Consider the following 57,671-nt stretch of genomic DNA (forward strand, 5'->3'; position numbering starts at 1 on the left):
TAAATAATTCTGTTATGTTTGGATATTCTAGCAAGGCTCATGATGGTTTTTTAGGTAATTCTGTATTGGGAGAATGGTGTAATATTGGAGCAGATTCTAATAATTCTAATCTTAAGAATAACTATGAAGAAGTACGATTGTGGAGTTATGAAACTGAAAATTTTGCAAAGACAGGGCTTCAATTTTGTGGGTTAATGATGGGAGACCATAGTAAATGTGGTATAAATACTATGTTCAATACAGGAACGGTAATTGGAGTTTCTACTAATATATTTGGTGCTGGATTTCCACGTAATTTTGTGCCTAGCTTTTCTTGGGGTGGAGCTAGTGGATTTACAACGTATTTGACTAAAAAAGCATTTGAAGTAGCAAAAGTAGTAATGAGTCGTCGTCGCGTTGATTTTACAGAGATAGATGCAAGAATATTAGAGCATGTTTTTGAAGAAACAAAAAAATGGCGAAAAGAATAAACAAGTCATAGATTAAAAGATAAAAAGAAACAGAATGAACTATTTTGTTTCTTTTTTTTTATGTATTAAGCGAAGATGTGTTTTGTTTTTGAGTAATTACAATATTTTTTATGATTAAAAATCTATTTTTATTATTTTTATTAGTATAATTTACTAATTTATTGTTTTAATGTAGTTTTTTAATTTGTATAAATATAAATTTGCTTTAAAATATAAAAGGCATTAACATGAGTTTATTAACAGTAAATGATAGTCAAAGATTAGTAGAATTAAATGACTATATAGAAAACGCAAGGAATAATTTTTTAGGATATCCTGTTTCTAAAGATTTTGATTATTCTGAAATTTTACATTTTCTTCAATATCCAATAAATAATCTAGGAGACCCTTTTGAAGATGGTACCTATAAAGTGCAAACTCATGAACTAGAAAGAGAAGTAGTGACTTTTTTTGCAAAATTATTTAGAGCCAATCCACATGATTATTGGGGATATGTTACCAATGGAGGTTCAGAAAGTAATTTGTATGGATTGTATTTAGCAAGAGAATTATATCCAAAAGCCATGGTGTATTATTCTGAGTCAACACACTATAGTGTTAGGAAAAATATTCATTTGTTAAACATTCCAAGTATTGTTATTCGTTCACAAGAAAATGGTGAAATAGACTATGAAGATTTTGAAAATACTTTAAGAATGAATCGTCACAAACCAGCAATTGTTCTAACTACTTTTGGCACAACAATGAAAGAAGCAAAAGATGATGTTTCAAAAATTAGAGGAATTCTAAGAAATTTAGCAATACAAGACTGTTATATTCATTGCGATGCTGCATTATCGGGAACTTATGGTGCTTTTATGGAGCCTCGTTTACCTTTCGACTTTCAAGATGGGGCAGATAGTATCTCAATCAGTGGCCATAAATTTATAGGCTCACCAATCCCAACGGGAGTAATTATTACTAAGCGATCTAATAGAGATCGAATTTCAAAAGGAATATCCTATATTGGATCATTAGACACAACAATTACAGGGTCTAGGAATGGGCATTGTCCTTTGTTTTTATGGTATGCCTTAAAAAAACTGAATGTAGGAGGATTAAGAGAACGTTATTTAAAAAGTTTAGAAGTAGCAGAATATTGTGAACAAAAGTTAAAAGAAATTGGTGTAGCTGCTTGGAGAAATCCAAATGCAATTACGGTTGTTTTTCCAAAAACTTCAAATAAAATTAAATTGAAATGGCAATTAGCAACAGAGGGGGAAGTTGCGCATGTAATTTGTATGCCGAATGTTACCAAAGAGCAAATTGATGCTCTCGTTGAAGACATGAAAAGTTGTAATGAGGTAAATGAAGAAGTTTTTGAATTAAGTTTTTAAATAAAATCATATATTTGAATCAGTGAAAGTATTCGGTTGAAAGACGGAATACTTTTTTTAATTATAATAGTCACAGTTATGTTAGGTATTTTAGTAATTTTCTTTATCGGAAAATATTTTTATCAATTAGCAGAAAAATACAATCAAAATAAATTGTTATTTGCAATTTTGGGAGTTGTAACATATTATGCTGGTGGTGCAATTGCAGGTTTGATTTTAGGGATTGCAAGTGTGTTTTTTGGTTTTGAAATTGATTGGGATAATACACTTTTAATGGGAATAATAGGCTTGCCAATTGGATTACTTAGTTGTTGGCTATTTTACTATTTGTTAGAAAAAAAATGGAAAAAGAAACAAATAAAACCTCTTGAAAGTATTGATGATATTGGTAAAGATTTACAGCAATAATAAAAAGTGAGCAGAAAAATAATTTTTTAACAAATACTATATTTTTCCTGTAGCAAGATTTAGTTTGAAAATAGTTATCTTTATGTGTTAACATACTAAAGTTAATTCTAAAAAAGATTGCTATGATAAAAAAAATACAATTTCATATTTGGATGTTTTTATTTGGTGTACTGACTGCTTCAGTTTATAGCCAAGTAGGAATTGGGACAACTAGCCCAGATGCTTCTTCATTATTAGATGTTTTTTCTACAGAAAAAGGGTTGTTAATACCAAGAATGACAACCGCTGAGAAACTAGCAATAGTCTCACCTTCTAACGGACTCATTGTTTATGACACAGATTTAAGTTGTTTTTCTTTTTTCGATGGTCCAAATACTATTTGGAGTTGTTTGTCCGTAGATCGTTCACTGGCGGCTGCAACTGTTTTTTCGTTAGATTGTGCAGGAGTTATTAAAAATGGTTCTTTAATATCGGGTAATCAAGCGAATAATGTAAATACTATTCTTTTTTATACGGGAGGTAATGGAGGAGCCTATTCGTCCTATACTGTTAATTCTACAGGAGTAACGGGGCTAACTGCATTCTATCCTGCAGGTATGGTGAATAATGGGAGTGGTATTGTAACAATCTATATAACAGGAACGGCTACAACTTGGGGTACTGCTTCGTTCGATATTAGTATAGGAGGGAAATCTTGTACGATAACGTATGAAGTGACACCAGGAGCAGGAGCTGCTACTTTAGATTGTGGAAGCGCAACGTTAAACGGGAACGTGGTTCAGAATTTTTCAACTTCAGCTACGGTTAGTATTCCTTATACCGATGGAAATGGAGGTCCCTATACTTCTCAAACTTTTGTGACTTCTCCAATAAATGGTAATTTATTAGCACTATTGAGTCCAGGAAATTTTGCAGTAGGAAGTGGTACGGTAACTTTAACCTTGACAGGAACGGCAGTAAACACACCAACGGTTTCAATTCCAGTTTCAATAGGTGGAAGTTCTTGCACGGTAACATTACCTGTCACAGTAACAGATGTTTCCACCCTAAATTGTGCAGGAGCTACAACAACAGCCCCAACATTGGTAAGTGGTGCGTCAATCACCCCAGGCTATACGGTTACAGTTCCATACACAGGAGGTTCTGGAGTTTTTTCGGGTAGTTTTGCTTCATCCATTCCTTCGGGTATAACATTAACAGCTCCAAACACACCTTTGAATGCAGGAGGAGGGAATATTGTTTTTGATGTGACAGGGAATGTCCCAATTGGATTTGAAGGAAATATTACCGTTCCAATTACCGTTGGTTCAAAATCGTGTGATGTTACAGTACTTGTAGCGGCAGGAAATGGACAATCTGCGAGTACACCCTGCACTTCTTGTAAGTCTATAAAAACATATTACCCTAGTTCACTAGATGGGGTTTATTATTTAAGAACACCAGACGGGACACAATTTCAAGGATATTGTGATATGACAACAGATGGAGGTGGTTGGACAATGGTGTTGAATTATTTGCATCAAGGAGGAACAAACCCTGCGCTGACCAATAGAATTTCAGATTTACCTTTACTTGGATCTAGTACTTTAGGAGGGAATGAATCAGGAACAAGCACTTGGGGTCATGCAATACCTGCTCTGTTGAATAAATTTACATTTACAGATGTTCGTTTCTATTCTATTACGAATCAGAATCCAAGGATAATGCATTTCAAGACATCGTTGGCAGGAGTAATTACCTATATTAAAACAGGTAGTGGTTCCATGAGTGGTATTCAATCGAGCTATACAACTTTAGCAGGGCACAATGCTTTCTTGCCAGCATCAGCCGCAAATTTCTATACTAATCAAGGAAATATTGCCTTAACAGAGTTTCCTTTTTGGTTAAACGGAACATATCATTGGGGGGTAAAAGGATTAACGAGTAGATGGGAGTCTGATAACTTTCCTGGAAATGCAAATTTTCACACATTGCATCGCGTTTGGATTAGATAGGGAGATATTAAATTTAAAGTACAAATGAGGTTGTCCTAAAAGTAAAAAATCGACACATATTTGTCACTTGGACATTAGGAAGAGTATCATAATCAGTGTTATGTGATTTTTCCCTTTGGTCGAGATGACAAGATTACTGACTTTTAGGACAGCTTCTTTAAACTTTTTAATGGAATTAATTATGAGTTGTTTGTAGTTTAAGATATATTAATTTCTTTGAGATCTACTATTCGTCTGTGTTTTGTTTTGAATTAAGATAAAAATAATTTTAAAATAGAACAGCATTAATTTTTTCCCAAAGGATATTATCAAAATCAGATAATGCAAAATTGGATCCGTCTGCAGCATTTCCCATTCTAATCACAACAAGCTTTTTACTAGGACAAACATAGATTTTTTGGTCATCCTTTCCTAAAGCGCAAAACATATCTGCTGGAGCATTTGGAATTAAATTCCCTTGAAATTCAAATTGAGATTGTGGCAAATGATAAGAAGTTTTTCCGTTTAGCCACCATAAATAACCATAAGCCAAATTAATAGATTGCGAAGTAGATGTAGCGTTGTTAAAATAGGCTGCGTTTAGTATTTGTGTGCCATTCCAATTTCCTTTGTTTAAAGCCAACAATCCAAAACGTGCCATGCTTCTTGTTGTACTCCAATAAACACTATGGTCATCACTTTGAATCCAGCTACCAGACATTCCAATTGGGTTTTTTAATTTTGTGTTAAAATAGTTTTCCCAACTTTGATTGGTAGCTGTTGCAACAATGTCTTGAAGTTTAACATATACATTATGATAGGCCCAACGTGTTCCAGCGTCTGCTTTGTATTGAAGATTAGTCGGACTAACATTGTCTCCCAATGCATCGTCTAAGCCCGATGTCATGGTTAAAAGGTGTTTACAAGTGATTAAATTTTCTTTTGTTAATGGAGCACTCGTCCAATTTGTTCCTAAATAATCCGATACTTTATTATTGGTGTTAAGGAAACCTTCTTGTTCAGCAATTCCAGTTAATGTAGTGGTTAATGTTTTTCCAGCACTAGCCCAATACCAAGGTGAAGTACTAGTGTGTCCATTAAAATAATTTTCCATTACAATTTTTCCATTGTGCAAAATGATAAAACCTTTAGTATTTTTTAATGCTAAATAATTCAATAAGTCTTGAATATAATTTTGATTTCCACCAAGGCTAGCTATAGTTTTTGTTTCCCATGTTGAATTGTCGTTTGGAGGAAAATACATAGTCTCTTCGTTTGGTAGGCTTTCATCAGTTGGGTTACAACTTAAAAGTAAAGTGACTAATAGTAAACATGTTAAGCGTATCATAGGATAATTGTTTGTAACATTAGATAATAAAAGTATTAAATAGTTTAATTAATTTGACTGAAATATGTAATTTTATTTAAAATTTTAAAAATGCAAAGAATAGTAATTTTTAGTTTCATCGTCGGTTTGTTTTTTTCGTGTGCAACACCAATTCAGGAAGCAGATTTAGTGAAACTTAACGGCTTTTGGGAAATTGAAAAGGTAGTATTACCTAATAAGGACGTGAAAGAATATAAAGTTAATGAAGAAATGGAGCAAATTGAATTTAAAGAAGGTAAAGGAACTAGAAGAAAAGTAATAATGCTCTATAATGGAAACTTTCTAACAAACAATATTACTCAAGAGTTTACAATTGAGACAAAAAATGATGAGTGTTTTCTGCTTAATAAAACAGATTATGCAACTTGGAAAGAAGAAATAGTTGAACTTTCTGATGCAATTTTATCCATAAAAAATGAAGAAGGAATTCTATATCATTATAGAAAAAGAAACGATATAAAACTTGAAAAAAATGGCAAAACGAACTAATGAAGAACTTTCATTAAAAGATGTATTAAAAAATTTTATTTCACAAAATAAATTAGAAACTGGGATTGATAAGGTAGATGTGAAAGAAGCATGGTTAAAAATGATGGGGAATGGAGTAGGGAACTATACAGAAGCAGTTGAGTTAAAAAACAATACATTATATGTAAAACTAACTTCCTCAGTACTTCGTGAAGAATTGTCTTATGGTAAAGAAAAAATCATAGCAATGATAAATGAAGAAATGGGAAAAGACTTAATACAGTATTTAGTGTTAAGATAAATGGGATAAAAAAAAGGCGGAAATAGATAATCATTTCCGCCTTTTTACAACCAAATACTAAACTCTTTTTCTTAATTTGTTTTAATAAATTGTTCTGAAAAAGTTTCCCCTTCTTTTGTTCTAATTTTTAAGATATATATTCCTTCCGTTAATTCTGAAATTTTTATAGAAGTGTTAAAATCGGTGCAATTTTTCACGTGTTTTCCATTGATGTCATAAATGCTTATTTCTTTTATGTCTAGAGAATTAATGTTCAGGATTGTTAAGTAATTACTACTAGGGTTCGGATAAATTTTAATTTGATTCGTATCAAAAATAGAACTACTTAAAGGTGAAGATCCTTCAACAACATGTGTGGTTTGATTTGAATTTGGATTATTGATAACGTCAATAACTCCAGACGGCCATTTTACCACTATTTGATTTATAACAGTTGCAGTTCCTATTCCGAAATGAGCATTAAGCGAACTCATATATTTAAAACCTTCTCCACTTCTAATATCTCTAATTTGTTTTCCCCAAGGCCCATGAATTTCGACTCTTGCTCCAATTCCGTTGCGGTTACTTTGAACACCTTCTAAGGATACTTTTACCCAGTTATTACCATTTGGAATTGCATAACTAATTACGTTTCCATTTAAGATATCTAAGAAACCATCGTTGTTTAAATCACCAATTGCTCCAACGCTTATTCCGTTGTTATATATTACTTCTGAAAAAGTGCTATTCCCTTGATTAAACATTATTTTATTGCCTCCTCCTAGAACATCCACATAGCCATCATTGTCAAAATCATAGGCTACATTGTCAATATTTGTAGAAAGGTTAGTATCCCAACCCGAACCCGAAGTTATGTTTGAATAGGCTTCTTCCACATTGTTTGTTGTGTCTAAATTATTTCTAAAATATTTATGAGTTCCAGCACTTGCAGTTATAATAATATCCATATCACCGTCATTATCAAAATCTGCAATTGCAGAAGACCAAGTTTGAATAGGAGTAATGTCTATTTGAGCCAAAGCAGAAATATTTGTATAAACACCATTGCCATCATTTCGATGCAATTCGCAAGGAGGGCCAGAGCATTTAGAAATAAACACATCGGTATCACCATCATTATCAAAATCGGTGAATAAAGTTGCATAATTTCCACCACTACTACCTAAATTCATTGCACCAGAAGTAACACTGCTTTGATAATAGGTTAAATTCCCATTGCCATCGTTAAGATAATAAACATTAGGAGCAATATCATGGCAAGAAAAAACATCTAAATGACCATCGTTGTTTAAGTCTGCAAAGTTAGTTCTCTGGCAAAAAATATACTCATTAGGTGTGAAATTAGAATAGGCAGTACCAGTACTATTCGATGTCCAAACAGTTAACCCTTGACCGTTACCTAAAATAATGTCATTATATCCATCTCTATTATAATCTCCAGCAGCTAAACTCCATGTAGGCATTCTGCTAGTTCCAGTTATTGGAAAATTGCTAATAGAAAAAGCACCAGCAGTAGCTCCTTGGTAATGAATTTTTAAATTGTTGGTGTCAACTCCTGCAATATCATCTTTGTAATCACCATTCATGTCTGCAACACAAATTTTGTAGGTGCTTGTCATTGTGCTAATTGTTTCTTTCGTATAGGTAATTGGAGGCGGAACAATAGCAGCTTCAATCAATTCAAAATTAAAACCCAGATCACTCCATTTATTATCCCAAGCAATATAATATGTAACGCCAGCAGTCACATTAAAAGTATCTTTAGAAAGATTTGAATTGGTGTTGCCCGCATTACATTGAATAATACCAGAATTGTCATCGCCTGCGAAACATATGAGGTTAGAACAAGAACCAGTATAAACATTGAAGTTAGTATCTTTACAAATATTTTCTACTAAATCGGAAGTTATGGTTACTTCATAATCTTGTGAAGGAGTATAGGAATACCATTTTGCTTTTGAAGCACTAGTACAAGCAGTATTTAAATTAGTAGCATCGATAGAATTAACTGTTGTTATCCCTGCGGCAATAGGAATTGCACTAAGGCAAGGATTTGGAGCAATTGGAGCTTCAATAAGTTCAAAATCAAACCCATTATTATTCCATTGATTATTCCACATAATATAGTAAACTGTTCCCGCTACTACATTGAACGTTTTGGTAGAAAGATAAGAATTAGTATTCCCATTGTTACATTGGATAATTCCAGAATCATCATCACCTGTAAAACAGATTAAATTGGTGCAATCTCCTGTATAGACTTCAAAATTAGTGTCTTTGCAAATGTTTTGTGGCAAATCTGAAGTAACAGTAACGCTATAATCATTAGTAGGAATGTAGATATACCATTCAGCCAAATCAGAAGTAGAACAACTTGTTGTTATATTTGTACCATCAATAATGTCAACAGTAACAACTCCAGCTGTAATGGGAGAAGCAGTGCTGCAAGTATTTTGGGAAAAAACGATTTGGCAGCAGAATAAAAGAGCAATGAAAAAGTGTTTAAAAATGGAATCTTTTCTGTTTTTACTATATTGGGTAGTTTTAGATTTCATGATGTTTGTTTTTTTTGTGTTAGTTGCAATCGTGTAAAGAATTAATCCAATCCTTCATTAATAAAACCCCTTCTGTATGAATGAGTGTCCTGCCATGTAGCGGCATTCTATACGCTTCATTAGTGGTGTTTAATCTATAAAAAAGCATGGATTGATTTACGTTTTGGGGTTGCACAATCTTACTTAGTTCACTAGGGAAATCTTGCATGTCTTGGGTAGGTATGCAAACACCCATGTTGGGTTCATTATTTAAAGTCTCATTAAATGCAAATCGCATAGGTCTATAATCGCAATGTCTTTCTTCTTGATGGCAATGCGCACAGTTGATATCCACATAAGAACGAGCTCTTTTGTCTAGCGGTTTTGAAGAGTCATTATAGTCTATTGTAGTGTTTTCTTCTGATGGATAATGAATGGTGTTTTCTAAATATCCTTTTTCTACCCATTTTGTGAGCTGATTTTTGGTTTCGTTACCATAGTTATATTCGAAATTTAAATTTTGAGGTTTAATTCCTATAGGGATATAACTAATAACTTCGGTTCCGCCAACAGGTACTTCTTTTTTATGACAAACAATACATTGTGCTTCATTTGGAATTCTGTAATTAGCAGTTTTAATAGCATTGTTCTCATCTTTCCAAGTAATTAAGGTGTTACTTCCAGCCAAATCTAATACTGCTTCAGTTTGATCTTCATTCCATACATAGTTCGCAAATATCCAACCCGAATTTTTTCGGATCATAACCCTAGTTTCAATAATTCGAGTTGCACCAACAGGTGTAATGTTCTGAACATTATCATAATAGAATGTTTTAATTAAAGCAGACCCAACAGGAAGCTCAAGGATATTCATGTCTCCGTTTTGTGTTGCTTTTTTATTTTCAGGAATCCAAACGAAACGTTTTTTATGAGCATAATCTGTAAACAAACTACTAGCAGGGGCATAGGGAAGAACACCTAAAGATGGGGTTTGGTTTTTTATGTCACTTTCAAAGAAATGATAATCAGATAATTTGGGATAGGGAACTTGACTTAAATCTACAGATACAGGAGAAACAGGGACTTCAGTATAATTGTCGTCCTTGTTGCAAGAATAAAAAAATACTAAAATAATGAGTAATATTAAGTGTTTAAAGTAATTTTTAGTCATATTTGTTGAGTTTTGTTTTCAAATATAACAAAATATTAAATATTTAACACTTTTATAACATGAAAATATTTTTTTATCTAAAGATTTACTATAACGTTTTGTGTTTTTAAAATATCCAAAGATTCTTTTGAAAGATGATCGAATTTTTCTTCCAGTTGAATAAGGTTTTTCTTTTGATTAATGCGTCTTAAAGAATCAAAGTAACGACGTACTTCTTCCGAATTAGATAAAACTAAATGAGGTACTTTTGTAGTGTTTCCATCGTCGTCTTTTGCAACCATAGTAAAATAGCTAGAATTGCAGTGTTTCACTTTTCCTGTTTGAATATTTTCAGAAACAACTCTAATTCCAACCACCATCGAGCTAGTACCTACATAGTTTACAGAAGCTTTTAAGGTAACTAACTCGCCAATTTCTATAGGATTTAAAAAGTTTACAATATCTACAGATGCAGTAACACAATAACAACCCGAATATTTTGACGCACTCGCAAAAGCAATTTGATCCATTAATTTTAAAATATAGCCACCATGAATTTTACCACTAAAATTGGAGTGTGACGGGAGCATTAATTCAGTGAGTGTTATTTTTGAAGCATTTACAGTATTACTTTCTTTATTTTTCATTTTGGTTTTATTTGTTGTAAATAGCAATAGTTATTTTTTCGTCTTTGTCAATCGAAGCACGATACATTCCTGCGGTGTTAAACTCCATAACAATATTTCCTTCTTTGTCAATCGCAATAATTCCACCATCGCCTCCTAATGCAGTTAATTTTTTTTGAATTACTTCATTTGCTGCATCTTTAAGACTCAAATTTTTATATTCCATTAAAGCCGAAATATCATAGGCAACAACATTGCGAATGAAAAACTCGCCCCAGCCGGTTGCAGAAACACCACAAGTTTTGTTGTTAGCATAGGTTCCAGCCCCAATAACAGGAGAATCCCCAATGCGTCCCCATTTTTTATTGGTCATGCCACCAGTAGAAGTGCCTGCTGCAATATTTCCATCTTTGTCTAAAGCAACACAGCCAACAGTTCCAAATTTTGAATCTTTAATCGTTGTGTCATAGAAAGAAGCTTTGCTGTCATGATCTAATTCTATTTTTTCTTTTTCTTTGGCTTTAAGTAGCGATTTATACCTGCTTTCAACATAGAAATAGGAAGGATCTACAATTTCAATGCCATGCTGTGAAGCAAAATATTCTGCACCTTCTCGTGCAAGCATCACATGTTCCGATTTTTCCATGACCGCCCTAGCAAGGTCTATTGGGTTTTTTACCGTTGTTACACCAGCAACTGCACCTGCTTTTAAGGTTTTGCCATCCATAATCGAAGCGTCTAATTCATTCTTTCCTTGGTTGGTAAAAACCGCTCCCTTTCCTGCATTAAACAAAGGAGAGTCTTCTAGAATATTAATTGTTTTTTCAACAGCATCAATACTTGTTCCTCCATTTTTTAGAATAGCATAGCCTTCTCTAACTGCTTTTTCCAAAACAAGGTTGTATTCTGCTTCTAATTCTGGAGACATATTCTTTTTTAAAATAGTTCCAGCACCACCATGAATAACAATGGCAACTTTTTGTTCCTTGTTTTTGGATGTTTCGTTTTGAACAGTTTTACATTGAATGCATAAAAAGCCAGCAAGAAATAGAATGTATTTTTTCATTATTTTCCATTGTTAAAATAGGGTGAATCTTCTTTTTCTGCTTTAGTAATAAAATAGCGAGAATCGCCCCACCAAAAGAAAGTGCGAAGTCGTTCAACATATTCTACTTTTACAAAGCTTCCTTGTAACGATTTAAGACTGTCAATAACTTCTTGGTCATTGTCTAAAACAGAAAATTTGAAAATTTGAGCACCCGAAATACCTTGGCTAATTTCTCCTTCCCAAGTTTTTACCACATAACCTTTATGGCTTATTTTGATTAATTCTCCAGATCGAACACCGTCACTATAAGGAACATAGTAAACATAGGTCATATAGGCAGAAATGGATAAAATTGTTGCAAGAACAACATAAATAATTATTTTTTTAAATGTTGACATAGTATTTTAGTTTATTTGATCAAGTTCGTCTTCTGTTGCTCTTTTAATAATGCTTTCCGGAAGGGCTTTCTTTGCTTTTGCACCCATTTTCTTTAATTTTTCGGCACTTCTAACCAAGTTCCCCTTTCCTTCAACCAATTTATTCATGGCATTGCCATATTCAGATTTTGCTTCGTCCATTTTTTTTCCAATCTTAATTAAATCGGACACAAAACCTTCAAATTTATCATACAAAGCGCCTGCTTGTCGTGCAATTTCCATAGCATTCTCTTGTTGTTTTTGATTCGACCACATGCTGTCAATTGTGCGAAGTGTTGCCAAAAGTGTAGAAGGTGTAACAATCACAATATTTTTCTCGAAAGCTTTGTTATAGAGTGTGTTGTCTTCGTTCAAAGCCAATGCAAAGGCAGGTTCTATTGGAATGAAAAGTAAAACAAAATCGGGACTTTCCATTTGGTAAATATCCTGATAGTTCTTGTCGCTCAATTGGTCCACATGGCGTTTTACAGAAGTGACGTGCTCTTTTAAAATGGCAGCTTTTAAATCGTCATCTTCTTCATTCACAAAACGTTCATAGGCAGTTAATGACACTTTCGAATCGACAACCATTTTCTTTCCATCTGGAAGATTAATAATTACATCTGGCATTACTCTGTTTCCTTCACTAGTAGTAAAACTTTGTTGCATTTCATATTCGCGACCTTTCTCTAGTCCCGATTTTTCCAAGACACGTTCCAATACTAATTCGCCCCAATTACCTTGCATCTTGCTATCTCCTTTTAATGCCTTGGTTAGGTTCACTGTTTCTTTACTCATTTTGTCGTTCATTTCACGAAGTCCCAAAATTTGTTGGCGTAAAGCAGCATGATAATCAATGCTCTCCTTGTGTGTGTCTTCTACTTTCTTTTCAAACAATTGAATTTTTTCTTGAAGCGGATTCAAGATAATCTTCATGTTTTCTTTGTTTTGTTCTGTAAATTTGGTTGTCTTTTCTTCCAAGATTTTGTTCGCTAAATTTTCAAACTCTTTAGTAAACTTCTCTTGCAATTGTTCTACTTCTAGCTTTTGTTCTTTATTGCGTTCTAATAAATTATCAAAATCATTTTCCTTTTTAGCCAAATGAATAGCATAGGACTCTTTTTCTCTTTGAATTTTTTCTTTTTCAGAAACAATTTGCGCTATGTTTTTTTCAAACTGATTTTTTTCGGTTAGTAATTGATTTCTCAACTGCTCTATTTGATTAGTCAAACCGTTTACACGTTCTTCTAAACTCGATTTTTCAGATTGAGATTGTGTTTTAGAAAGTAATTTACCAAGATAGAAACCAATGGCTAAAGCAATAATAAAGGTCGCTATAATAAGTATAGATGTATTCATGAATTGTTTAATTTGTGTAAAGTTAAGAATTCCTTTTTAAGATTTGAAAATTGTTTTCTGAAATGAAATAATATTGATTTCTGATTTTAAAATAATCGTATATTTGTATAAAGCAACGGTTATGAAAGTAATAATTGAAACAGATGAACAATACAAGAGTATGTTGTTAGCAATTGCTGATGCAATACATGCTAAAATTTCTTTTAGTGAGGAGAATTTATTTGCTAACTTACCAAATAAAATAAAAGAAGGTGTAATCGAAAGTCAAGAGCAAATAAAAAAAGGTGAAGTATTTACACATGATGAAGTCATGAAGAAATATATTTCTAAATATCAATAATGGAAATTATTTGGTCTAAAAATGCTGTTATAACTTTTGACGAAATTGTTTTACAAATAGATTCTAAATTTGGTAAAAAGGAAGCTTTAGATTTTACTTTAAAAGTTGACTCAGTCGCTAATCTTATTAAAAAACAACCCTATCTTTTTAAACAATATTTAGATTTTAAAAATGTTAGAAAAGCTTTAATTCATACAAATTGTAGTTTGTTTTATGAAGTAAATGAAACAAATATTCAATTCCTATATTTTTGGGACAATCGTCAAAATCCATTTGAAACTATTTAAATCATCCTAATGAACCACCAACATTTTATGCTTCACAAGCCACACGGCTATTTGAGTCAGTTTATCTATGAATTGAAACGCAAGAAAAAACTGTTGGGAGAATTGTATCCTTTTCCAGAAGGAACCATGGCGATTGGCCGCTTAGATGAAGATTCGGAAGGTTTACTTTTATTGACTACCGATGGCAAAGTGAGTGAGCAAATTAGACGAAAAACAGTTGAAAAAGAATATTACGCACAAGTAGATGGAATTATTACACAAGAAGCAGTGGACAGGTTGCAAAAAGGAGTAGAAATTGGTGTTAATGGAACCAAATATCTTACTAGAAATTGCCAATCGAGATTAATTCATGAACTACCAAACTATATTGGACCAGGAAAAAAAATTAGAGAGGAACGTCACGGACCAACTTCTTGGGTATCAATAACGGTCACTGAAGGAAAATTTCGTCAGGTGAGAAAAATGACGGCAGCAGTTGGTTTTCCTACATTGCGCTTGGTTAGAGTGAGAGTAGGAGAGATGCATTTAGAAGGTTTAGCAGTAGGTGAAGTTAGAGAAATTAGTATGTTTTAAAAAAAAATGTATCTTTGCACTGTTTTTAAAGAAAATGTTGAAAGCTATTAACCTTTGACTATTAACTATTTAAAATGAGAAAAATTATTTTTATTGCAATGTTGATTTCACAATCAATAATTGCACAAGTAGGTATTGGAACAACTTCACCAGACTCAAAATCAATTCTAGATGTACATGGAACCGATAAAGGAATCTTAATACCACGATTAACAAGTGGTCAAATGAATGCCATTGCATCACCACCACAGTCTTTAATGATTTTCAATACAGATGTAAACTTATATTATTATTATAGTACTTCAAGTAATTCTTGGATGCCCGTAAACGTAGGTTCAATTGTGAATGTAGCCAGTACGTCATACACCTTATCGGCTAACGATAATGGAAGAATTTTAGATTTCACTTCGAGTAGTACCATTACACTAAATGTGCCGAATACTTTACCAGTAGGTTTTCAAGTAAGTATTACACAAGCAGGAACTGGTCAAATAAATGTTGTGGGAACAGGTGGAATGATGGTAAATAATAGATGGGGCGCAAAAGCAACATCAGGACAATGGGCAAAAGCAGGAATAGAAGTTAGAGCAACAAATGTTTCAATAATAAGTGGAGATTTAAAATAGTTAAAACAAAAAATTTAAAATATGAAAAAGTATATTTATAGTTTAGTTTTAACTTTAATTTCCTTACTATCATTTTCGCAAGCACTACCAACAAATCGGTATCATGCTCCTTATATCTTAGATCAAGTTACAGGAACACCCTCATTTGCATACAGTCTAAGAAAACTTTCCAGAGGATATGCGGGCTATGCACTCAGGATGAGAAGAGGCTCTGATAATGCAGAAGCAGAAGTTAGGTTCAATAATAAAGATATTGTAGGAATAGATAGTGAAGTAGTGGTTTCTAGCTCAGGAGGTAGTGGAATAACCGTAGGACAGGTAATGACCTTTGCGGCTTTTGCTGGTACTAATCATCTCTATGTGAGCAAATGGTATGACCAAGGAGCAAATGCCTATGATGCAGTGCAAACAAATATGAGTCTGCAACCTCAATTAGTATTAAATTCTGCTGGAGCCTCAAATACGTTACCCTCAATCGTATATAATGGAGACGCCTATGCAGATCACTTAGTGGTAAACCAACCCATACAAAATTTAACCAATAACGGAGTAAACGGTTCATTTTTAATGGTAGGTAAGGGGACACAGAATACCAATCAACATTCTTTTGGAATGAGAAACGACAGTACCAATTGGAGATGGTCTATGCATATTAATTGGAGCGATGGCTATTGCTATTTTGATGCATCAGAAGTTTGTTGTGCTCCTAATAGAAGGTTCTACAATGCATCAAGTATTAATACATACAGACAGTATTCCTTTGTGAGAGGTACTAATTATAAAACAGTTCGATTAAATAGCGGAACTACCGCACTAAATAATTCTTCAGCCACTTCTTTTACCCAAACAGGAGGAGCTTTCTATTTAGGTTCTTGGGGAACATCTAGCGCAAAAGGATTTTATGGTAACACCACAGAAATTATTTTGTTTCCTAAAGATTTAGCAATAACAATATTGAATACTTTGGAAACGGATCAAATGAATTTTTGGTTATAGAAAAAAACATAATAAATTTAAAAATGGGTCTTTTAAGACTCATTTTTTGTTTTGAGACTCTCCTAAAAGTAAAAAATCGACACATTTTTGTCACTCCAATGCAAGGAGTTGTCTCATAATCAGTATTATGTGATTTCTCCTTGCGTCGAAATGACAAGGTTACTGACTTTTTGGACAGCCTCTTCTACAAAATTTGTATAGCGATAACAGTTACTGTTGTTGAAGTTATTATATTTGACTAAAAATAAACAGTGATGAAACTAAAATTTATATTTTTCGTCTTTCTAATTTCTAAGATAGTAATAGCACAAGACACTATTATTTCACAAGAATTATATGAAGGAAAATTGAGCACAATGGATATTTCATTGTATTTAAAAATCTACGAAGACGGTTGCCCACGCATGTATGCAACAGGAATGTATAAATACAAACAAAACAAAACCGATAATTGGTTGCTTCTTGAAATGCTTTTTTCAGAAGAAAGAAATCAGTTTACAATGGTAGAGCATTTCAATACAGGAGTATTAATACTCACAAGAAAAGATGGGAAATTGCAAGGACTTTGGATTTCACCCGATGGTAAAAAACAATTCGAAGTAAACCTCACCAAAGTGAAAACAGCAAAAGAAACCATTGAGAAACTAGAAGAAAAACTCGACTTAGAATATTATTATGCAAATGATTGCTAATAAAAAAACCGAATTGTAATGAAGCTTACAATTCGGTTTTTTTTTATGATATTAGAAATGATTATACCAGTTCAAGTGATAAATGGTATTATTTAAAAAGCTCAATAAAGAAAGTTTTCATCGCTTCCCAACTTCTTTTGTCTGCCTTTTCATTGTAAGCCGCTCCTTTACTATTATCGGTATCTAAATCTTTATGAGTGAAAGCGTGCACAGCATTAGCATAATAAACCATTTGCCAATCGGCTTTAGAAAATCGCATTTCTTCCTGAAAAGCTTGAATATCCTTTTGAGGCACATAAGAATCATCGGCACCATGAAGCACTAGCACTTTGGTAGTGATAGGTTGAGAAATTCGCATTGGGTCTTTCCCTAAACCACCATGAAAAGAAACCACACCTTTCACTTTCAAATTGCCTCTTGCCGCTTCAATAGCACCAGTTCCTCCAAAACAGTAGCCAATAACAGCAATTTCATCTGCGTTTGCACCTTGTTTAACCAATTGGTCAATGGCTAACTGAATACGTTTTTGATAGTCTTTATAATTACTTTTATAATAACCAGCCAGTTTTCCTGCCTCTCCTGTGTCTTTAGGATTATTATTCACACCATAAATATCGGCAACAAAAGCATGATAACCTAAAGCAGCTAAAGCTTCTGCTGATTCTTTTGCGTGAGCGTCAATCCCCATCCAAGCAGGAAGGATAATAACACCCGCATTTTTTGAATTTGCTGCTGTTGCTTTAGCAAAGAAACCTTCTAATTTTTGAGTACCATCGGTATAATTAATTGTTTGGAGTTGTCCCATCATTGTAGCGCTTATAGATAATAAAAAAAGTGAGATGTATTTTTTCATTGGTTTGTATTGTTTTTATAATGTTGTATAGGATTGTTTAATTTGAAATTTTTTATAAAAATAGTCAAATGTTTACTCAATTAAAAATTTAAATTTGTAATAAAATAATTGAATAATGAGAGAATCTATAAATGTTATTAGTGCTATAAATTATGGTAAAATCACTATTTATATTCCAATATTACTTATTTTTTTAGGCTTTGTTTTCGGAAGTGCCTTTTTGTTTAATCAAAAATATTGTGAAGGATGGATAATGGGAGTTGGCATTTTTGGAGGGCTCTTTTTTTCTTGGCTCTATAGAAGTTTTGCTATTACAAAATGGCGAATTTGGGCTTTTAAAAATGTTAGAAATGTACACGAATTAAAAGAAAAAGCGATTTTATTTAAGCTTATTTGGAATGATAATCACTGGATTACAAAAACAGAAATAAGAACAAAGAAAGATAAGCAAGCATTCGGTAGCATTGCACGTAAGTTTAAAAAAGAAGATGTTTTTACAGACGATATTTCAATTCCAAAAGAAACTCTAATCTATTATGCAAAATCATTTTTTTATTTTGGTGTTTTTATTATTGTCGCTCTTATCAGTATAACTATGAAACTGGTTGTATTTGAAAAAAAATATTTAGCATTAGGAACAATTCCTTTAATAGTTTTTATTTTAATTAAGCTAATTAGAAAATATCTCAACAAAGAAGTTCAAATAAAATTAGACGATTCCTGTATTTATATTGCTGAATATGGCAATTTTGATTGGCGATTTATAGAAAACGAAAGGATTTATGTTGATTTAAAACTAAATCTATTAGATAATACATCAACCTCAACCTATTTTTTGCTATTTGATTATAAAGGTCATAAAATAGTGAAGGAAATTAATGATTTAGGTATTACTCATATAAAGTTAGATCAACTTTTAAAAGTATATAGAGTTAGAAATAAAAAGAAGAATGCCTAAACCACTTTAAATTTACCAATTGTTTTATCAAAAACAACCGATTCATTTTGGAACAATTCATTGAAGACATTTTGTTCAATCAAATTACAAGGTTGGTCTTTAACCAGTTTATTAGGCGTTAGCACAATCATTTCATCACACAATTGAATCGCTAAATCAATATCATGCGTAGAATATAAAATCGTTTTGCCTGTTTCGTGGGTTAATTTTTGAAGCAATTTTATTAAAGATACTTTGTGAACCAAATCCAAATGCGTGGTTGGTTCGTCTAGAATAATAATAGAAGTATCCTGAGCCAAGGCTCTTGTAATTAAAGCTTTTTGCAATTGCCCATCACTAATTTCAAAATGTCTTTTATCTCTAAAAGTACCAATACCTGTAAGCGCAATAGCATCTTCTATTTTCGTTTTATCTTCTGGAGTTAAAGTGCCTAGCCAATTGGTATAGGGTTGCCTGCCTAAAGCTACAATTTCATAGACCGTTAAATTACTAGGAGGTAAACTTTCTGTTAAAACAATACTCAATTCTTGCGCAAGCTCTTTCGGTGAGTAATCGCCTAGTTTTTTTTCATTAATAAAAATATTTCCTTTAATAGGAGGAATAATTCCAGTGAGCGTTTTTAGTAAAGTCGATTTTCCAATGCCATTAGCTCCAATTAGCGCAACTAATTTTCCAGAAGACAGACTAATGTCGCAATCTTCTATAATAATCTTTGTATTGTTTTTACTATTGTAGCCAATAGAAAGGTTTTCACTATGGATTACTTTTTTTGTCATTGTATTATTATATTTTGCTACTTTTTTAAGTTTTAGTTGCACCACATAGGCACATAGTTTTATTTAAATGTTGCGTTAAATTTTGTTTCCTTATGTGTCTATGTTGTCAAATTAATTATTTTTTTATACCACATAGGCACATAGTTTTTTTAAAATGTTGCGTTAAAGTTTTTCTTTTCCTTATGTGTCTATGTGGTGAAATTATTTAGTTTTAGTTTTACTACATAGGCACATAGTTTTTTTTAAATGCTACGTTAAATTTTGTTTCCTTATGTGTCTATTTTGTCAAATTAATTATTTTTTTATACCACATAGGCACATAGTTTTATTTAAATGTTGCTTCAAAGTTTTCTTTTTCCTTATGTGTCTATGTTGTTAAATTAATTATTTTTTTATACCACATAGGCACATAGTTTTTTTAAATGTTGCGTTAAAGTTTTTCTTTTCCTTATGTGTCTATGTTGTCAAATTAATTATTTTTTTATACCACATAGGCACATAGTTTTATTTAAATGCTATGTTAAAGTTTTTCTTTTCCTTATGTGTCTATGCGGTGAAATTAATTATTTTTTTATACCACATAGGCACATAGTTTTATTTAAAATGTTGCGTCAAAGTTTTTCTTTTCCTTATGTGTCTATGTTGTCAAATTAATTATTTTTTTATACCACATAGGCACATAGTTTTATTTAAATGCTATGTTAAAGTTTTCCTTTTCCTTATGCGTCTATTTTGTTAAATTAATTATTTTTTTATACCACATAGGCACATAGTTTTATTTAAAATGTTGCGTTAAAGTTTTTCTTTTCCTTATGTGTCTATGTTGTTAAATTAATTATTTTTTTATACCACATAGGCACATAGTTTTATTTAAATGTTGCTTCAAAGTTTTCTTTTTCCTTATGTGTCTATGTGGTGAAATTATTTAGTTTTAGTTTTACCACATGGGTACATAGTTTTTTTTAAATGCTACGTTAAAGTTTTTCTTTTCCTTATGTGTCTATGTTGTCAAATTAATTATTTTTTTATACCACATAGGTACATAGTTTTTTTTAAATGCTACGTTAAAGTTTTTCTTTTCCTTATGTGTCTATGTTGTCAAATTAATTATTTTTTTATACCACATAGGCACATAGTTTTTTTAAATGTTGCGTTAAATTTTTCTTTTTCCTTATGTGTCTATGTGGTGAAATTATTTAGTTTTAGTTTTACCACATGGGTACATAGTTTTTTTTAAATGCTACGTTAAAGTTTTTCTTTTCCTTATGTGCCTATGTGGTGAAATTAATTATTTTTTTTGTACTACATATGGTTATACTTTCTTTAAGTTTTTATAAAATTCATTTACAAATGTTTTTTGTCCTTCTTTAAATATGTTTGTACAATTAAAATTTATTAGAATTCCTTTAGGCGCTTTTAGTAGTTTCATATAGGTTAATAATTGTGCTTCATGTATTGGATGAAATTCGTTAACTGATTTTAATTCAACAACTAAAATATTTTCAACATACAAATCACATCTAAAATCGATATCCAACTCTTTACCTTTATAAATAACAGGCATTTTTAACTCTGATACAAAATTTATCTTTTTTGTTTTTAATTCTTCAATTAAGCAACTTTGATATACACTTTCAAGTAAACCAGCTCCCATATATTTATGAACTTCTATAGCACAGCCAATTACCTCATATGTTATTTCATTTATTTGCTTTTGAGTAGTCATGTTTTTCTATATTTTATAGATATACAATTTGTTTTCTTATGTGCCTATGTGGTGAAATTAATTATTTTTTTATACCACATAGGTACATAGTTTTATTTAAATGTGCGTTAAAGTTTTTCTTTTTCCTTATGTGTCTATGTGGTGAAAACAAAAAAAGTTCTCAGCAAAGCTAAAATATTTAAGAACAGTAATCGATTTAATTAGTGTTTTTTTAATCACAAACATAAAAAAAACACCGTTTTACAACGATGTTTTAGCATTAATTTATTGAAAAAAAGTATAAGAGAAAATATATTATCTCATATTATTATTTATAAGTAATAGGCACATGAACAAGGTGTTCATCCATAATGTAAGATTTTGGATCAGTACCTTCTTTAACTTGCTTGCCTTGCAACTGAATCTTCTTACCTTTCACAACAAACTCTCCTTCTGCAAAAGGTTTTCCATTTGCTAAATATTCAATTTTATATTTTCCATCTTGGAAAGATGCTACATAATCCCAATGAAAAGGTTTCTTAGTGTTGTTTAGAATTTGAAACTGTGTGTTTGCATAATCCTTGAATTTCTTACGATACAATAAATCAACAGTTCTACCTCTGCGTTCTAACGCTTGCGCTACATTTGCACTACCATCTGGATGATCCTCCGAGTCGGTAATGGCAATTAATTTACCATCTTTATACAAACGCTCTTGAAGACGCACTTGGTTTTTGTCATTCCCAACAGCTAATAAACGAGACAAAGGAAAATCTACCGCAAACGAAGTAGGATTGCCTTCATCGTCTGGTCTTAAATTAATCAGCATTGTTTCATCCCAAGGACCTTTCATGTTGTAAACAGTACCAAGCTCATGATTAATGTCTGCATTTTGATGCGTATATATTTCGAAATCTGCTACAAAAAACGGTTCATCATCATAAATAGTATAGGCCATTTGGTATTTACCTGGAGTTAATCTTTCAAAAAGACCATCCATATCGAAAGTATTTTTTACTTTTTCTAACCAACGCTCATTTCTATGCCCTTTTGATCCTTGAACAGCATGCACTAATTTTCCATCTTTAAGAATTTTAACTTTAAAAGCAGACCAATTGTATTGAATATTTCTACCTTCAATGGTTTTGCTTGGTAAATAATACAATGTAGTTTGTGAAAAACTAATTTTACCATTTTCAGGGTCTAAACTAAAATTTTGCCCAACATAAGAATCAAAACTTACAGCAGGATTTTTTAATCTCCCTGTACTATAATCTGGCGTATAATATTTTTTAAGTTCATCTGCTGCATTAAGACTCGCTGCTTTTGCTTTCACAGCCTCTTTGTCTGCACCCATAATATAAACACTTGCACATGTTGGATCTTCATTTTTAAAGAAACGGGCACCAGATTCGGGGAATTTTTTAGTAAAAACCACCTCCTTAAACAAACCTTCACCAATAGGATAAACAAAACCATATACTCCTTCATCATATTTATACCCTTCAGTATAAACACCATCATCTGTATTGTCTGCAACAAGTGTATAATCAAACTCACCCTCTAAATCGGAATGATTTGTCGTTCCAGCATTAGAAGCAGCATCATCATTGAGAGCCTCTTTAATGTTCTTTAAAAAGCCACCTTTTTTCTTTTTCTCTTTTTTTTCCGCACCAGCATCAGCACTACTAGCTATTAGTTTTCGTTGCACCTTCATATAGGTTTCTTCTTGTTCAATAACACTAATTTCAATAGCCTTTGAAGGATCGGTCACACCATAAGAATACCATACAGATCCTTTAGGAAGTGTTTTCTGTGCCTGCATTTGCATTCCGAATAAGCACAAAACGATTGCAATTAATTTTTTCATTATTTTATGTTTTTTGGCAAATGTAGGCTTAAATGAGAGGTCGATTTTCACCCATAAAGGGTGATTTTTTATGGTTTTAGAAGAGGTTTAAAACAATATACTTCTAGTGTATTTTTTTTTTTTCAGGTTCTCAAAATTTTGACACAAATTATTAGATTTATCACAAACGAATTAGTGCTAATTCATCAAATTCGGGTTGAAAAAATAAGCCCTAGAGCTTTACAGACTTTTAGTTAATCACTTCAACGACAAGATGCAATGTTATGTGGTTAAAATAGAACGTTTTACAATTAAGGGTCACATTTGCTTGGTTTTATAGGTTTCGGGTGTTACTAATGCAATGCCTACAGCATGAACAAGATGGGTTAATTATTGATTGTTAATTATTGGTTATTGATACTATTTTACAATTTTATTAGTATAATACAAACTCGTTTGAATTTATTACTTTCCAATTCTTAAATACATTTTGTTTCCAATCAATAATAACACTCCCTACAATTCCCCTCCTTTGGAGGGGTGTCCGAAGGACGGGGTGGTTATATGATGAAGTAACAAATGCAATGCCTACAGCATGAACAAGATGGGTTAATTATTGATTGTTAATTATTGGTTATTGATACTATTTTACAATTTTGTTAGTGTAATACAAATTTGTTTAGATTTATTGCTTTCCAATTCTTAAATACATTTTGTTTCCAATCAATAATAACACTCCCTACAATTCCCCTCCTTTGGAGGGGTGTCCGAAGGACGGGGTGGTTATATGATGAAGTAACAAATGCAATGCCTACAGCATGAACAAGATGAGGTTAATTATTTGGTTATTGATACTATTTTGCAATTTTGTTAGTGCAATACAAACCTGTTTGAATTTATTACTTTCTAATTCTTAAATACATTTTGTTTCCAATCAATAATTGCACTCCCTACAATTCCCCTCCTTTGGAGGGGTGTCCGAAGGACGGGGTGGTTATATGATGAAGTAGCAAATGCAATGCCTACAGCATGAACAAGTTGGGGTAATTATTGATTGTTAATTATTGATACTATTTTGCAATTTTGTTAGTGCAATACAAACCTGTTTGAATTTTTTACTTTCTAATTCTTAAATACATTTTGTTTCCAATCATTAATTACACTCCCTACAATTCCCCTCCTCTGGAGGGGTGTCCGAAGGACGGGGTGGTTATATGATGAAGTAACAAATGGGATGCCTACAGCATGAACAAGATGATGTTAATTATTTGGTTATTGATACTATTTTACAATCTTGTTAGTGTAATGCAAATTTGTTTGAATTTGTTGCTTTCTAATTCTTAAATACATTTTGTTTCCAATCAATAATAACACTCCCTACAATTCCCCTCCTCTGGAGGGGTGTCCGAAGGACGGGGTGGTTATACGGTGAAGTAGCAAATGGGATGCTTTCTGCAAGATATGTGATTGTTTCTAATGGGATTCTTTCCTTTTGTCAAAATCATAAGATTACTAATTTCAAGGAAAGCCTCTAGTTTTGTTCATAGTGAATAGCGAGGAAAAGATGACTCTTTAATTCCAAGGTATTCAACTGATAAATGGTATTACTACCCAATTTATTGAACTAGTTCAATGTTTATCCTGTCGATAAAGACAAACTTTGCATTTCAAACAAACAAACAAATAAACAAACAATTTTAACATGACATTAGTAACAGAACCGGTTTTGATTTTTCCTGAATATCAGGTGAATCAAGAAGAAATGATCGACGTACTAGAAAATCTATTTCCCTATCATCCAAAATGGGGCACCATTGAAAAAATGATACGAAATACCCAAGTAGAAAATAGAAATCTATTATTACCAATTAAAGACGTTATAGTCCATTCTGGGTTCGAGTATAGAAACAATATTTACAAAGAGAAAGGTCTAAAAATGGCAATAGAGGCAACCCAAAAAGCGCTAGATGCAAACCAACTCACTCCAAAAGATATTGATCTCATTATTGTGGTTTCGTGTACTGGTTTTTTAATGCCTTCCTTAACATCCTATCTAATTAGTGCCTTAGATTTTAGACCTAGCACCAAACAATTACCAGTACTACAATTAGGTTGTGCGGCAGGAACATGGGCTATTAACAGGGCACACGAATATTTAACAGCCTATCCAGAACAAAATGTACTATTAGTCTCTGTAGAATTTTCATCCTTATTGTTTCAACCAACAGACGGAAAAATAGCGTCTTTAATTTCCGATTGTTTATTTGGTGATGCAGTATCGGCATGCATCATAAAAGGAACAGTAGCCCAAGGAGACCAAGGCTATTTAATAGATGATATTACTTCATTTGTGAAGAAAGACACAGACCACTATATTAAATATGATGTTAAATCTACTGGTTTTCATTTTGGGTTAGACAAAGAAGTAATGAACAGCATTAAAGATGTTGCACCAATCATGAAAGATTTCGTAGCTAAAGATGCCGAAGAAAAAGTGAACGATTTAGATTTTTATATTTTTCATACAGGAGGTAGAAAAATAATGGACGAATTAGTTAAAAATTTAGACTTGATAGAAGAAAACGTGCATCACAGCAGGAATAGTCTAAAAAATAATGGCAATATTGCCAGTGCAGTAGTATTAGATGTGCTAAAAGCAGAATTTGATTCTAAAAACAGACAAAACGGAGAAAAAGGAATGATGGCTGCTTTTGGACCAGGATTCACAGCAGAAGTGAACAAAGGAACATGGATAAAAAATTAAAAAAGTGATTGTGCATATAGTTTGTTTTTATCTTGAAGATAAAAGCAAAAAAAGAGAATTAAAAAAACACTTAATGAAACTAAAAACACTCCAATATTTTATAGAATTAGACATAATTGAAAAATTTATTCACAATAAAATAGAAGGAGAGCTTGTATTGTTTTCTAAGTTTAAAAACGAAAAAGAACTCGACCGCTACATGCAAGACCCATTACATCTAGAAGTGATTAAAAACACAAGTGCTTTGCTTAAAAACAAAGAAGTAATCGATTTTCAAATAGCAAACAAGAACACTCAATTATCCCAAATATAGAAAGCAACTATTTTTCGTAATAAAATTCAAATGCTTCATGGAGGATTAGAAACAGTATCATTAAAAAACCGTCAAACAGAGTGGTTTTTATAGAAAAAAGGAAGAATACGGTAGGTTGTTTTTAGTAGTATTTGTATTGTGATTTAAATTTATAATTCATTTGTATTCGTTACCATTTTCTATCAAAAATCACTCATAAAGGCGGAAAAACTATTACATAGAACTTGCATGAAATGGTTTTTATATAAAACAAAAGCAGTTAAGCGCTAATGAAACAGCTACTTAACTGCAATGTTATCTATATAAAAGGTAGTGCTTTTATTTTTTTACAAATTGAATTGTATTTCCACTTTCCAGTTTTAAGAAATAAATACCATTTACTAAATGTTCAACATTAATTTCTTTGTTTTCTAAAATCGTTCCATGAGCTACTTCTGCCCCTAAAAGATTATGAATGCTAAAATTTTCTGTAGTTCTTATTCCAGAGACTTGAATAAAATCAGAAGAAGGGTTTGGAAATATCTTAAAACTATTTGCAGTCTCATACCAATCATTCGTGCCTAATGAAGTATCATCAGCAAATGTGAAACCTTGATAGCCACCATTTCCACCATTAATTAATGTAATGGTTAGTGTTGTTATAGAACCACTAAACTCTAAAATTCCATTAGCATAGGCAGTTGTAACTATTTGGTTTGCACTAGGAGATTGAATGTTTGCATTTCCAGATAAAACGGTATAGTTATGATTGAAAGAAAGCTCCATATTTCTCCAATATAATAAGTAAAGTCTTAAATTTTGAATAGGAGAATCAAAAGTAATCGTTATATCACCATCATTAGCAGGCGGATTATACTCAAAGCAAGCTTGAGAAGTACTCAAAGGAGCCGCAGAGTAATCAGCTGTAGATAAGTCGTAAGTGCCAGATGTTGAAGGTGAGGCATTTGCAGAAATAGTAATAGTAAACGGAACACCCGCTAATGTTCCAGTTGTTGCAGAATTATATACTGCGGCATTTTGTGCATAAAACAAACTCGTTGTTGAGAAAACAAAAAATGGTAATAAAAATAAATTGTAAAATTGTTTCATTATATGGTTTTTTATTAGTTAATTTTTCAAATTGTTATTCCTCAAATTTAAATAAAAATGTAGATAGGTTTTATTTTGATGAGTAAAAATAACAATTACTCGTTTTTTGTGTTTTTTTACTATAGAAAGTAAGTGGTTTTCAATAGCGAAAAACTACCAAAAACCACTTGTTTTTTTGCTGCGAATATCTTGTTGCAAGCTAGAATAGACTACACTACACCAAACTATTCTGGACCATTAATAGCATATACAGCAGTGGTTTTCTGGTTTGGAGTGTTTGGATCTGTAATAACAATACTAGTATTCCCTCTAAGACCATCGGTGCCCAAGGACAGCACTAGTTTCGGAGCATCGGCAGGAGCCGCAACAATATACATGAGTGGCACATAAATAAGACTATTATAAGTCACTGTTTTTGTGTTAGTTTCGGTTTCAGAACTCGTTACCACGTTGGTAGTACTGGCATAGGTCACACTATTATCATTATGAATAGTCAAAGCATCGCCACTATCATTCGTCATAGTAGCACCACCAAAAGCAGAGAGCGGCACAGGATTAAATAACGTACTGCCCGAAATGCTAGTGCCATCAATATCTCCCGTAACACTTACTAGCGCTCCCGTTTGCTCATTATAAGCACGGTTAAACGTTAGCACTAATGGTTTTTGACCAGAAGAAGCAGGAACCATTAACGTGTTTAGCGTAGCATCGAAAGTCATTCCCTTTGAAGCATCAAACAAAAAACCAGTAGAAGAAACACCATCTAAAGAATAACTAATCATCACACTATAAAGATCTAAAGTTAATTTACTCGCTAGGCTAACATATTGTGCCTGAACAGATACGAAAGCCAACGGATGCGCATCGGTAGGAATTTGATAATAACCACTAAAATTAGCTAATGCATCATGACCAGTAACAGCAAGCGTAAAATCGGAAAGCTGCGGTTGCAGGGCAACCCCAGACGGTATAGTGGTTAAAGACCTAGAAATTAAATCCTTGCCAACCACACTCATGTCGTTACAAGCAAACCCCTGAGCAGCAGCCGTTCCCATAATCAACTTCACAGTAGTAATGCCATGCACAAGCGAAAAATAATACATGTTTAAATTATAAACATAGGCAGTCACTTCCTGCAAATTCCCATCATTAGTCCCATAATCATATAGCAATTGGTTATTGTCTCCAATATGCATCACCCTAACGGAAGGCCCATTAACCACAGGAGTAAAATAGAAATCACCTTTATATAGAGAAGCAGGAATAGGGTTGTTATAGGTACTACCCCAAACAGTTATAGCCTCTTTTCCAGGTAGCGCAATGCTTCCAGAACAAATAGCAGTAGCACCATAAGAACTATTCGTGCGTGTAAAAGTGAGATTAATCTGTAAACCACCAACAGTCCATTCTTGCACCAAATGACTACCATCAAACGAACCAGTAAATGCAAAACGAGTAGCCGAAGTGCCATCTAAAGAAATTAAAAGCGACATATCATATTCTGGACTAGTAGCAGACGAACGAATAATCATGTTAGCATCTATAGCAAAAAAAGCCCCATTTGCATTGTTTAATGTGTAATACCCATTAAAAGGCATCAATTTTGGTGTATCGGGATTACTAGGAATAATAACCTTTGGGTCACTGTATTGTGCTAATAATTCTTCATGATAATTTCCAGTAGTTGCAATAGCAACAGTTGAGGTAGTGCAAGCATTAGTGTTCATAATTTCTCTTTTTTTAGGTTGCATAAAAAATATTTTAAATGAGCCATATGCTATTAAAATACTATAGTAAAGATCTTTTATTTTGCCTGTGCGAATTAAAAAAGAACCACGAAGACTGTATTTTTATCCATAAGAGCAGGAATCTATGGAATGGAATTTCGATACCCTACACCTGTCAGGTTTTAGAAACCTGACAGGTGTAGGACGAAGAACCCATCTATCAAAAACCTATTTCTTCAACACCTGCAACAACACCTCTTTTTCTGCTTTCAGAATTTTAATTTCCTCTTGCAATTGCGCTATGGTTGCATCTTTCATGTCGGTTTCAGGACGAGCAGCCGAGTAGGAGCTAGGCAACAAATCGGCTAGGTCTTGAAAGAAGTTGTGTTTTAGTGCGTGACACAACTCCCACAACGATTGAGTTTGAAGACTAGGACGTTTTTGCAGGTACATAATATAATTGCTGCTTTTGTTCAGTTTTCTTGCTAATGCCGCTTTTCTAATCCTGTTTTTTGATAAATAAGCACTTATAATTGTGCTACTGTCTAATGTATTTTGCATATATATTATTGATATTAGAGTATTTAAATAGAATTTTTATATATTAAATATACAAAAATTAGAGTTTTATACTCAAAAAGTATGATTTAATACCTAAAAAATATTATTTAATATCCAAAAGTTAGTATTTAATACTCAAAAGTTAGTATTTAATACTCAAAAGTTAGTATTTAATACCCAAAAGTTAGTATTTAATACTCAAAAATTAGTATTTAATACCCAAAAGTTAGTATTTAATACCCAAAAGTTAGTATTTAATACTCAAAAGTTAGTATTTAATACCCAAAAGTTAGTATTTAATACTCAAAAGTTAGTATTTAATACTCAAAAGTTAGTATTTAATACCCAAAAGTTAGTATTTAATACTCAAAAGTTAGTATTAAATACCTAAAAATTAGTATTTAATACTCAAAAGTTAGTATTTAATACTCAAAAATTAGTATTTAATATTCAAAAGTTAGTATTTAATACCTAAAAAATGATATAAAATGAGGTGTTTTTAGGCATAAAAAAACCTAGTCACAAAAACGGACTAGGTAACAAGTATAGGTTGAAAGTTTTACGGAGTAACTTCGGTTCCTCGACCACCACTTTTTCCTTGCGATTCGAAACGAACCTTCAATTTGTCATAGCTCGATTTTGCGTTGGCTATACCCGCATCCGAAGCATCGCGGTAACTTTTGTAGGCCTTGTTTGCCATACCAAAAGCCTCATGGCCAGCAATGCGTTTCGCATCTTTCACACGCTGTAACAAATTCGTAATTCCCGACTCAATAGCGTCCAATTGATTAAAAATCGTTAAGTCATTCTGCAACGCATCCAAGTCAATATAAGGAGGCAAAACACCCGTACCAGTGGCTCTAGCTTCCGTAAGCACATCTTCCGAAAACACTTTGTTGCTCACATCAATAGCCGTGTAGCTATTGCGTTGCGCGTCTGTAAGCGTAGTGTTTTCTGGTATCTTGCTCAAAATAGTGTTGATACTCTCATTAATCGTGGCAATGTCTGCCGCAGCAAGAATCACATTGATTCTGTTTTCAGATAAATTTGACATATTTGTTGTGTTTGTATATTTATGTAGCAATTCTACTACTTTTTTTTAAAACACAACTAATTTTTAATTTTTATTTAACATATTATTAGAAGATATGTTGAGTATTGTGCTTTTTTGCTGTGTATTTTGTTGTTAAAAACATTTTTTGTGAAGTATTCTATAACGTAGCGAACAATTGTCAGGTTTCCAAAACCCGACAGCTGTTGCAAGTAGTGTGTTTTAAAAAGGAAGTGAAAAATTGTTGTCCACAATCTTGTCATGCTGGAAGCATTGCATTAGAGGTTCACTTAAAACTTGGAGGGGAAAGCACAACCTAGAAAGTCAAGAAAAGCAAGCACATGCCAACATTTAAATTTCTAAAACACCACTATGAACAAGTTTTGTTTCGTCAAAGTCAAACCTATATTTCCCTTTTGTCCATTCTCCATTTTTGAAAATAAGTGAAATAGTTTTTGGCTCTAAATAAGGTCTTGAAATCCCTTTAATACTATGGTAGAAATAATCTTTAAATATCCTCAATTCATCACCTTCTTCGGGAAGATAACGATCATCAATAATAGGGTTATCCTTCAAAAAAAGGGATACAGTAGCGATAGAAATTTCTGGTACAACAAACTCATTATGCTCCATGGCGAAATAAGAAAAGAAAGTCATGCTCCTTTCAGGAGCCGGTCCAACATAGCTATTAATTTCCCATAGAAGCTGAATTTTTTGATATGCTGTATAGTTGAATGTTTTCTTGAAAGGACGAGAATTTATATTGTGCAGCTTAGTAGGCCAATCAGTATATCGATTTGGAAAGTATCTGGAGGAATCGCTATTGGTAATTTTAAAACGCAATTAGAGTAGACTTAGATTAAAATACTGTTCAAGTAGGTTTATACTTCTAGGGTAAAAATAGAAAAATATTTCAAAAAAGCAGCAACTTTCAAACAAGTTTGTTTTTTGCATTTAAAAAAGATTATCCATAAAAAGAGCTTCCCACAAACGTGTCATGGTGTAAGCATCGCATTGGCGGTTCGGTTAAGATTTTAGAAGTGGTTTTGTAAAAAAGTGACTTTGGATAGCGAGAGTAAAGGGGTGTGGTTTAGTGCAAAGTGAGGAGGTTTTGCACAGCTTGGTGCATATCTGTGCGATCAGTTTTATTCAATAATTAGGCGGAGAATCAAAAGGGACTTGAATTTCATAAATAGGTCTTACCATTATAAGTATATCATTATTTTCAATTATTTCAATCTTTTGTTCTTCTGTTAAATCTTCAAAAATATTTTTATATTTATTAAGACCCTTTTTGTTAATATATTCTGCATATTTAATAAAAATGTATTCTACTGTTTTTTCTATTTTTTCATTTTCTTTTTTTGAGTAATAAAGATTAATCCGTATTAATTTTTTTTCATTAGTATCAAAAATTAAATTAATTTCATTGTCGTTTTTTTTTTCATCATTTAAGTCAATACTATTAGAATTGAATTCATCCAATAATGATAAATCTCTTTTAGCTTGATCAGATGAATCAAAATCTAAATAACACAATTCTGAGTTTTGAATTTTTATTTTTTTTGAAAAAAAATTATCGCAATTTTCTTGCTTTAAATAATTATAAATTGAATCATTATTTGATTTTTTTTTACAATTTGTAAAGCATAGACTAATTATTAAAATTAAAATATTTTTTATAATGTTTGAGCCATGCTTGGGCTTTAGTTGAATTTTTCCAGGCATTTTGATTTTTTAATATATTATAATTGTCTTGAGCATAACTTATAACATTTGTCTTAAATTTTGTTCCTTCTATTGTGTCTCAACTCCATTGTTTAGTCTAACTAATAATTGCATTCAATTCATCACTAGGAGCATATCCAGTTGAAATATTATCAGTCATAAGTTGTTTTTAATGTACAATAGTATTTATTAAAGTAAATTTAGTTGTAAGTATGTGTTGTAAATATATTGTTTTTTACAAGATAACAAAAGCTGCTCGTTTGAAAGTTACTTTTTTATTTTGACCTTTTTGTTTGCCCAATTTTGTGTGCATAGAATGCAATTCTTTACGATCGGGTAATTTAGTCGTGTAAAGTTGCTTATTGTGTTTTTAAATGATTATCCACAAAAAAGGTTATACATAAACGTGTCATGCTGTAAGTATAGCATTAGAGGGTCGGTTAAAACTTGGAGGGGAAAGCACAACCTAGAAAGTCAAGAAAAGCAAAACCAAGCAGATGCGACCCTTTACAGGGTGACAAGTTTGGGTGTAAGTTTGGTGTGTAAAGTTGGTTATTGTGTTGTAAAAGTGCTATCCATAAAAGGACTCTCCATAAACTTGTCATGCTGGAAGCATCGCATTAGAGGTTCGGTTAAGACTTGAAAGAGTATTATAAACATAAGCACTTTTGTATTAATTTACTTCTATTTTGAAAAATTTTATTTCATCTTCATAAATTGAAATATCAAGGTTATAATTTTTTAAAAAGAGTGGTTTAATTTTCTTTTTTAATTTATTGATAGAAACTTTTTTTATGCTGTCAATACTGTAACCTGATATTTCATTATAAAACATAAATCTTCTTTCTTTTAAATCACTAATACCAATATGTTTTTGTAATGATTCGTCAGAATAAGGAATTATAACTGCATATTTAGGTTTTAAAATTACGTCTACTTTTCTTTCTTCACCATTAATATCTACATTAGGTATAATCTTATAATAAGTGACTACTGAAAAAGAAATAATGCAGATTACTAAGATAGTATGAAACCAAGTAATAAAATTAGGTTTAAAATCCTCTTCATTTGCCATTTCAAGTAGTGAAGAAGTAATTACTAGTATGATATAAAAAATAATAACTACTGGAATCCATTTTTTTTCAATATTTAATAATAAAGCAATAGTGATTCCCGATGCTGTATAAATCAACTCTAAACTAACATGTAATAATTTTACTCTATTATTTTTAAAATCTAATTTATGTTCTTTCTTTAGCTTAAAATATCTTATAATAAATACTAATAGAAATAAGGCTAAATAATAAAAGATGTTTTCCATTTTATTTTAATTATTTTAGAATATGTTTCTTTAAGGGTTAGTGCGAGTATTTATTTAATACCATAGATTTCTTCTCTTTGTTTGAATGCTCGTTTACCTCCTTCTAATATTTCACAACATGTAGCTCTTGTTTCTGTTCTGTCAATTACTGACAGAGCCGTCTACTCTCGATTGTAGGCAGTTTTTTTATTCCCACCAATATTCGTATTTCCAATTTCTTACGCCGTTATGATGCGAACAAGTTCCGGAGCCAGTCGAATATGAGGAAGTTCCATCTCTGCAAGTCGCACCAATTCTTTTACGAGAGCCACAAGTATATAATGAAAGTAAAACAATAGCAATTAAAAAGAAACAGCCAAAATTTGATTTATTTTCCTTTTCATTCATAAAATCTTAATCTTCATAAAACTTTTTCACTTCATTTACTGGAACACCAAAGCTAAAACTTTGGCTATTTGTGATTTTTGCAAAATTAACTCCAACTAAATTACCCCATTTATCAACAATCGGACTTCCACTTGAACCTTCTAATGTTGGAATTGTATATAAAATTCTTTCACCATCATTTTCTTGACTTATTTTTCCGCTTGTAAATTGTGATTTAATTCCTTGTTTTGTGTTTGCTAAAGAAAAACCACGATTAAAACCAATCATAAAAACGTCTTCGTTTATTTTGATTGGATTTTTTATGTTTCTTTCTTTATTTTTCTCCGGGTTTTCTATTATGTTTGGATTATTGTCCTTAAAATTAAAAATGAATTTTGGTTTAGTGTTGAATGATTTGCTTTTGGTTTGAATAAGAGCTAAATCAATTTTTTCGTTTTTTGAAGTCTTCACAACTACACATTCTTGTAAATCATCAAATTCAGTTACGTGGGTATCATTATAAGCAATACCTAATTTATGAATTATTAATTTGGAAGTTACGTTTGATAAATCAATATTTTCAATTCTTTGGTATAAGTCTGCCAAAAAGTTCTTTTTATCTATTACAAATTCATAACGCTTTTGAAAATTCTGCTTTTCATAATAATCCATTTGGTCAGAATATTGATAATAGGTTGATTTTATTTGGTCGATTGTATCGTTATACATTCTAACGTCATACAAAATAGTTGATTTTGCTTTTTCATAAAAATTTACTAATTCTATTTTATAATTTTCATCTTTATGATTTACAACGTGATTATTTGTAATAATTTCGCCATTGTAAGAAATAACAAATCCTGTTCCTGTAGAAAAGGATAAATTATTAAGAACTTCTTCTTTTGAAAAAAAGAGTTTTTTTTCTGAACTTGGCGAATAATAATAAGTTGTATTACCTGAATAAACTTCGTAATAGTATTGACTTGCAATTAGAACTACACTACTTTTATATTTTTCAAATATTTTTTCAGGTGTTTCAGGTTCAATGTCCTTTTTATTACAAGAAAAAAACATTAATATAAGAAAAAAAGAAGCTATTATTCTCATAAAATTATTTATTTAGGTTGAATAATTACACCGTCAATTAACATTAATGCATTGATTTCTTTACAATATTTGTTATAAATATCACGTGAAATATCTTTATAATAGTAATTATAAGTATCATAGTTATCAATTTTTTTGTAATCACAATAAAACCAACTATCTATGTTCAATTGTTTTAACATTGGTTGGTCTGCTTCGATCATATTGAAAAACTGATTTAATTTTTGTGAATCTAAACCTTTTAAGGTTTTAATTGGTTTAAAATCAATTAAATTCATTACTTTTTTTAAATCATAACTTGTGAATTCACTGCTTTGTGAATATGAAGATAAGCAAAACATTAACCCTAAAATTAGAATAATTTTTTTCATAGTGTTTTATTTGTATTCCGTTATTTTTCCATTTTTAAATATTACTAAACTTAATTTATCTGTTGAGAAAAGAACAGTAACTTCTCCTTGTGTAGCAGTTGAATAATATGAATAAACTTCATAAATTTTTCCTTTTTTTTCTTGGGAGCTTTCTTGTTTTAATAATGCGTAATAACCCATATCTACATTATCATTATACTCTGTAAAAAGTGGAATTCTTTTTCCATTTGAATTTCCAATTTCAAATGCCATTTTATAATTTCCATAAGTTGTTTTTACCTGTTTAGTTGTAAAAATTCCTTGTGAATTTGTGTATTGAATAAATTCGTCTTTTTGTTTAAAATGATAGTCTTGAGAATATAAATTTTGCCCAAGAAAGAATAAAAGTGTTAAAAAAAATTTGTTCATATGTATTTAGTTTGAATATTTATTTAAGTCCAAAGTTCCTTCCATAAAACCTTTGTAAACTAAAACATCAAGATTTTCTGGAACAATTTTAATCTTGAAAGTTACACCTTGTGGTTTGTAAATTTTTATTAATTCAACTGTTGCAGTTCCTTTTTTAGTATCATAACTATTTATATATCTCCATTTAAAATAAAAAATATCAGCTTCGTAGTTTTCGTAAGTTTCTTTTAATTTTTTATGTTCAGTATTATAAAGCCTACCGAAACTTTGTGTGTTGTTTTTCGACCATACATTCGCTAAATATAAATTATCGTCTTCATTTGTATAAAAAACTAAATAACCATTTTGGTCAAGAATTGTTTCAGTTATGTCATTTCCATTGTCAGAAGCGTCAGTTATGATAAACTTTACCAAGGTCTCTTGATTGTTATTTTGTGCAAATGAAATTGCATTCAGCGTTAATGTAATTATTAAAATAATTTTTTTCATATTTTCGAATTTTAATTTAGATAAATTATTGTTAATGAATTAATAATTTAGCAAATGTTGAATAAAAAAATATTTTTATTTTACTGGAAACCGTAATTACGCGATATTTTTCTCCAAAATTGCCTACAACTTATTTAGATGCTTACTAAAGGTGTACATATTTCACTTATATCTGTTGTATATGTATGACTTTTTATTGCATCTAGATACAAACCTAAACTATTACCTAAAAACCCATACAAGTATTTCTACCTGTTTTTGTTTCTATTTTGTAAATGTAAAGCGAAGTTTTTGCTGTTTTTTGCGGGAAAACGTAAATAGGGAAAGTTTTTTTAATTTTTTTTTAGAAAAGGTGCTCAGTACACAAGTTTTCGATACATTTTTGTTTTGTAGTTCTTCACAAAAACATTTGAACGGTAGGGAGGAATTTTAACCACCCCGTCCTTCGGACACCCCTCCAAAGGAGGGGAATTGCCAGAATGCTAAATAGTAGTTTTGTTTTCTTTACAGCATCTATTTACTACACAAAAACAAGTTATAAATGAGATGCTTTCAGCATGACAAGTTTGTGGTAATGCTGCTTTTATTAGCGCTATAGTAGATAAAAAATCAGCGTGAATTTGCAAAATCAGCGTGAGAAATAGAGAAACTTTGTTGTTAATAGAAAGATTTAAAGTTTTTCATTAACCATTAAAAATTTATCATTAATAATTAATACAAGAGTTCTCGATACCTTTTTGTTTTGTAGTTCTTCACAAAAACATTTGAACAGACAGCGTTTAACCACCCCGTCCTTCGGACACCCCTCCAAAGGAGGGGAATTGCCAGAATGCTAAATAGTAGTTTTGTTTTCTTTACAGCATCTATTTACTACACAAAAACAAGTTATAAATGAGATGCTTACAGATGACAAGTTTGTGGTAATACTGCTTTTATTAGCGCTATAGTAGATAAAAATCAGCGTGAATTTGCAAAATCAGCGTGAGAAATAGAGAAACTTTGTTATTGATAGAAAGATTTAAAGTTTTTCATTAACCATTAAAAAGTTATCATTAATAATTAATACACGAGTTCTCGATACCTTTTTGTTTTGTAGTTCTTCACAAAAACATTTGAACAGACAGCGTTTAACCACCCCGTCCTTCGGACACCCCTCCAAAGGAGGGGAATTGCCAGAATGCTAAATAGTAGTTTTGTTTTCTTTACAGTATCTATTTACTACACAAAAACAAGTTATAAATGAGATGCTTACAGATGACAAGTTTGTGGTAATGCTGCTTTTATTAGCGCTATAGTAGATAAAAAATCAGCGTGAATTTGCAAAATCAGCGTGAGAAATAGAGAAACTTTGTTATTGATAGTAAGATTTAAAGTTTTTCATTAACCATTAAAAATTTATCATTAATAATTAATACAAGAGTTCTCGATACCTTTTTGTTTTGTTGTTCTCCACAAAACCACTCGAACGACAGGAGAGGAATTTTAACCACCCCGTCCTTCGGACACCCATTCAGCGGTTTAGCTTAAAGTTAGGCGACTTTGCTACTGGGATAGTATTTTTAAAATGATTCTTCTGTTTCATTCCAGTAATAGCTGTCAGGATACATTCGTGCACCAAAAATAGCTGTTCCTACTCGTATAATTGTGGCACCTTCTTCTATGGCAATTTCTAAATCGCCACTCATTCCCATTGATAATTCGTTCATTGTTACATTTGGAATGTTTAAGGATTTAATCTCTTTTTGTAGTTGTTTTAAAAGTTGAAAGCATTTTCGAATCTCCGTTGACTCAGAACTAAGTAAGCCTATAGTCATTAGTCCTTTAATGTGGATGTTTTTAAGTTTAGCTATTTCTTTAACTAGTTGAATAGTTTGGTCAGGAGAAACTCCAAATTTACTTTCTTCGAAGGAGGTGTTCACTTGAATGTAGATATCGATTTCTTTTTGCTCTAGAGCTAGTCTTTCTTGTAATTTTTGTGCAATAGTTAAGTTATCAATAGATTGTATGCAACTTGCCCATTTTAGTACTTCTTTAATTTTATTACTTTGTAAATGACCAATAAAATGAATTTCAGGATTTAAATGTTTAACGGCATTGCATTTTTGTTTTAGTTCCTGTACTTTATTTTCGCCTATTAATGTTTCACCTTGTTGCAATGCAAAATTTATTAGCTCTGAATTGACTGTTTTTGTGGCTAATAATAGACGAACTTCATCGTTCTTTCTATTTGCTTTTTCGCATGCAGATTGCATTCGATGGTGTATGATTTTTAAGTTTTTTGTAATATTTTCCATTAGTCTTGTACTACTTGGTGTTCTAAGCAATCGATTCTTAAATCGATACTTTTTAACTGTTTTTCCATTAAATTGCAATAATGGTTATTTTCTTCTTTTTTGTAATGAAAGCATGTTAAGCACATACGCTCTGTAGAAATAATATTTTTTTGATTGAGTTGGTAGATGAGTTGTAGTAATTGTTCTAAAAAGGCTCCTTTTTCTACTTTTGAGAAGGTATCGATAGACTCATTTAATACGGTTGTAAATCCGCTTGTTTTTTCTACAATTGCTTTTCCTTCGTTAGTTAATTTAACGGAAAAACTTCGAGTATCTTTGGCGTTGATGGTTTTTGTAAGTAAGTTTTTTTGGAGTAATACTTTAATAGAATCACTGATTGTTGCTTTTGTTAAATCAAATGCTGTAGCCAGCACACTTACAGTTAAATCTTCTTCTTTATGTGAACCACAAAAAATGAGTAATTGAATTTGAATAGGACTTATTTTATGCAATTTGCTTTCTTCCCAAAGTAACACTCTAAAAGCTTTCGAAATTCTTTCTAGTCCACTTATTATTTTTTGATTAACGTTATTGTTTTCCATCTTAGTCAATTAGTGTTACTTCTTTTGCTTCTTCTATTTCTATAATTTTATTTTTAACTGCTCTAAAGGTTAAGTCTTTTGCTTCAGCATAAGAAATAGAATAAGAGCGCTCTATATTTGTAAACTCTTTTGGAAACTGCATTAATAACGAATTATAATAGTTATCTAATTCATTATTACTAGGTGCTTCAAATTTTAGCTTTAATTGAAAACGTCTTAATAATGCAATGTCAATACTACTAGAATGATTGGTTGCAGCAATTAATAAGGTATCGTTTGGTAATTGATCTATAAGTTGAATTACAGTATTTACTAATCGTTTCATTTCTCCAGAATCCTTATCTTCAAAATCGCGTGTTTTGCCTATATAATCAAACTCATCTAAAAAAAGAACAGCATTTTCTCGGGATGCTTTTTTAAAAACTTCGGTTATATTTTTTGCAGTTTCACCCAATCGAGAAGATACAATTGTACCTAGATTGAGAGTGAATATTTTTTTGTTTAAAGCTTGAGCAATGGCTTTAGCTGTAGTTGTTTTTCCACAGCCTGTATAGCCAAATAATAGTAATTTATTATCTACAGGCAATTTGTATTCACTTAGAATATTGATGTACTTAAATTCTTTGATTAGCTGCTGTAGAGCTATTTTATTCGTAACACTTAAATGAATGTCATTTAATTCAATAATGGTTTCATTATTTGAATTTAAGATAAAGTCATGTATTGTCATTGCTGTTCTACTTTTAAAAGCACAAAGTTAGCAATCCTAATTTATATATCGCTTTTTTTATTGGCGATATATACCCATGCTTTTCTACCTGATTTAAACGTTTCTAAAACCCTTTTGTAATCTGAAACTTCATATTTATCTGTTTCAACAAGCTCTTGTTCTGTAATTTCGAATACAACTCCTTCGATAGCATCTTCTTTGTTTTCTGATGCTATTGCTATTGGGTGAAATTGTTGTTGACTTTTAGAGAGCACTTCTTTATCCGTAATTTTTAGTTGTTCAATTTTGTAATTTTCAAGAACATCATTAAAGCCGATTAATTTTCGACCATAGTTCTTTATTTGAACATTTTCTAATTGTAGCGTTCCGTATGAGAATAAATAATGCATTTTAGTATTCATAATTTAACAATTCTCTAGTTCAATAATATAATATCCTTTTTTTGAAATACTTTTTTCTATTTCTAAAGTAGCGGTTTCTATGTGGCAAAATTCACATTCTTTAGTTGTTAATTGTGAATTAAATAGTTTTTTTTCGGTTAAATATTTTTTCCCAAACACAAGTGCATTTTCTATTGTATTGTTTTCTTCTACAAGAATATCGAAATGCATAATTACTCCATTGCTTTTTTTAACGTAAGTGTCGTAAACTGAAATTTTCATGTGCAAATTTTTTAAGGTTAAAGTAGTGAGCATTATTGACTCACTACTTTAAAGTTTTTAGCCTTTCACATCATCTATTGATGCTCCAAAATTAAGATGTAAAACATTTTTATTTGGCGTTAATAAAGCAGGTACCGATTTTACTCCAACTGTCTCTGCTTCTAAAATTCTTGATCTGTCTTCTCCAATGTTTACAATTTCTAGATTGTCTATTCCAACTAATTCTATTATGTCATGCTCTGCACTGATGCATACAGGACAACCTGCGTGATAAAAGATTGATTTACTCATTCTGTTTTTTTTTTAAGATTACTACTTTTAATGTTGTGAATTCACATTGCAAATGTAGTAAGTAATCCTAACTAAATAAAATATTTATATGTTTTTTTTAAAAAGCCTTTTTGAATAGCTCTTTGTAAGTGTAAGCTTACCTAAAAATTGGATAATTGTATTATAATAAAAAAAAGCAACTTGTTTGAAAAGTTGCTTTTTTAGAGTATAGTATTGGGTTGGTTATTTAGAAGTGTTTTTCTTTTCTGTCTTTACAAACAGAGGTTTCTCAGCTTGTGAATGTGGTGTTTGTGTGGTGGGTTTCATGAAAGAATCATGAAGTGTACCAATCAAAGCCTTTTTTAATTTTTTAAGCAACAGCAACATCTATTGCAAATGTTTTAGAGATGTTGCTGTGTTGTTGCTAAAAAAAAACACACTTCACTTGGATATTATTTTTTAGACGCTTTCATGTTTTTGATGAACAGCTTCATTTCGTCTAAATGTTTCTGTTTTGTTTGTGTAACGCTAAGTTTGCTTTCAAAGTCAACTGCACCATTGAAGATATGACTAATATTTAAAGACGAACCTCTACTTGCTGAGTGACAAGAGAAGCAGTTGCCCATTCCTTCAACATTTTGACCGTGAATACTTGTTGGAGAAAAGCCAAGTTGCTCATAGGTTTCCATAGTAATATTATAGGCTGCTACAGAACCTCTTGGTAATTTACCAGGAGCAGGGTTGCTTAAAGAACCGCCCAATGAAACTAATAATTCGGCTTGTTCGGTTGGGTAACTGTAACCTTCGGTATCAATCCAAATAGAACCATTGTAAAAATAATTCGCCCAAATATCTTTTAATTGTTCTTTTACAGAAGCATTGATTGCTGCAATATTGTCATAATTTACAGGTTCTTCTTGGCTAGTTGAAAGGAAAGTGTTACCAGGCTGACGAGGTACTCCATATTGATTTACTGCGAAAACGCTCGTACTATCTGCATTAGGAGCATTGCTTGTAATGTTTGCTAGTGTGGCTGTTACATTTTTATTGAATAAAAGCTTGTTAGTTTCTGAAGTAACAGGAACATCGGAAGTTGTAGTTGCTTTCCAATCATAATAAGGAGCAAGGTCATGATGTTCGAAAGTAGCCCAAACAAATTCGGGATGGTTATATACTATGCCCACAACGTGCATTCCTAATAGTGCAATTTTTGTATTTTTCCCCTCTACTACAGCATCTGTAACAAAATAACCACTAGTATCTGGAATGGCATCGACACTTACCCATGCAATTTTTAATTCTAATGAACCCACTGGGAAAGTAGCCTTAGCATAATCGGCTTTGTTCATTTTAGCATACTTCCAAATGTTGTTATATAGTGTGTCGTTCACATGTATAGAATAATACACAGGGTAACTCGTAAGATTAGAACTAAACATTTTATTGGTATTTAGAATGTCACCCGTTGCTTGTTTTTTGTCAGATGCGGTCAAAACAATTTTTTTGTCTGTCGTTGGAATGCGAACAGTTTGAGAAGTAACTTGGAATAATTCTTCTAAAAATAGAGGTTGACCAGAAACATCATTCGTTAACCAAAGGAATTTTTGCCAAGACCATTGATGAAAATCACAGTTGCTAACGGTTGTATTGTCTCCAAAAACACTAGTTTTATCTTCTCTTGGAGGTGGTGTATTTCTTTTTCCTGTTGCAGGGTCAATGGTGAACCAACTAGCTGGAGCTAAGCAGGTTTTGTCTTCTTTTACATAGGTTGCTGCTGTTTCCTCTTTTACTTCTTCTTTCTTAGGGTCTTTACAAGATTGAAAGGAGAGTAAAACAACAAGTAACAGTCCCGTTAGGTTTTTAAATTTTTTCATGTTTTTTGGTTTTAATTAATTAAATGTTTTAGGAATTTGTTTGTGTATAAATGTATTAGGATGTGAATGGATATACAATTGAAACTTGTTTTTATGTGAGTGTATTTTTGCAAATTAGTTTGTTTTATAATGTCTTGTTTGTTTTTAATATGCTACACGACTTTTTGAGAAAATAGATTTTACGAGTCTAATTGTCAATGTTTTAAGTTGTGTAGGTGTTTGTTTGAAAAAAGGTTATTTAACAAAGCTAAGCATAATTTTATAGATTTGTACAGGTAGTTTTACCTGTTTTTTTAAAAAAATAGATATTAATTTTAGTTGTAAATATTTTGAAATTGAGAGCGTTAGGTAGTGATTGGCAGTTTTGCTTCCAATTTGTGATTTTTCGAACGTTTGAAAGAGAATGCTATTCGTATTTTCTGTAAAACGCTCTAATTTTAACCACCCCGTCCTCCAGAGGAGGGGAATTGTTGGCGTGCTAGTTCGTTGTTTAGTTTACAGTAGCTACGTCACTTCGAGTTTTTTCAATGTAATGCAATGGAATTGAAAAAGTATCGAGAAGTTTTGTTTTTCAGTACACGAGTTCTCGATACACTGTTTATAAAATTGCTAGTCACATTTTATAAACAGCATTGACGGTTTTGAGGTTTGAGGAACTTCTTTACACTATATTACTAAACCAATTATTAGTTACTTTAAATGTGTTGAATTAATGACGATACTAATTAGTGTTATAATACAAATACGATGCTACCAAAACTATTTATAGCAAAAAACAAATAAAGGAGGCTGTCCAAAAAGTTAGTAATCTTGTCATTTCGACGGTAGGAGAAATCACAGATCACTGATTATGAGATTCCTCCTACCGTCGGATTGACAAAAATATGTTGATTTTTTACTTTTAGGACAACCTCCTTTATTGTAGTAAATGACTCTAATTATTTCTTCAAAACTTTAAATCGCTTAACACCTTCTTCAGATTGAACAGTTATAAAGTAAATACCCGCACTCAAACCTACCATATTCATACCAAAATTAGCAGTATTTGGAAGTTCAGTCATCAATAATTGTCCGGAAACATTAAAAACTTCAATTTTAGTCAAAATTCCTGTCATAGAGTTAATGTTTAAAACATCAACAACTGGATTTGGATAATAGTTTAGATCTATTTGATTAAAATCATCTACACCTAAAGTATTATTATAGAGTTCAAAATCATCAACATAAAAAGTCGTTGGTGAATTGTCATTCACAGTACCGTTCGTTGCCCAAAAAGCAAAACGAACATGTCCAGATTCTGGTAAATAATTAAAATTAACTATTTCACCCGTGTTTGAAATCGGTGTTTGACTATTCCATTCTTCCAAAATAGACCAATTTAACCCATTGTTAATTGAAAAATAAAGGACAACTCTATCATCTGCATCCATAGTTGCTGCATTGGTATTCCCCATTTCTGTAAGTGCGATTTTAAATTTTAATTCGTTATTCGGAATCATTTGATATTTAGGTGAAATCATCCAGACTCCATTAGTATTACCTGAACCAATTATATCTATTTTAGCAGATGTATTGTTTGGTGTATTTGCAAAATTATCTACAATCTCCCAATTCATACTTGCAGATTTTTCGGTTAAAATCGTAAGGTTATTATTTGTTATTTCCCAACAAGATTCTTCAAATGTATTAAAAGCAAACACATAAGGAATTTCTTCTAGGCAACTAAATCCATTAACAGCTGTTTCATCTCCAATAACAAAATTATCCAATCTAAAACCTCTACTTGAATTTGATGAACCAGCAGCATTATTAAAATACTTGAATCGGAAAACAACATTTGATTGATTTTGAAGAAAAGAGATATTCATCTTCGCAGTCATAATTTTACCCGACAAATCGAACCAACCAGGCTCATTATTCAAATCAGAAAGTGTCTGATAATTTTGGTACCAGTTTATACATGGACCACTATCCATTGTAATCAGAATCCATGTAGTACCTCCATCTAAAGAATATTCCATATTCCCACCACTGGTAAAAGATTTTCCAATACACATATAATCAAAAGCCATAAACAATGGTTGCGTCTGACCTGTAAAATCAAACACAGGACTCTGAATATAATACATTGGTGTCAAAGAACTCTGCCATGGTCCGTAAGCAACATTCTCCGTTCTTAAAACACCATCATAAATGCGTGTATATAAATTTTCTTGAACAGCTTGAGGAATTCTTGTAACTGCTCTGTAATTATCTAGAACATTTGGCGATAGACCATTATAAGAATAGCCATGCCAGCCATTTATAACTGCTCCTTCAAAATTCTCCTGATAAGGAAAAACAGTTACTCCATTTAGTTTTAAATCCCAAGCACCTGTATTATTTGTTTCTATTGATTCTGCATTAAGATTATCCCCATCTACTACATAAAGCAAATAAGAATAAGAGCTGAAATTTGAAGGAACTGCATATTCCAAACTCTTGTGATGTTTAAATTCAGGACGAATTTTTGGAACTGGAGCAGTTCCCAATAAGTAGTCACCAGCATCTAAGGTAGCATCTGAGGACAAATAAAACTTTATATATGTTGCATTACTTATATAATTGCCATTATTCTTAATATCGATAGAAAAATTAATTTTTTCAGATAATGAGCTCACATACATGTCTTTACTGTAAGGAACAGTTAAATCAATTGTGGATTCGGAAATTGAAAAATTATCCAACAGAAAACCTTCACTAGAATAATATGCATAATCGTCATCTGAATTATCAAACTTAGTAACATTAAATCGAAACCTGATATTTTCATAGTCCTTTAGTTGAGGAATGTTTATAGCATAATGGGTATTCCTGTCAACATCTCTAGAATTATAATCTTCTTGTGTACTTAGAACATTTTCGAAACGGCTAAACATAAGCTCAGTACCAAATGCCATATTTTCTACATCTAAACCAGTATTTTCATTATAGTTCATAGCTTTCGACCATTTAGTATACGATTCGTTTATTGGAGTAAGAACTTGCCAGGTAGTACCATTATCTGTAGAGTAACTTAAGTTAATTTCCCCTGTTCTGTAGTTTCTTGCATGAGTATCCATATCGAACTCTAACACTGGATTAACACTTTGTGATAAATCGAAAACCGGTGTATAAAGGTGCATTCTACTTAAGCTAGAAAGAATGCCATTTGCGTTAGTAACCCATGCCTTAGTACCAGAAAAGGCAGCATTTAAATGTTGTCCATTAGGAGTACTAAGTGCCCAATCATCATTTCCTAAACTTTTATCATGAACCCAATGCTGAGCTTGTGTCTCAAAATCATTGAAATACGGAAAACCTTGAGTTGGTGTTTGTTCTATTTTAATAAAACCAATATTATTAGTCTCAAAAATCTCTTCAACCTGATTACCCGCATCTAAACTATATATGATATAATATTCGCCTGCTTGTTGTGTGGGCTTAGTAAATGTAAATTGTTCCCACTGCCCTGTTTCTGCTGTCACTTCTGTATAGGTCTGCTGTCCTAATAAGACATCGGAAGCATCCAGATTCTGATCGGTAGACCAATAAAAAGAGGTGGAAGAAACACCCGTATTTACTTTTCCACTATTAGTAAGATAATATTTTATTTCACCTGAAGCTAGCTGAGAAGAAGTAAATCTATTATTAAAATCAATTCTTTCTATTGTTAAATCAGCTTTTGCAGGGCCAATATATAAATCATCAAAAATAATTCCTTCTGGTTTTAAATAGTTGGTTTGGAATGTTATTCGGAATCGGATGTTTTCTAAGGAAGCCATTGTGGCTGGTATTGGAATATTTACAAATTCCCACTCGTCTGAAGTGTTTTCTGGAATAGTGTAAAAATCTTGCCAATAATCTCCGCATCCTGAAATATATTGCACTTTGTAGAAATTACCATAATACCCAACCGTACTATCATAATTGTCTTTAAACCAAAAACTTAAATACAATTGATCTGTTAAGGAACTTAAATTAAAAAAAGGTGACTCCACCCATTGCATAGTGCTCTCTGGTATATTTTCATTAGTTGTCCCACTTGTATGCCATGCATAATTACCAGAATGTGTTCCCTCTATATGATGTCTAAGTCCTTCTCCAAGCCCCCAAACCATAGGGGTTGTACTTGCTGGATGCTGTGCAGCTTTCCAGTTTTGTTGATTCGATTCAAAATCATCAGAAAAGGGAAGGCTATAAATTGGTTTTACTAGTAACGATGCATACGACACATTATCAAATTCATTATTCTCATTAACTGTATTATTAAAATCGTGCACATATAAAATATAATATTGTCCTGGAGTTAAAGAAGATGATATTGGAATAATCTTTTCCCAACTCGAAACAGTTTCCGCTATATCTGAAGTTTTTTCATCCAAATAGGTATCTCCTGCATCTAAAACAGTATCGGTAGATAAATAGTATTTTGTAGTTACATTAAAATAGGCCGCATACTGATTACTAAAATTGAGTGCACTAACAACTTTAATTTCTGCACAAAGCGGTGAAATCTCAATGTTAGTACCTTGAGTAGCCGAAATATTATAATATTCTGGAGTAATTGAAAAATCATCAATAACCCAACCGAAGCCATTGGTGTAAGAATTGGTTACAAAACGAAATCTAAATTTTACATTTGCATTACCTTGTAAAGAAGAAAGGTTAATTGCCGAAATAGTACTATAACCGGATGAAGAACGGTAAAAACCGACACTTGATTGCCAATCTTTTTTTAAAGTTGTGGCTGGATTGAATAATTGCCAGGTTACTCCATTATCAATAGAGTAATCTAAATAAAAACTAGAAGAATTTATATTGCTTGTATGTTTAAACGAAAGTACATAAGGAAGCGCTGCATTGGTTAAATCAAATGAAGGTGATTCCAGAACCCTAACAGAGCTAGTTGTTGGTGTACCCCGAAGTTTAGTCTCCCAAGCTAGATTATTAGGATTGCTTTCTAATGAAGCTAAACCATGTTCCCAATCATCAGTTCCAGAAATCGCATAATGATTCCAACCTGTCAACGTATTAACATCATTGAAATTATTTACATAAGGTAGTGTTTCTTGGGAATGGGAGGTAAAACTAATAAAGAATAAAAGGAGTAAGATTTTTTTCATTGTAATTTAAATAGACAGTTTATCAGATTGCAAATTTAATTATAATTAATTTGTTTGTAAAATATTACATACAAATATCTCAGATATATTTTTTTATTGAATTTTATTCGATTTTTAAGTCAGGGAATTCACATTTAAAAACTTTAAGTAACCACTGGAAAGACTCATCTTAGTAGGATAAATAGTAGTCGGTTTACATTAAAAAAATGACCACAAACTGCACGCAATTATAAAAATAATTTTTCAAAGAATGTTTTACAACTTTGAAATATCCAAGAAGAACAAATAAGAAAGTATTTTTTACAAAAAGTTCTCGATACATTTTTCATGAAATCGCTAGTCGCATTTTATAAACAGCACTCGAACAGACGGTTTGGATGGGGTTTTGTATTAATAGACGAGTTCTCGATACATTTTTGCTTTGTTGTTCTTCATAAAAACATTTGAACAGTAGGAGAGGAATTATAACCACCCCGTCCTTCGGACACCCCTCCAGCGGATGGGAATTGTTGCGGCACTAGCTAGTTGTTTTATTTTTCGTTAAGACTTTGCATATTAATACTACAAATAGGTACTTTTAATTCATGCAAAATTAAACGTCTATCGTTAAGAGTTTGATATTTACTTTCTCCATATTCTAAATAAACGTCAATTTTTGAATCGGAATTAATAATGTATTCATTGGTAAAAAAAATGCATTTTAGACCATATACATTAATCGTAATTTTATCATCGATTATTTTTTTAGAACAAACATTTAATACGCATAAGCCATTAAAATCACCATGAATAATTCCTATTCTTTCTCCATTAGACAGAACTTCTATCACGGAGCCAATAAGAATGTCGTTTGAATTTTTTTCGAGAGTTTGAAATTCAATTCGAATCATTTTGTTAGCAACTACTGTTTGCGCACTTAGCCAAAAAGTAGTTAGTATTAAAATGAATACAGCTATAAATTTGATGTTTCTCATAGTTAGGGAATACTTCCTGTATGATTGAGTGTTATGTTTTTAACAAATCTAAACTTTTGCTAGTGAATGAGTAACTGTTTTTTTAGAAGAAAGTTTTATGGGTTTTCATTAATAATCAATCATTAACAATCCAGCATCAACAATTAAGAAATTCTTCTCTTTCGTACCAACAACCACACCACAATAGGAGCACCAATAATAGAGGTAATGGCGTTAATAGGCAACGTAATGTCGTTACCAGGAAATTGCGCTACAATATCACAAAACAATAAAATAATAGCACCAAGCAAAGACGTACTCCAAAACAACACAAAATGATTACTCGTTTGGAAAACTAACTTAGCTATGTGAGGCACAGCCAAACCAATAAAAGCAATAGGGCCTACAAAAGCAGTGATGCTTCCTGCTAAAATACTGGTTGCGAAAAGTATAATATAGCGTGTTCTTTTAAAATTAACACCTAAACTATTGGCATATTTTTCACCCAATAATAAGGCATCTAGAGGTTTAATGACTAAAAAACTAAGGGCAATACCTATAAAAGTAATGATGGAAAGCAAAGTAACATCGCTCCAACTTAAATTGCCCAAACTCCCTAACGTCCAGAAGGTGTATTTCTGTAATTGTTCGGCAGTGGTAAAATAGGATAAAATAGAAACTACAGCATTGGTAATACTTCCAAACATTAAACCCACAATCAAGATCGACATAGTGTCTTTTAAACGTTGGGAAACAAACAGTACTGCAATTAAAACCATTGCACTTCCCAAACCAGAAGCTACCACTAATCCGTATGAAGATAAAAATATAGCGGCTAAGGCTGTTGGTAACACACTAGAACCTAATAGTACAACAGCAACACCCAAGCTTGCTCCCGAACTCAACCCTAATACATAAGGACCAGCCAACGGATTTCGAAATAGGGTTTGCATCAATAAACCACTAATAGACAATGCTATGCCTACTAAAATAGCGGTGATTGCTTTGGGTAACCTAAAATTGAGAATGATATATTCCCACGAACTTTTAGACACTTCATTGCCTGTTAAACAATTAACAACTTCTTTGAAAGGAATATTAATTGAGCCTAAGCTAATGTTTACAATAGTCAGAAAGGCTAGTATAAGCAATAGGAGTATCAGTAATATGGAAAACTTCTTCGTCACGCTAGTCTAACTTTTTCGCAAAGGTAAAGGTATAATTGGGTAAAACCTCAGGATGGAATATTTTTATAAAATCTTTCAAAACTAAATCAGGCCTACTTGGAGCTAGTTCATAATAAATAGTACCACCTGTTGCACCTTTTTGACTTTCAAGAGTATAAACTTGTTTGGATTGGTAGGCATCGAATTTTTTATAATGATGATTCTCTTTTGTGAGTTGTGCAAGCGATTCAATTGCTCCATTCGTAATCCAAATATCGGCATGCTGTGCTTTGTCAAAAACACTTTCAAAAGACAAGGGCTGACTTCCTGTTCCCGGAATGTCGTTCCACAAATAATTGGTTTTAGCATCTTTTAAAAATTGGGCTATCCAGCTGTTACCACGTGCTACAAACCATTGGTCTTTGTAAAGGGAACCATACATAACTGTTTGTTTTGGAGTAACCTCTTTTACCAAAGTTAAGGTTTCATTGTAATCGTTTTCAATTTGGTTGTAAATGCTATTCGCTTCTTTTTCCTTTCCTAATAACGCTCCATAAAATTTAATCCATTCTGCTTTTCCTAAAGGAGATTGCTCCATCCAATCGGCTTGAAACAACACATTTAATCCATTAGCAACTAATTTGTCCACCATTTTGTTGGTGTTGTCCACACCAAAAGTAACTATTGCTTCGGGTTGCATATCAAACAATAATTCAATGTTCAAGTTTTCATTTTGTCCTACATCTCTAAGTTGTCCTTTATTTATTAAAGCTCTAGTTTTTGGAGACGAAATATAATTGGTATGCGGAAAACCAATCAGTTTAGTTTCGCTATCGAGCATTTCTAAAAAAGGAATAATGGTGGTTGAGGTGACTACCAAGTTTTTTAGGGGTACAGTAATAGCAGTATATTTTTGTAAACTATCGGGCAGTTTTGCGGTTGCTTTTTTTAATACATAGGTATATCCAGCTGTTGCGTCTGGCCAAGGTGTTTTTACTTTTACAATGGAGTAATCTTCATATTTAAAAATATCCAAACCAGTAGCATGTTTGATACTGTTTTCTGCGGTACTAATTTTTGTAGGAGTAACTTCGGTTTTTTTCTTACAGCTAATAAAAAGGAAACTAGCTAAGAATAGTATTTTGAAAGTAGATTGCATCTCTTGAAATTCTGTTTCGGCAAATGTAAGAAAAAATATAAGTAGGTGTTTTTATAAATATGATTTTGATGTTCAGCGTCGGTTCGAGTGTTTTTAGAAAAAGCGAACAGTAATTTTATAAAAAATGTATCGAATACTTGTAAATTTAAATCAAAAACTATGTTATACGTTCCGATAGCTTTCGGAACACTTGAAGTGAAGTAGTTTGTGCATAAGAAGTTTTATGAATATAGAATCAGCGTTTGTCTGCTAAATTTGCGTGTTTTATTTTTTTAATTTCACGTAGATTTCACAGATTAAAGCAGATTAGTGTCAAATCTTAACTTTGTCAAATAAGAATTAAAATACCACAAACTAAGTTTTCCTTAAAAGCTTAAAATAGTATCTTTACGCAATGAATTCGGTTAGAGAAAAAACATGTAGCATTTGTCAAAATACTTTTGGTTGCGGTAATCCATCAGAAACGGTTCGTTGTTGGTGTAATGATTTGCCACCTATTTTTAATTTGGATAACATAACAGATTGTTTGTGTCCCAAATGTTTGAAACATGCAACGATTAAAAAAATAGACGATTATGTGAATACCATTACACCAGAAAATAGTTGTAGCAATATAGCTAAGGATTTGCCTAAAACGACACAGCTCGTGGAAGATATCGATTACTATTTAGAAAACGGAAATTATGTATTTACCAAATGGTTTCATTTAAAAAGAGGAAGCTGTTGCGGGAATAAGTGTAGACATTGTCCGTATAATTAGTGGTTAATTATTAATTATAGAATTGTGTTGATGGTTCTTCGTGTTTAATTATAAATAATGATGATAAAGAAAAACCAAATCAGCAACGTATTTTTATAAGTAGCGATAAACATTATAATAGTATCAAAATGACCAATAGCTGAATAAAATGTTTTAAAACAACCTAAATTATCAAAATCACAAATCAATCATTAACAATTAATTCAATGCTTTATTTAATAACAGGAGGAGAACGTTCAGGGAAAAGCGGTTACGGACAAGACTTGGCAATGTCATTATCAAAAAAACCAATGTATGTTGCAACGGCTAGAAACTGGGATGGTGATTTTCAAAAAAGAATTGATAGACACCAAAGTGACAGAGACGAAAACTGGGTTAATATCGAAAAAGAGAAACACCTTAGCGAAATTGATTTCTCTGGAAAAGTAGCGATGATAGATTGCGTAACACTTTGGTTAACCAACTTTTTCGTAGATACTAAAAACGATGTAGAATTGTGTTTAGAACAAGCCAAAAAAGAAATCGAATTAGTTTTGCAACAAGAAGATGTTACCATTATAATTATCACTAACGAAATTGGAATGGGTGTTCATGCGGCAACACACGTTGGTAGAAAATTCACCGAATTACAAGGTTGGATGAACCAATATTTAGCTAAAAAAGCCGATAAAGTAGTACTAATGGTTTCGGGAATTCCTGTGCCAATAAAATAAATAAAATGAAAGTTTTAAGTTCATGGAGTGGAGGCAAAGACAGTTGTTTTGCTTTAATGAAAAGTGTAGCAGAAGGATTCCAACCAACAGTACTGTTAAACATGATGAATGAAAACGGAAAAGTATCACGTTCGCATGGTATTCCGTTGGCTATTTTAGAACAACAAGCGGCTCAAATGGGAGTTACTTTAGTAGCTGTTCCTGCCTCTTGGTCGCAATATGAAGAAAATTATATTGCAACGTTGCATAAAATTAAAGAAGAACATCAAATAGAAGGAGTAGTTTTTGGAGATATTGATTTAGAACCACATCGAGAATGGGAAGAAAAAGTATGCAAAGCTGCAAATCTAAAAGCTTTTTTACCTTTGTGGCAACAAAACAGAATCGATTTAGTAAATCAAATGCTAGAGCAAGGTATAGAAACAATGATTGTTTCTTGTAATTTAGAAATGGGCGAAAGTTATTTAGGAAAGTTATTAACCAAAGAACTGGCATTTGAACTAGAGCAAAAAGGAATCGATCCATGTGGAGAAAATGGAGAATTTCACACTTTAGTGCTAAATTGTCCGTTGTTTCAAAACCGAATACAATTGCCTAATTTTGAAGTGAAAACCTATGAGAATTACTGTTTTGTAGTTTGGGAGGAAAATTAAATGAAAGATTTATACGAAATAATAGCCTCAAGAAGAGATACGCGTCATTTTACTACTGATAAAGTGCCAGATGAAGTGCTTGAAAAAGCCATAGCAGCAGGACACGATGCTCCTTCTGTGGGTTTAACCGATGCTACCCGTTATTATATTATAGAATCGGATACTATTAAAAAGAAAATAAAGGAATTATTTTTGGCTTATCATGAAAAAGCGGCGAATGCAACCGATGATGAAGCGCAAAAAGAATCCTATTTGAAATTAAAATTAGAAGCGATTGAAGAAGCACCCATCGGAATGGTGATTGCCTATGATCGCTCTGTTTTAGATTCATTTACTATTGGAACTGTGGGTAGTAACGAAGCTATAAAGTTCAGTGCAGTTTGTGCAGCTCAAAATATTTGGTTGTCTTTAACCGAACAAGGCTATTCTATGGGTTGGGTTTCAATTCTAAATTACTATGATTTTAAAACCATCCTAAATATTCCAGAATACATTGAACCTTTAGGTTATTTTTGTATTGGAAAACCAGCAACTGATTACGGCAACCAACCCATGTTGCAACAATTGCAATGGAAAGAGAAGATGGCTGAGGCCAATGTGATTAAGGTAGAAGAAATGAGCGAAGTTGATACTAAAAAGACACCTTTAGCAACTAGTAAAAATAATTCATCTGAAGATTTAACGAAGCAATTACACCATAAAATTGACCAAAAAACCAAACCTGAAGGAGCTTTAGGACTTTTAGAAAAATTGGCCTTACAAATAGGATTGGTTTTTAAAACGGAAACACCGGAAATTAGAACCCCACATATTGTTGTCTTCGCTGCCGATCATGGTATTGCCAATCATGGAGTAAGTGCCTATCCACAAGAAGTAACTAGACAAATGGTGACTAACTTTCTAGAAGGTGGTGCAGCCATTAACGTATTTTGCAAACAAAACAACATTGCTTTAGCTATTGTGGATGCTGGAGTGAATTATGATTTTCCAACGAATACAAATCTGATTAACAAAAAAGTAGCCAAAGGCACGCAATCTTTTTTACAAACAGCAGCTATGAGTCACACCGAAATGGAGTTGTGTTTTACAAACGGAGCGGCTATTGTAAATGAAATTTATCAAAATGGTTCTAATTGTATTGGTTTTGGTGAAATGGGGATTGGGAATACATCAACAGCTTCGGTTTTACTATCGGTTTTAACTCCTTTTACTATTGAAGAATGTGTAGGAAAAGGAACAGGTGTTGCTAATGAAAAATTGGAAAACAAAATAAAAATCCTTTCAAAAGCGATTCAAAATTACACAGGTTCAAATGATTTTGAAGAACTTGTTGCTTATTTCGGAGGATTTGAAATTTTGCAAATGGCAGGAGGAATGTTGCAAGCTTATCAAAACAATATGCTCATTTTAGTAGATGGTTTTATTTCGAGCGTGGCATTTTTAATAGCTTACAAGAAGAATCCAGCAATAAAAGCAAATGCCATATTTTGTCATTGTTCTGAAGAAAAAGCACATAAAGCTTTATTGAATTATTTAGAAGTAAAACCTGTTTTGCATCTAAACATGCGGCTAGGAGAGGGCAGTGGTTGTGCGGTTGCATTTCCAGTTATTCAATCGGCAATAATTTTTTTAAATGAAATGGCTAGTTTTGAAAGCGCTGGAGTGAGTAGTAAATAACATAAAATTAAAATGAAGTATCTTTTTTTTTGCATTTTTATAGTTTTATCATGGAGTTGTAAAGGGTTAAGGACGACTACTCGTTGGGATTTAATTTATAAAGGACCTATTTCAAGTAATCAAAATCCAGAACTTGTTAGTAATGAAAATAGACAATGGAAAGATAGTTTGAATTTTATTGTAGTAAGAGGGAAGTATATTTCTGGTTCAAGACATGTAGAAATTATAGAAGATAAATGGACTAAACTTTATAATTGGAAACTATTTTATCCCAACGGTAAGCTAAAAGAAAAGGGACTGATAACAAAGGATAATAGATTTTGTGTTGGTAAATGGGAGTATTATGGAGATAGTGGTAGGATGGATAGTATTGTTGATTTTGATAAAAAAATAAAAGTTTCCTATTTTAGAGCAATTGAGATAGCTAATAAAAAGGGTTATGAATTGCCAGAAATGGAAGTTGATTTAGAAAAAATAGGAGATATAACATATTGGCAAATTAGAAAATGGAATATGAAAAACGGAAGTGGAAAATCAGTTACATTACTAATTGATTCTAGAACTGGAAAATCTAAGAAAGCTGATTATGAAGAAAAAAGATATTATTAAAATGAAAAAAGAAATCGATATATTCTTTACGGCAATGATGTTCTATACTAGAATTCCTTGCCCTAAAAATATCACACATGATCCTGATTATTTAAACAAAGCCACACGTTATTTTCCTTTAATAGGCTGGATAGTGGGATTAATTTCTGGACTAGTTTTTATAGCTGTTTCTCAAATTTTGCCTGTAACTATTGCTGTTTTGTTAAGTATGATAGCGAGTATTTTAACCACAGGAGCTTTTCACGAAGATGGATTTGCCGATGTTTGTGATGGTTTTGGTGGTGGCTGGACCAAAGAAAAGATCTTAAAAATAATGAAAGATAGTGCTATTGGTGCTTATGGTGCCATTGGAATCTTACTTTTATTAGTGCTGAAATTTACGATTTTGGTTGAGGTTATGGCAACGCAATCCAATCCTGTTGCAATCATTTTGATTTTTATAACCGCACATGCTATAAGTCGTTGGGCAGCAGCAACGATTATTTTTACGCACAATTATGTTCGTGAAGACGAATTGAGTAAAAGTAAACCCATTGCTAAAAGTTATTCTTGGAAAGAAATTCTTGGTACTACTTTTTTCGGAATTGTGCCTTTATTGTATTTCGTTTACTATAATTATAAAATTACTTTGGTGCTTGTACCTGTTTTTGTATTTCGATGGTATTTAGCTCGTTATTTTAAAAGATGGATTGGTGGTTATACAGGAGATTGCTTGGGAGCTACCCAACAAGTGTGTGAAGTAGTATTTTATATTTCAATTTTAGCCTTATGGAAGTTTATTTAATTCGACATACAGAAACTGTTAGCGAAAAAGGCATTTGCTACGGTCAAGCCGATGTGGCACTTTTAACACCTTTTGAAGAACAATTTCAAAGTATAAAAAAAAAGCTAGGAAATGAAAAAATGGTTTTCTATTCTAGTCCTTTGCAAAGATGTTTGCAATTAGCGGAATATCTAACAAATGATGTAATCGCAATAGATAAACGTTTAATGGAAATGCATTTCGGAAATTGGGAATTAAAACCTTGGAACGACATTCCAAATGAAGAACTCAATCCATGGATGGAAGATTTTGTTTCGGTCAAAGTTCCCAATGGAGAATCTTTTGAGGTATTGTATGAAAGAGTCCTTTCTTTTATTGATGACTTAAAAAAGCAACAACATGAAAAAGCTATTATTGTAACCCATGCGGGTGTTATAAGAAGCTTTTTATGCTACCAACAAGACTTAGCTTTAAAAGACGCTTTTCAAAATAAAGTTACCTTTGGACAAATTATTAAAATAACACTTTAAACTATGAATACCAACTCTACAGAATTTATGTATGCTCTCTATACCGTAATTGCTTTTCACGTGATTATTGGTATTGTTATTTTGGTACGTAAAACGAGAAAAAGAAAATAGATACGTCTTTTTCGATTATTTTACTGTTAAACTTCTACTCGTTTTAATTTTTGTTTAGGAATTATTTAAAAAACACCTACATTTGCACTCGAATTTTGGTTGCTGTTTTGGAATCAATCCAAACCGCATTAAAAGGGAATTAGGTGCAATACCTAAGCTGTACCCGCAACTGTAAGCTAATTAGCTTGTTATTATCTACATACCACTGTTATGAATTCAGATTTTAAGAATTCAGAATTTAGATTTTTCTAATTTCTACCTTCTAATTTCTGCTTTTAAAATGGGAAGGTGAATAACAAGACGCAAGCCAGGAGACCTGCCAGTTTCATTGAGTAACAAACTTTCGGGAAAAAAAGTTTGAGTATGGGTAAATTCTATGCTTTTCTCCCAATTTATTAAAACTATTATTAACTAAAATGAACATTAAGTTTATTAAATGGAGTGCGTGTGCAGCATTCTTAACGAGTATTTCTTATGCACAAGAAATTGATACCTTAAAAGTAAATCAATTGAATGAAGTTGTTGTTTCTGATACTAAATTCGAACAAAAGAAAGA

The 57,671-nt window shown here is 31.9% G+C and carries 57 protein-coding genes and 1 riboswitch (2 of these 58 running past the window's edge); of the genes, 23 read left to right on the top strand and 34 right to left on the bottom strand.

Features of this window, described 5'->3' with window-relative positions; translation table 11 throughout:
- From ACZ49Z_RS12005 to ACZ49Z_RS12020, 4 genes are all read left to right on the top strand, one after another.
- Nucleotides 1-470: the 3' end of a GlmU family protein gene (locus ACZ49Z_RS12005; protein ID WP_464304557.1), read on the top strand. It extends 706 nt beyond the left edge of the window; the window shows 470 of its 1,176 coding nt (coding positions 707-1,176); its start codon lies off the left edge, out of view; it ends in the stop codon at nt 468-470.
- 227 nt (nt 471-697) lie between these two features.
- Entirely contained in the window at nt 698-1,846 is a 1,149-nt protein-coding gene (locus tag ACZ49Z_RS12010; RefSeq protein ID WP_464304558.1) for a histidine decarboxylase, read from the top strand.
- 78 nt (nt 1,847-1,924) lie between these two features.
- Nucleotides 1,925-2,254, top strand: a complete 330-nt coding sequence (locus tag ACZ49Z_RS12015) for a hypothetical protein (RefSeq protein WP_464304559.1) — start codon at nt 1,925-1,927, stop codon at nt 2,252-2,254.
- Between the two features lie 122 nt (nt 2,255-2,376).
- The gene (locus tag ACZ49Z_RS12020; protein ID WP_464304560.1) at nt 2,377-4,248 is read left to right on the top strand and encodes a fibrinogen-like YCDxxxxGGGW domain-containing protein; all 1,872 of its coding nucleotides are present in this window, start codon (nt 2,377-2,379) and stop codon (nt 4,246-4,248) included.
- A 268-nt stretch (nt 4,249-4,516) separates the two neighbouring features.
- Here ACZ49Z_RS12020 and ACZ49Z_RS12025 read toward each other — a convergent pair whose 3' ends face one another.
- Nucleotides 4,517-5,575 carry a serine hydrolase domain-containing protein gene (locus ACZ49Z_RS12025; RefSeq protein WP_464304561.1) on the bottom strand — a complete coding sequence of 353 codons (1,059 nt, stop codon included), beginning with the start codon at nt 5,573-5,575 and terminating at the stop codon, nt 4,517-4,519.
- A 90-nt stretch (nt 5,576-5,665) separates the two neighbouring features.
- On the opposite strand from ACZ49Z_RS12025, the gene ACZ49Z_RS12030 reads away from it, so the two are divergent.
- Nucleotides 5,666-6,103 carry a hypothetical protein gene (locus tag ACZ49Z_RS12030; protein ID WP_464304562.1) on the top strand — a complete coding sequence of 146 codons (438 nt, stop codon included), beginning with the start codon at nt 5,666-5,668 and terminating at the stop codon, nt 6,101-6,103.
- A complete protein-coding gene (locus ACZ49Z_RS12035) occupies nt 6,087-6,383 on the top strand; it encodes a DciA family protein (RefSeq protein ID WP_464304563.1) in 297 nt (98 codons plus the stop codon). The genes ACZ49Z_RS12030 and ACZ49Z_RS12035 overlap by 17 nt, the downstream gene beginning before the upstream one ends.
- A gap of 71 nt (nt 6,384-6,454) precedes the next feature.
- Here ACZ49Z_RS12035 and ACZ49Z_RS12040 read toward each other — a convergent pair whose 3' ends face one another.
- The 6 genes from ACZ49Z_RS12040 to ACZ49Z_RS12065 all read right to left on the bottom strand — a co-directional run bounded on the left by ACZ49Z_RS12040 (nt 6,455) and on the right by ACZ49Z_RS12065 (nt 13,516).
- Complete coding sequence (locus tag ACZ49Z_RS12040; protein WP_464304564.1) at nt 6,455-8,938, bottom strand: FG-GAP-like repeat-containing protein; 2,484 nt, start codon at nt 8,936-8,938, stop codon at nt 6,455-6,457.
- Nucleotides 8,939-8,957: 19 nt separating this feature from the next.
- Nucleotides 8,958-10,088, bottom strand: coding sequence for a hypothetical protein (locus ACZ49Z_RS12045; protein ID WP_464304565.1), 1,131 nt, complete (start codon nt 10,086-10,088; stop codon nt 8,958-8,960).
- Nucleotides 10,089-10,165: 77 nt separating this feature from the next.
- Nucleotides 10,166-10,714 carry an acyl-CoA thioesterase gene (locus ACZ49Z_RS12050; protein WP_464304566.1) on the bottom strand — a complete coding sequence of 183 codons (549 nt, stop codon included), beginning with the start codon at nt 10,712-10,714 and terminating at the stop codon, nt 10,166-10,168.
- 7 nt (nt 10,715-10,721) lie between these two features.
- Complete coding sequence (locus tag ACZ49Z_RS12055; protein WP_464304567.1) at nt 10,722-11,759, bottom strand: isoaspartyl peptidase/L-asparaginase family protein; 1,038 nt, start codon at nt 11,757-11,759, stop codon at nt 10,722-10,724.
- On the bottom strand, nt 11,759-12,139 hold the full coding sequence (locus ACZ49Z_RS12060) for a 6-phosphogluconate dehydrogenase (RefSeq protein WP_464304568.1): 381 nt from the start codon (nt 12,137-12,139) through the stop codon (nt 11,759-11,761). The genes ACZ49Z_RS12055 and ACZ49Z_RS12060 overlap by 1 nt, the downstream gene beginning before the upstream one ends.
- Before the next feature lie 6 nt (nt 12,140-12,145).
- Nucleotides 12,146-13,516: a DNA recombination protein RmuC gene (locus ACZ49Z_RS12065; protein WP_464304569.1), complete on the bottom strand. Its 1,371-nt coding sequence runs from the start codon at nt 13,514-13,516 to the stop codon at nt 12,146-12,148.
- A gap of 121 nt (nt 13,517-13,637) precedes the next feature.
- Here ACZ49Z_RS12065 and ACZ49Z_RS12070 point away from each other — a divergent pair, with 121 nt between their 5' ends.
- The 6 genes from ACZ49Z_RS12070 to ACZ49Z_RS12095 all read left to right on the top strand — a co-directional run bounded on the left by ACZ49Z_RS12070 (nt 13,638) and on the right by ACZ49Z_RS12095 (nt 17,030).
- A complete protein-coding gene (locus tag ACZ49Z_RS12070) occupies nt 13,638-13,856 on the top strand; it encodes a hypothetical protein (protein WP_464304570.1) in 219 nt (72 codons plus the stop codon).
- Nucleotides 13,856-14,143 (top strand): type II toxin-antitoxin system RelE/ParE family toxin, encoded by a 288-nt coding sequence (locus ACZ49Z_RS12075; RefSeq protein WP_464304571.1) that lies wholly within the window; start codon nt 13,856-13,858, stop codon nt 14,141-14,143. Before ACZ49Z_RS12070 ends, ACZ49Z_RS12075 begins: the two co-directional genes overlap by 1 nt.
- A 9-nt stretch (nt 14,144-14,152) precedes the next feature.
- Nucleotides 14,153-14,716 carry a pseudouridine synthase gene (locus tag ACZ49Z_RS12080; protein ID WP_464304572.1) on the top strand — a complete coding sequence of 188 codons (564 nt, stop codon included), beginning with the start codon at nt 14,153-14,155 and terminating at the stop codon, nt 14,714-14,716.
- 74 nt (nt 14,717-14,790) lie between these two features.
- Entirely contained in the window at nt 14,791-15,342 is a 552-nt protein-coding gene (locus ACZ49Z_RS12085) for a hypothetical protein (RefSeq protein ID WP_464304573.1), read from the top strand.
- Nucleotides 15,343-15,363: 21 nt separating this feature from the next.
- The gene (locus tag ACZ49Z_RS12090; protein WP_464304574.1) at nt 15,364-16,338 is read left to right on the top strand and encodes a hypothetical protein; all 975 of its coding nucleotides are present in this window, start codon (nt 15,364-15,366) and stop codon (nt 16,336-16,338) included.
- Between the two features lie 254 nt (nt 16,339-16,592).
- Nucleotides 16,593-17,030 carry a hypothetical protein gene (locus ACZ49Z_RS12095; protein WP_464304575.1) on the top strand — a complete coding sequence of 146 codons (438 nt, stop codon included), beginning with the start codon at nt 16,593-16,595 and terminating at the stop codon, nt 17,028-17,030.
- Between the two features lie 88 nt (nt 17,031-17,118).
- Here ACZ49Z_RS12095 and ACZ49Z_RS12100 read toward each other — a convergent pair whose 3' ends face one another.
- Nucleotides 17,119-17,883 carry a dienelactone hydrolase family protein gene (locus tag ACZ49Z_RS12100; protein ID WP_464304576.1) on the bottom strand — a complete coding sequence of 255 codons (765 nt, stop codon included), beginning with the start codon at nt 17,881-17,883 and terminating at the stop codon, nt 17,119-17,121.
- Between the two features lie 115 nt (nt 17,884-17,998).
- Between ACZ49Z_RS12100 and ACZ49Z_RS12105 the strand changes: the two genes are divergently transcribed.
- Nucleotides 17,999-18,841 (top strand): hypothetical protein, encoded by an 843-nt coding sequence (locus tag ACZ49Z_RS12105; RefSeq protein WP_464304577.1) that lies wholly within the window; start codon nt 17,999-18,001, stop codon nt 18,839-18,841.
- Here ACZ49Z_RS12105 and ACZ49Z_RS12110 read toward each other — a convergent pair.
- The 3 genes from ACZ49Z_RS12110 to ACZ49Z_RS12120 form a co-directional block, all read right to left on the bottom strand.
- On the bottom strand, nt 18,838-19,617 hold the full coding sequence (locus tag ACZ49Z_RS12110) for an ABC transporter ATP-binding protein (protein WP_462678968.1): 780 nt from the start codon (nt 19,615-19,617) through the stop codon (nt 18,838-18,840). The genes ACZ49Z_RS12105 and ACZ49Z_RS12110 overlap by 4 nt on opposite strands.
- Nucleotides 19,618-20,929: 1,312 nt before the next feature.
- A complete protein-coding gene (locus ACZ49Z_RS12115) occupies nt 20,930-21,343 on the bottom strand; it encodes a GxxExxY protein (protein WP_464304578.1) in 414 nt (137 codons plus the stop codon).
- A gap of 307 nt (nt 21,344-21,650) precedes the next feature.
- Nucleotides 21,651-23,192: a hypothetical protein gene (locus ACZ49Z_RS12120; protein WP_464304579.1), complete on the bottom strand. Its 1,542-nt coding sequence runs from the start codon at nt 23,190-23,192 to the stop codon at nt 21,651-21,653.
- 1,681 nt (nt 23,193-24,873) lie between these two features.
- Here ACZ49Z_RS12120 and ACZ49Z_RS12125 point away from each other — a divergent pair.
- Together ACZ49Z_RS12125 and ACZ49Z_RS12130 are read left to right on the top strand one after the other, a co-directional pair.
- Complete coding sequence (locus ACZ49Z_RS12125; protein WP_464304580.1) at nt 24,874-25,935, top strand: type III polyketide synthase; 1,062 nt, start codon at nt 24,874-24,876, stop codon at nt 25,933-25,935.
- A gap of 10 nt (nt 25,936-25,945) precedes the next feature.
- A complete protein-coding gene (locus ACZ49Z_RS12130) occupies nt 25,946-26,248 on the top strand; it encodes a Dabb family protein (protein ID WP_464304581.1) in 303 nt (100 codons plus the stop codon).
- Nucleotides 26,249-26,566: 318 nt separating this feature from the next.
- Here the strand turns inward: ACZ49Z_RS12130 and ACZ49Z_RS12135 are convergent, their stop codons facing one another.
- From ACZ49Z_RS12135 to ACZ49Z_RS12245, 23 genes are all read right to left on the bottom strand, one after another.
- Nucleotides 26,567-27,337 carry a T9SS type A sorting domain-containing protein gene (locus ACZ49Z_RS12135; protein ID WP_464304582.1) on the bottom strand — a complete coding sequence of 257 codons (771 nt, stop codon included), beginning with the start codon at nt 27,335-27,337 and terminating at the stop codon, nt 26,567-26,569.
- A 224-nt stretch (nt 27,338-27,561) separates the two neighbouring features.
- A complete protein-coding gene (locus ACZ49Z_RS12140; RefSeq protein WP_464304583.1) occupies nt 27,562-29,088 on the bottom strand; it encodes a hypothetical protein in 1,527 nt (508 codons plus the stop codon).
- Between the two features lie 204 nt (nt 29,089-29,292).
- Nucleotides 29,293-29,625, bottom strand: a complete 333-nt coding sequence (locus tag ACZ49Z_RS12145; RefSeq protein WP_464304584.1) for a hypothetical protein — start codon at nt 29,623-29,625, stop codon at nt 29,293-29,295.
- Between the two features lie 559 nt (nt 29,626-30,184).
- Nucleotides 30,185-30,679, bottom strand: a complete 495-nt coding sequence (locus ACZ49Z_RS12150) for a hypothetical protein (protein WP_464304585.1) — start codon at nt 30,677-30,679, stop codon at nt 30,185-30,187.
- Between the two features lie 348 nt (nt 30,680-31,027).
- Nucleotides 31,028-31,333 (bottom strand): hypothetical protein, encoded by a 306-nt coding sequence (locus ACZ49Z_RS12155; RefSeq protein WP_464304586.1) that lies wholly within the window; start codon nt 31,331-31,333, stop codon nt 31,028-31,030.
- A gap of 492 nt (nt 31,334-31,825) precedes the next feature.
- Complete coding sequence (locus tag ACZ49Z_RS12160; protein WP_464304587.1) at nt 31,826-32,404, bottom strand: hypothetical protein; 579 nt, start codon at nt 32,402-32,404, stop codon at nt 31,826-31,828.
- Nucleotides 32,405-33,077: 673 nt separating this feature from the next.
- Nucleotides 33,078-33,725, bottom strand: coding sequence for a hypothetical protein (locus ACZ49Z_RS12165; protein WP_464304588.1), 648 nt, complete (start codon nt 33,723-33,725; stop codon nt 33,078-33,080).
- Between the two features lie 186 nt (nt 33,726-33,911).
- Nucleotides 33,912-34,112 (bottom strand): hypothetical protein, encoded by a 201-nt coding sequence (locus ACZ49Z_RS12170; protein WP_464304589.1) that lies wholly within the window; start codon nt 34,110-34,112, stop codon nt 33,912-33,914.
- Nucleotides 34,113-34,118: 6 nt separating this feature from the next.
- Complete coding sequence (locus ACZ49Z_RS12175; protein ID WP_464304590.1) at nt 34,119-35,198, bottom strand: S1 family peptidase; 1,080 nt, start codon at nt 35,196-35,198, stop codon at nt 34,119-34,121.
- Between the two features lie 8 nt (nt 35,199-35,206).
- Nucleotides 35,207-35,569, bottom strand: coding sequence for a hypothetical protein (locus ACZ49Z_RS12180; RefSeq protein ID WP_464304591.1), 363 nt, complete (start codon nt 35,567-35,569; stop codon nt 35,207-35,209).
- Between the two features lie 6 nt (nt 35,570-35,575).
- Nucleotides 35,576-35,977, bottom strand: a complete 402-nt coding sequence (locus tag ACZ49Z_RS12185) for a hypothetical protein (protein ID WP_464304592.1) — start codon at nt 35,975-35,977, stop codon at nt 35,576-35,578.
- A 6-nt stretch (nt 35,978-35,983) separates the two neighbouring features.
- Nucleotides 35,984-36,466 (bottom strand): hypothetical protein, encoded by a 483-nt coding sequence (locus tag ACZ49Z_RS12190; RefSeq protein ID WP_464304593.1) that lies wholly within the window; start codon nt 36,464-36,466, stop codon nt 35,984-35,986.
- Nucleotides 36,467-38,025: 1,559 nt separating this feature from the next.
- The gene (locus ACZ49Z_RS12195) at nt 38,026-38,760 is read right to left on the bottom strand and encodes a YggS family pyridoxal phosphate-dependent enzyme (RefSeq protein WP_464304594.1); all 735 of its coding nucleotides are present in this window, start codon (nt 38,758-38,760) and stop codon (nt 38,026-38,028) included.
- Complete coding sequence (locus tag ACZ49Z_RS12200; protein ID WP_464304595.1) at nt 38,760-39,341, bottom strand: MarR family winged helix-turn-helix transcriptional regulator; 582 nt, start codon at nt 39,339-39,341, stop codon at nt 38,760-38,762. Before ACZ49Z_RS12200 ends, ACZ49Z_RS12195 begins: the two co-directional genes overlap by 1 nt.
- A gap of 1 nt (nt 39,342) precedes the next feature.
- The gene (locus tag ACZ49Z_RS12205; RefSeq protein ID WP_464304596.1) at nt 39,343-40,071 is read right to left on the bottom strand and encodes an AAA family ATPase; all 729 of its coding nucleotides are present in this window, start codon (nt 40,069-40,071) and stop codon (nt 39,343-39,345) included.
- 41 nt (nt 40,072-40,112) lie between these two features.
- A complete protein-coding gene (locus ACZ49Z_RS12210; protein WP_464304597.1) occupies nt 40,113-40,472 on the bottom strand; it encodes a gamma-glutamylcyclotransferase family protein in 360 nt (119 codons plus the stop codon).
- Between the two features lie 3 nt (nt 40,473-40,475).
- Nucleotides 40,476-40,733: a DUF2024 family protein gene (locus tag ACZ49Z_RS12215; protein WP_464304598.1), complete on the bottom strand. Its 258-nt coding sequence runs from the start codon at nt 40,731-40,733 to the stop codon at nt 40,476-40,478.
- Between the two features lie 57 nt (nt 40,734-40,790).
- Nucleotides 40,791-41,024: a thioredoxin family protein gene (locus ACZ49Z_RS12220; RefSeq protein ID WP_464304599.1), complete on the bottom strand. Its 234-nt coding sequence runs from the start codon at nt 41,022-41,024 to the stop codon at nt 40,791-40,793.
- Between the two features lie 431 nt (nt 41,025-41,455).
- On the bottom strand, nt 41,456-42,877 hold the full coding sequence (locus tag ACZ49Z_RS12225; protein ID WP_464304600.1) for a hypothetical protein: 1,422 nt from the start codon (nt 42,875-42,877) through the stop codon (nt 41,456-41,458).
- A gap of 938 nt (nt 42,878-43,815) precedes the next feature.
- Complete coding sequence (locus ACZ49Z_RS12230; protein WP_464304601.1) at nt 43,816-48,021, bottom strand: CARDB domain-containing protein; 4,206 nt, start codon at nt 48,019-48,021, stop codon at nt 43,816-43,818.
- 530 nt (nt 48,022-48,551) lie between these two features.
- Nucleotides 48,552-48,995, bottom strand: a complete 444-nt coding sequence (locus ACZ49Z_RS12235) for a hypothetical protein (RefSeq protein WP_464304602.1) — start codon at nt 48,993-48,995, stop codon at nt 48,552-48,554.
- A gap of 143 nt (nt 48,996-49,138) precedes the next feature.
- Complete coding sequence (locus tag ACZ49Z_RS12240; RefSeq protein ID WP_464304603.1) at nt 49,139-50,161, bottom strand: iron chelate uptake ABC transporter family permease subunit; 1,023 nt, start codon at nt 50,159-50,161, stop codon at nt 49,139-49,141.
- 1 nt (nt 50,162) lies between these two features.
- Nucleotides 50,163-51,299 carry an ABC transporter substrate-binding protein gene (locus ACZ49Z_RS12245; RefSeq protein WP_464304604.1) on the bottom strand — a complete coding sequence of 379 codons (1,137 nt, stop codon included), beginning with the start codon at nt 51,297-51,299 and terminating at the stop codon, nt 50,163-50,165.
- Between the two features lie 394 nt (nt 51,300-51,693).
- Here ACZ49Z_RS12245 and ACZ49Z_RS12250 point away from each other — a divergent pair, with 394 nt between their 5' ends.
- The 8 genes from ACZ49Z_RS12250 to ACZ49Z_RS12285 all read left to right on the top strand — a co-directional run.
- Nucleotides 51,694-52,059: a DUF5522 domain-containing protein gene (locus ACZ49Z_RS12250; protein ID WP_464304605.1), complete on the top strand. Its 366-nt coding sequence runs from the start codon at nt 51,694-51,696 to the stop codon at nt 52,057-52,059.
- Between the two features lie 206 nt (nt 52,060-52,265).
- Nucleotides 52,266-52,772: a bifunctional adenosylcobinamide kinase/adenosylcobinamide-phosphate guanylyltransferase gene (locus ACZ49Z_RS12255; RefSeq protein WP_464304606.1), complete on the top strand. Its 507-nt coding sequence runs from the start codon at nt 52,266-52,268 to the stop codon at nt 52,770-52,772.
- Nucleotides 52,773-52,777: 5 nt separating this feature from the next.
- Nucleotides 52,778-53,425, top strand: a complete 648-nt coding sequence (locus ACZ49Z_RS12260; protein ID WP_464304607.1) for a Dph6-related ATP pyrophosphatase — start codon at nt 52,778-52,780, stop codon at nt 53,423-53,425.
- Entirely contained in the window at nt 53,426-55,102 is a 1,677-nt protein-coding gene (cobT, locus tag ACZ49Z_RS12265) for a nicotinate-nucleotide--dimethylbenzimidazole phosphoribosyltransferase (protein ID WP_464304608.1), read from the top strand.
- A 12-nt stretch (nt 55,103-55,114) separates the two neighbouring features.
- Nucleotides 55,115-55,711: a PepSY domain-containing protein gene (locus ACZ49Z_RS12270; protein WP_464304609.1), complete on the top strand. Its 597-nt coding sequence runs from the start codon at nt 55,115-55,117 to the stop codon at nt 55,709-55,711.
- Nucleotides 55,689-56,495 (top strand): adenosylcobinamide-GDP ribazoletransferase, encoded by an 807-nt coding sequence (locus ACZ49Z_RS12275; RefSeq protein ID WP_464304610.1) that lies wholly within the window; start codon nt 55,689-55,691, stop codon nt 56,493-56,495. Before ACZ49Z_RS12270 ends, ACZ49Z_RS12275 begins: the two co-directional genes overlap by 23 nt.
- Nucleotides 56,480-57,004 (top strand): alpha-ribazole phosphatase, encoded by a 525-nt coding sequence (gene cobC, locus ACZ49Z_RS12280; protein WP_464304611.1) that lies wholly within the window; start codon nt 56,480-56,482, stop codon nt 57,002-57,004. The genes ACZ49Z_RS12275 and cobC overlap by 16 nt, the downstream gene beginning before the upstream one ends.
- Before the next feature lie 190 nt (nt 57,005-57,194).
- Nucleotides 57,195-57,453: riboswitch (cobalamin riboswitch) on the top strand.
- Between the two features lie 78 nt (nt 57,454-57,531).
- A protein-coding gene (locus ACZ49Z_RS12285) for a TonB-dependent receptor plug domain-containing protein (RefSeq protein WP_464304612.1) crosses the window boundary here: on the top strand, nt 57,532-57,671 show its beginning. 1,792 nt of this gene lie beyond the right edge of the window; only the first 140 of its 1,932 coding nucleotides appear in the window; the start codon lies at nt 57,532-57,534; its stop codon lies off the right edge, out of view.

The organism is Flavobacterium sp. KY-23415 (assembly GCF_055384985.1).

Bases quoted from the DNA above. Each gene is read 5' to 3' on its own strand.
- ACZ49Z_RS12255 (WP_464304606.1), top strand. From the start codon at position 52,266: ATGCTTTATTTAATAACAGGAGGAGAACGTTCAGGGAAAAGCGGTTAC.
- ACZ49Z_RS12050 (WP_464304566.1), bottom strand. From the start codon at position 10,714: ATGAAAAATAAAGAAAGTAATACTGTAAATGCTTCAAAAATAACACTC.
- ACZ49Z_RS12060 (WP_464304568.1), bottom strand. From the start codon at position 12,139: ATGTCAACATTTAAAAAAATAATTATTTATGTTGTTCTTGCAACAATT.
- ACZ49Z_RS12210 (WP_464304597.1), bottom strand. From the start codon at position 40,472: ATGAATACTAAAATGCATTATTTATTCTCATACGGAACGCTACAATTA.
- ACZ49Z_RS12080 (WP_464304572.1), top strand. From the start codon at position 14,153: ATGAACCACCAACATTTTATGCTTCACAAGCCACACGGCTATTTGAGT.
- ACZ49Z_RS12010 (WP_464304558.1), top strand. From the start codon at position 698: ATGAGTTTATTAACAGTAAATGATAGTCAAAGATTAGTAGAATTAAAT.
- ACZ49Z_RS12075 (WP_464304571.1), top strand. From the start codon at position 13,856: ATGGAAATTATTTGGTCTAAAAATGCTGTTATAACTTTTGACGAAATT.
- ACZ49Z_RS12090 (WP_464304574.1), top strand. From the start codon at position 15,364: ATGAAAAAGTATATTTATAGTTTAGTTTTAACTTTAATTTCCTTACTA.
- ACZ49Z_RS12045 (WP_464304565.1), bottom strand. From the start codon at position 10,088: ATGACTAAAAATTACTTTAAACACTTAATATTACTCATTATTTTAGTA.
- ACZ49Z_RS12205 (WP_464304596.1), bottom strand. From the start codon at position 40,071: ATGACAATACATGACTTTATCTTAAATTCAAATAATGAAACCATTATT.
- ACZ49Z_RS12160 (WP_464304587.1), bottom strand. From the start codon at position 32,404: ATGCCTGGAAAAATTCAACTAAAGCCCAAGCATGGCTCAAACATTATA.
- ACZ49Z_RS12095 (WP_464304575.1), top strand. From the start codon at position 16,593: ATGAAACTAAAATTTATATTTTTCGTCTTTCTAATTTCTAAGATAGTA.
- cobT (WP_464304608.1), top strand. From the start codon at position 53,426: ATGAAAGATTTATACGAAATAATAGCCTCAAGAAGAGATACGCGTCAT.
- ACZ49Z_RS12235 (WP_464304602.1), bottom strand. From the start codon at position 48,995: ATGAGAAACATCAAATTTATAGCTGTATTCATTTTAATACTAACTACT.
- ACZ49Z_RS12230 (WP_464304601.1), bottom strand. From the start codon at position 48,021: ATGAAAAAAATCTTACTCCTTTTATTCTTTATTAGTTTTACCTCCCAT.
- ACZ49Z_RS12200 (WP_464304595.1), bottom strand. From the start codon at position 39,341: ATGGAAAACAATAACGTTAATCAAAAAATAATAAGTGGACTAGAAAGA.
- ACZ49Z_RS12110 (WP_462678968.1), bottom strand. From the start codon at position 19,617: ATGACAAAAAAAGTAATCCATAGTGAAAACCTTTCTATTGGCTACAAT.
- ACZ49Z_RS12035 (WP_464304563.1), top strand. From the start codon at position 6,087: ATGGCAAAACGAACTAATGAAGAACTTTCATTAAAAGATGTATTAAAA.
- ACZ49Z_RS12220 (WP_464304599.1), bottom strand. From the start codon at position 41,024: ATGAGTAAATCAATCTTTTATCACGCAGGTTGTCCTGTATGCATCAGT.
- ACZ49Z_RS12275 (WP_464304610.1), top strand. From the start codon at position 55,689: ATGAAGAAAAAAGATATTATTAAAATGAAAAAAGAAATCGATATATTC.
- ACZ49Z_RS12260 (WP_464304607.1), top strand. From the start codon at position 52,778: ATGAAAGTTTTAAGTTCATGGAGTGGAGGCAAAGACAGTTGTTTTGCT.
- ACZ49Z_RS12135 (WP_464304582.1), bottom strand. From the start codon at position 27,337: ATGAAACAATTTTACAATTTATTTTTATTACCATTTTTTGTTTTCTCA.
- ACZ49Z_RS12250 (WP_464304605.1), top strand. From the start codon at position 51,694: ATGAATTCGGTTAGAGAAAAAACATGTAGCATTTGTCAAAATACTTTT.
- ACZ49Z_RS12150 (WP_464304585.1), bottom strand. From the start codon at position 30,679: ATGTCAAATTTATCTGAAAACAGAATCAATGTGATTCTTGCTGCGGCA.
- ACZ49Z_RS12165 (WP_464304588.1), bottom strand. From the start codon at position 33,725: ATGGAAAACATCTTTTATTATTTAGCCTTATTTCTATTAGTATTTATT.
- ACZ49Z_RS12145 (WP_464304584.1), bottom strand. From the start codon at position 29,625: ATGCAAAATACATTAGACAGTAGCACAATTATAAGTGCTTATTTATCA.
- ACZ49Z_RS12175 (WP_464304590.1), bottom strand. From the start codon at position 35,198: ATGAGAATAATAGCTTCTTTTTTTCTTATATTAATGTTTTTTTCTTGT.
- ACZ49Z_RS12245 (WP_464304604.1), bottom strand. From the start codon at position 51,299: ATGCAATCTACTTTCAAAATACTATTCTTAGCTAGTTTCCTTTTTATT.
- cobC (WP_464304611.1), top strand. From the start codon at position 56,480: ATGGAAGTTTATTTAATTCGACATACAGAAACTGTTAGCGAAAAAGGC.
- ACZ49Z_RS12185 (WP_464304592.1), bottom strand. From the start codon at position 35,977: ATGAACAAATTTTTTTTAACACTTTTATTCTTTCTTGGGCAAAATTTA.
- ACZ49Z_RS12170 (WP_464304589.1), bottom strand. From the start codon at position 34,112: ATGAATGAAAAGGAAAATAAATCAAATTTTGGCTGTTTCTTTTTAATT.
- ACZ49Z_RS12085 (WP_464304573.1), top strand. From the start codon at position 14,791: ATGAGAAAAATTATTTTTATTGCAATGTTGATTTCACAATCAATAATT.
- ACZ49Z_RS12190 (WP_464304593.1), bottom strand. From the start codon at position 36,466: ATGAAAAAAATTATTTTAATAATTACATTAACGCTGAATGCAATTTCA.
- ACZ49Z_RS12155 (WP_464304586.1), bottom strand. From the start codon at position 31,333: ATGACTTTCTTTTCTTATTTCGCCATGGAGCATAATGAGTTTGTTGTA.
- ACZ49Z_RS12140 (WP_464304583.1), bottom strand. From the start codon at position 29,088: ATGCAACCTAAAAAAAGAGAAATTATGAACACTAATGCTTGCACTACC.
- ACZ49Z_RS12115 (WP_464304578.1), bottom strand. From the start codon at position 21,343: ATGACTACTCAAAAGCAAATAAATGAAATAACATATGAGGTAATTGGC.
- ACZ49Z_RS12225 (WP_464304600.1), bottom strand. From the start codon at position 42,877: ATGAAAAAATTTAAAAACCTAACGGGACTGTTACTTGTTGTTTTACTC.
- ACZ49Z_RS12020 (WP_464304560.1), top strand. From the start codon at position 2,377: ATGATAAAAAAAATACAATTTCATATTTGGATGTTTTTATTTGGTGTA.
- ACZ49Z_RS12100 (WP_464304576.1), bottom strand. From the start codon at position 17,883: ATGAAAAAATACATCTCACTTTTTTTATTATCTATAAGCGCTACAATG.
- ACZ49Z_RS12215 (WP_464304598.1), bottom strand. From the start codon at position 40,733: ATGAAAATTTCAGTTTACGACACTTACGTTAAAAAAAGCAATGGAGTA.
- ACZ49Z_RS12270 (WP_464304609.1), top strand. From the start codon at position 55,115: ATGAAGTATCTTTTTTTTTGCATTTTTATAGTTTTATCATGGAGTTGT.
- ACZ49Z_RS12055 (WP_464304567.1), bottom strand. From the start codon at position 11,759: ATGAAAAAATACATTCTATTTCTTGCTGGCTTTTTATGCATTCAATGT.
- ACZ49Z_RS12025 (WP_464304561.1), bottom strand. From the start codon at position 5,575: ATGATACGCTTAACATGTTTACTATTAGTCACTTTACTTTTAAGTTGT.
- ACZ49Z_RS12070 (WP_464304570.1), top strand. From the start codon at position 13,638: ATGAAAGTAATAATTGAAACAGATGAACAATACAAGAGTATGTTGTTA.
- ACZ49Z_RS12120 (WP_464304579.1), bottom strand. From the start codon at position 23,192: ATGAAAAAATTAATTGCAATCGTTTTGTGCTTATTCGGAATGCAAATG.
- ACZ49Z_RS12180 (WP_464304591.1), bottom strand. From the start codon at position 35,569: ATGAAAAAAATTATTCTAATTTTAGGGTTAATGTTTTGCTTATCTTCA.
- ACZ49Z_RS12030 (WP_464304562.1), top strand. From the start codon at position 5,666: ATGCAAAGAATAGTAATTTTTAGTTTCATCGTCGGTTTGTTTTTTTCG.
- ACZ49Z_RS12195 (WP_464304594.1), bottom strand. From the start codon at position 38,760: ATGGAAAATATTACAAAAAACTTAAAAATCATACACCATCGAATGCAA.
- ACZ49Z_RS12125 (WP_464304580.1), top strand. From the start codon at position 24,874: ATGACATTAGTAACAGAACCGGTTTTGATTTTTCCTGAATATCAGGTG.
- ACZ49Z_RS12015 (WP_464304559.1), top strand. From the start codon at position 1,925: ATGTTAGGTATTTTAGTAATTTTCTTTATCGGAAAATATTTTTATCAA.
- ACZ49Z_RS12105 (WP_464304577.1), top strand. From the start codon at position 17,999: ATGAGAGAATCTATAAATGTTATTAGTGCTATAAATTATGGTAAAATC.
- ACZ49Z_RS12065 (WP_464304569.1), bottom strand. From the start codon at position 13,516: ATGAATACATCTATACTTATTATAGCGACCTTTATTATTGCTTTAGCC.
- ACZ49Z_RS12040 (WP_464304564.1), bottom strand. From the start codon at position 8,938: ATGAAATCTAAAACTACCCAATATAGTAAAAACAGAAAAGATTCCATT.